This window comes from Nocardia carnea, from assembly GCF_029868855.1.
Classification (GTDB): domain Bacteria; phylum Actinomycetota; class Actinomycetes; order Mycobacteriales; family Mycobacteriaceae; genus Nocardia; species Nocardia carnea_A.
In genome coordinates this window covers 1-57,671 of sequence record NZ_JARWOV010000314.1, presented here as the reverse complement: position 1 = coordinate 57,671, position 57,671 = coordinate 1, and the positions used below count along the sequence as shown (strand labels likewise).

The window sequence follows — 57,671 nt, the reverse complement described above, 5'->3', positions numbered from 1 at the left end:
CCGCTATCCCGACCGCGATCGAGACCGGCAGGTAACGACCCGGCGGGAACCGGTCGATGAGCCGGCCCGCGATCTGCATGGTGATTCCGGAGGCCAGTGCGAACGGGATACCGAGCGCCCCTGCTATCAGGGCGGATTCACCGCGCACCACCTGGAAGTACAGGGGCTGCAGCAGCATCGCGCCGAAATAGCCCGCCGCGAACAAACCGAGCAGCGCGGCGGCGGCCCCGACCTCGCGGCGGCGCAGGATCCGCAGATCCAGCAGCGGCTCCGGGGCAGTGAATCCGCGGTGCACGAAGGCCGTCACCAGGATCGCGCCGAGCACCAGCGGCACCACGACCTGGCCGAGCGGAAGACCACCGTGTTCACCCGCGGCGGTGACCCCGTAGATCAGCAGAGCCAGTCCGGGCGACATGAGCGCGACACCGACCGCGTCGATCCGCCGCCGCGGTTGCGGATCGTCGATCGGGAAAACCCGCAGGGCGAGGAACAGCACCACCGCGGCGACCGGAACGTTCACGAAGAACATCCACCGCCAGGACATCTCGTCGATGAGGTAACCGCCGAGCACCGGGCCCGCGAGCGGACCCACCAGTATCGCCAGTCCCATCGTGCTCATCGCGCGACCCAGCCGCTCCGGGCTCGCCGCGCGCAGCAGCACGGTCATGCCCACCGGCATGAGCAACCCACCGCCGAGACCTTGCAGCACCCGAAAGGCGATCAGCGATTCGATATTCCAGGCCGCGCCGGCCAGTAGCGAACCGATCGCGAATATCGTGACGGCCACCAGGTACAGGTGTTTCGCCCCGAATCTGCCCATCGCCCACGCGGCTACGGGGACCACCCCGGCGACCGCGAGCGCGTATCCGGTCGACACCCACTGGATGGTGGCCAGCGGTGCCGCGAATTCGGCGGAGAGCCGGTTGATCGCCACATTGACGATGGTTTGGTCGAGGGTGGCCATGATCGACCCGACCACCAGGACCAAGGCCACCGTCATCGGGTTGCGGGCCGCGGGCCGGGTCTCGGCTTTCGTCACACTGTTCGGCATCACGACCCTCACTGCCCGTAGGGCCGGGTGGCACGCGCCGCACGTAGGGCTTCGCCCCACCAGATCAGCTGATCCAGCAGCGTTTTCGCGGCGGTATCGGCAGCTTCGGTCGCGAACGGGTCGTCCTGCGCGTCACCGTTGTGCCACGGATTGTGGAAGCTGACGGTGTCGCGCACGGTGACCGCGTGGAGTTCGGCGAAAACGCCGCGCAGGTGTTCGACCGCCCGCAGACCACCCGATATCCCGCCGTAGCTGACGAAACCCACGGGTTTGGCCTGCCACTCTCGTCCATGCGTGTCGATCAGGTTCTTCAGCGCGGCCGGATAGCTGTGGTTGTACTCGGGCGTGACGATGACGAAGGCATCCGCCTCGGCGAGCGCGGCCCGGGTCTCGGCGGCTCCAGGAGCGGGGGTGCCGAAGGTGTGCGGCAGGTCCAGTTCGCCCACGTCGACGACGCCGACCGTGAGGTCGGGTCGCGCGGTCGCGTGCTCGCGGAACCAGTCGGCCACGGTCGGGGCGAAGCGGCCCTGCCGGCTACTGCCGATCACCACGGTCAGCCGCAACGGTGGCGTGATGGTGGCGGTGGCGGTCGATTTCGTCGTCATCGGTCTCTCCCCTACTGCGTCCGGCGGCTCCATCGACCGCCCGCAGACCACCTTGCTTCCTCAACTAATGTTGAGGTCAAGTGCTGGCGCAAAACCTCCTGACGACCGGAGCATCGCCCGTGTCAGCGGGCATATCAGCCCGGCATCAGGCCCGTATCAGTCCATCCGGCGACTGTGTGTCCCATGAGTAGTTCAGCAATCGCGGCCTCGGGGCTGCGGAAGGCGTACGGGGACAAAACCGTCCTCGACGGTATCGACCTGAACATCGGTACCGGCACGATTTTCTCCCTGCTCGGCCCCAACGGCGCGGGAAAGACCACCACCGTCAACGTCCTCACCACCCTGTTGCGGGCCGACGGCGGAACAGCGCAGGTGGCAGGTCACGACATCACCACCGAGACCCGGGCGGTCCGGGCGGCGATCGGGGTGACCGGCCAATTCGCCGCGGTGGACGACCTGCTGACCGGCGCGGAGAACCTGGAACTGATGGCCGATATCCACCGGCTGCGGGGCGACGCCCGCAAACGGGTCGTCACCGGCCTGCTGGAGCGGTTCGGCCTGGCAGACGCGGCCCGGAAACGAGCAGCGACCTATTCCGGGGGTATGCGACGGAAGCTGGACCTGGCGATGACGCTGGTCACCAAGCCGGAAATCGTTTTCCTGGACGAACCGACCACGGGGCTGGATCCACGCAGCCGGCGCACCATGTGGGAGATCGTGCGAGATCTGACCGACGAGGGCGTGACGATCTTCCTCACCACCCAGTACCTCGAAGAAGCCGATCAGCTGGCCGACCGGATCGCCGTGCTCGACCAGGGCCGGATCGTCGCCGAGGGCACCCCCGACGAACTCAAGCGCCGAGTACCCGGCAGCTATATCCGGCTGCGATTCGACCATATCGACGACCTGGATACGGCGGTTCGGGCGCTGCCCGGTTCCACCCGCGACGACGAGACACTCACCCTGCGGGTACCGGGTGACGGCGGTTCGAAATCACTGCGCCACGTCCTGGACCGGCTCGACGCGGCCGCACTCGAGGCCGCCGAGATAACCGTGCACACCCCCGATCTCGACGATGTCTTCCTCTCCCTCACCGGCCATTCGACCACGGAGGTCACCGCGCAATGAGCACCATCACCGCACCACTGGCCGATTCGTCGATCATGCTGCGCCGCAACTTCAAACACATCACCCGCAACCCGGTGACCGTGTTCAACGCCGCCTTCATGCCGGTGGTGATGATGCTGATCTTCGTCTACGTGTTCGGCAGCGCATTCGACGTCGGCGGCGACTACATCGACTACGCGACACCGGGCATGCTGCTGCTGGCCGTCAGCTACGGATTGTCGGGCACCGCGGTCGCGGTGAGCTCGGATATGTCGAAGGGCATCATCAACAGGTTCAAGGTCATGGACGTCTCCCGCAGTGCCGTCCTGACCGGCCACGTCGTGGCCACCATCCTCACCAACGCGGTGGCCATCGTGGCGATTTTCGCCATGGCGTTCGCGCTGGGGTTCCGGCCGCCCGCCAGCGGACTCGACTGGTTCGGCGCGCTCGGTATCATCGCGGCCACCTCGTTCGCGGCCTCCTGGCTCACGGTCGCGCTGGGTATGGCGGCCAAGACCCCGGAATCCGCGGGGATGGGCGTGGTGCCGTTGATCATGCTGCCGTTCGTGAGCACCGCGATCGTACCGGCGGAGAAGATGGGTCAGGGGGTACGGCAGTTCGCGCAATATCAGCCGTTCACACCCATCATCGAATCGCTGCGTGGATTCCTGGCCGGCAATCCCTCCGGTGGCCATACCGCCGCGGCGCTCGCCTGGTGCGCCGGGTTCGCCGCCGTCGGATACCTATGGTCCCGGGCCACATTCAACAAGCGCGCCTGACAGCCGCAGGGCCCCGTCAACGAGCGAGCACGGCGGCGGCCAGTTCCCGCCAATCCGCTGTCGCGCCCTCCCGCATCGCCTCGGTGAACTCCGCTTCACCGAGGCGATCTCGTGCTGTCCGCTCGACCCGGGCCGCGTCGGGCTGAGAACGGTCGGGCACCCCGTGGACCGCCGCGCTCACTCCGAGCAGTCGCGCGGCATCGGCCTCGTGGCCGGCCCGCAGCGCCAGATCCGCGATCCCGACGAGCACCTGGGCGACCAGCAGCGAATGGCCGGCCTCGGTCGCCGCCCGGAAGGCCGCGGCATGATGTTTCCGCGCCTGCTCGACATCGGTGCCGAGGTAGCCGCGCAGGGTGTGTACGGCCGCCGCGAACTGCGGCATCTCGGCTTCGCCGCCCGATACGGTCGTCGCGGTATCGATCTGTTCGAGGGCCTGCTCGGGATCGCCCTGCCAACGGGCCAGCTCCGCTCTCGCCAGGGCCAGTTCGGCCAGCGCGAACGGCCAGGCCACTCGATCCGCGCGACGCTGCGCCTCGGCCACGGCGGCCGCGCTCGCCTCGGGATCGCCTGCCAGCCAGTACAGCTGGGCCTGACGCGACAGCAGCGCCACGATATCCTCCGCCGAACCGATCTCGGAGACGACGGCGATCCCCTCTTCGTAGAGTTCGCAGGCCGAGGCGAATTCGCCGCGAGTGGCGCGCCGGTTCGCCAGCTCGGTGAGCGCGAACGAGATCCCCCACCGTTCCCCCAGTGCCCGGAACTCGGCGAGCGCCCCTTCCAGATAGGCGTCCACATCCGGCCCGTCCTGCCCGACCACGATCCGCATTTTGCCCATCTGCAACCGGGACAGTGCCCGCACCCAGGGGTCGTCATCGGTGAGCAGCGGTTCGAAAGCGGTCGGCAATGCCTCCGGCCCCCGCAACATCGCATCCAGCGCATCGATGAACGCGAGTGTGGGATGACCGGCCCGGACACCGCGGCTGAACCGGTGGGCCTTGCGAATCCACTCCCCCACTTGGACCGCGTCATTGCGGCCGGAGCTCATGAAATGCGTGACCAGCCCGTAAACCAGCGCGCGGGTCGCGTCGTCGATATCGGCGGGTTCGTCGGCGACCGCCGTGAGCAGCTCCTGACCTTCGGCTTTGTGTCCGCCGAGCCACCAGTACCAACCGGCGGCCGCGGCGAGCCGGAGCGCCCCGGTGGCATCACCCGCCGCGAGCGCGGTGCGTATCGCGGCCGAAATATTGTCGTGCTCGGCCTCCAGTACAGCGAGCCATTCCAGTTGCTCGGCACGTCGCAGGTGCGGTTCCGCGGTATCGGCGAGGCCGGTGAAGTAGGCGAGATGCGCCCGGCGCGCCGATTCGGCTTCCCCCGCCGCCACGAGCCGCTCCTGCGCGTATTGCCGGATCGTATCGAGCATCCGGAAGCGCGGCTGGCGCTGACCCGCGCCGCTCGGCACGTCCCGGCCGGTGCCGGCTGTGTCGCCGCGCACGCCGCGTTCCGCAGTGAGCAGAAGTGATTTCTCGGTCAGCGTGGTGAGCAGATCGAGCACCTCGAACTGTTCGACCACCACCTCCTGCCCGGCGCCGAAATCCGCACAGATCTGCTCGGCCGCTTCCAGACTCGCGCCTCCGGCGAATACCGCGAGCCGGCGCAACACCGTTCGTTCGGCCTCGGTGAGCAGCTCCCAGCTCCAGTCGACCACCGCGCGCAGTGTCCGATGCTGCGGGATCGCGGTGCGACTCCCGCCGGTGAGCAACCGGAACCGGTCGTCGAGGCGTTCGGCGAGCTGGTCCAGCGAGATGGTGCGCAGCCGCGCGGCAGCCAGTTCGATCGCCAGCGGTATCCCGTCCAGCGCCCGGCATACGCGGGCCATGGTCGCGAGGGTGCGGGGATCGGCCGTGAGATCCTTACGCACCGCGTGGGCCCGATCCCGCAGCAACCGCACGGCCGGGGAGGATTCGATCGCCTCGGGGGCGGCATCCGCGGCGGGCAGAGCCAGCGGCTCGACCTGCCACAACGCCTCACCGGTGATACCCAGCGGTTCGCGGCTGGTCGCCAGGATCCGCAACCGCGGGCACTCGCCGAGCACCCGATGCGCGAACGCGGCCACGGATTCGATCACGTGCTCGCAGTTGTCCAGGATCAACAGGGTTTCGCGGTCACGGACCGCCGCGATCAGCCGGTCCACCGGTTCGGTGTTCAGGGCATTGCCGAGCAGCGCATCGCGGAGTCCGATCGCGGCGAGTGCCGACTGTGCCACATCACCACTCGTACCGACCGAGGCCAGTTCCACCAGCCACGCGCCGTCCGGGAGATCCTCGAGCAGGGTCTGCGCTGTTTCCACGGCGAGCCTCGTTTTCCCGGAGCCGCCGGGCCCGGTCAACGTGGTGAGGCGATGACCGGCGATGAGGTCGCGGACGGCGGCGATATCGGCGAATTTGCCGACGTATTCGGTCAGCTCGGCCCGCAGGTTCGTCCGGCGCTCGGCCGTCTGCTGCACACCCACTTCGCCGCGCAGCAGCGCGACGTGCAGCGCGGAGAGCTCCGGTGAAGGGTCCACGCCCAGCGTATCGGCCAGAGCTTCGCGGGCGTTCTGGTAGACGACCAGCGCCTCGGAACCACGCCCGGCGGCGCCGAGCGCGCGCATCAACGCGGCGACCAGCCGCTCCCGCACCGGGTTCCGGGCCACCAGCTCGGTCAGTTCGGGCACCAACTGCGCGCCGAGACCGAGGTTGATCTCCGCTTCGTACAGATCTTCGAGGGCGGCGGAATGCAGACCCTCGAACCGGGTGATCACGGCATCGACAGCCTCGCTGTCCCGCACCTCGATGCCCTGCATCGGCGCTCCCCGCCACAGGTCGAGTGCCTCGCGCAGCAATTCGGCACGGTGTGCCTCGCCGCTCCCGCGCGCCCGGTCGAGAAGCTGTTCGAACCGGACAGCATCGACAGCGCCGGGGTCCACCAGCAGCCGGTAACCACCCGCCTCACCCTCGAGGGCCCCCTCGGGGAGCGCCTTACGCAGGCGCGAAACCAGCGCTTGCAGGGCATTGGATGCGTCGGCGGGGGGTTGTTCACCCCAGATCCAGTCGACCAACGTCGTTTTCGGCACCACCCGCCCGGGTTCGAGCGCGAGCGCGATCAACAACGCACGCAACCGGGCACCTGGAACCTCTACCGACCCGCCGTCCGCTGTCCGGATCTCGAGCGGTCCCAGCAACACGATATGCACCCGGCTATTCTGCCTGGGCGGGGCCGCGAGCGATCATGCTGCCCGGCAGACCAGCCCTGCCCTTCCTGCTGCGCCGGCCGGTATCGGGTTGCCCACTCGATTCTTCGTCGGCTCCGGATGTGCGTCCGGCCTCGGCTGCTTGCGTATGCGTGCGCCTCGGGAGAGGGTTCGGCGGTTGGGGCTACGGGCTACGGGCGCATGCGGGGATGCAGGTAGACCTTCCGTGAAGGGGCGGGCTGTAATTTCGGAGCCGCTCCGCGGCTCGAGGGTGGGGCCCTCGTGACCCCTGGTCTTCACTCCTCCGCTCCTCCGCTTCGCTCCCCCGCTCCGTCGCTCCAGACCAGGGGCGGGCCCCACCCAGGGGGGTGAATCGCAGAGGGTGAGAGCTGGGGGCGTGCCGCGATGGGCTCGGGTTGCTTCGGTTCCGGCGAGCGCGGCCGGGGGGCCGGACGGGCTGTCAGTGGGCGTGTCAGGTGGATGTCAGGGCGGTATCAGGCGGGACCGCGACAGTACTCACATGAACAGCACGGCACCTTCCGAACCAGGGGCGAACTCGCACCGGAGCGGAGACGCACCGATGGAAATCCGGGTCGATCGCGAGCGCTGCATCGGCGCCGGGATGTGCGTACTGACCGCCCCCGGAGTTTTCGATCAGGACGACACGGACGGCCGCGTGATCGCGTTGACCACCGCACCCACGACCGACCAGGGGCCGGACGTCCGTGCGGCCGTCCAGATGTGCCCAGCCGGGGCGATAGCCCTTCTCGGCCACTGACCCCGGTATCCACACCCGACACAGGAGAATCCGATGACCCGCACAGTCCCCGTACCGCACGGCCTGCCCACCGAACGCAACGCCGGCCCCTTCGACCCGCCCCGCGAGATCACCGAGCTGCGCGAGAAGCGCCCGGTCAGCCCGCTGATCTTCCCCGACGGGCACGAGGGCTGGCTGGTCACCGGCTACGACGCCGTCCGGCAGGTGCTCGCCGATACCCGGTTCAGTTCCCGCCAGGACCTCGGCGTGCTGCACGCGCTGGACGCCGACCCCGATATGCCCGTCCAGACCGAACCGTCCCCGCAGATCCCGGGCATGTTCATCGCGATGGATCCACCGGACCACACCAGGCTGCGCCGCAAGCTCATCAGCGCCTTCACCGTCAAACGGATGAAGCAGCTCGAGGAGCACATCATCGAAATCGCCGAGCGGCAGCTGGACGAGATGGCGAACCTGACCCCGCCGATCGACCTGGTCGCGGAGTTCGCGCTACCGCTGCCGTCCCTGGTGATCTGCGAAATGCTCGGCGTTCCCTATGCCGACCGGGCGAGCTTCCAGTCCAACTCCGCCAAGTTCATGCTCCGGGAACAGCCGATCGAGGAGAAGATGGCCGCCTACGGCGCGATGATGGCGTACCTGGGCGAACTGGTCACCGGCAAACGAGCGGAACCCGGTGACGATATCCTCTCCGACCTGGCCCGCGACGAGGACCTCAGCATCGAGGAACTGACCGGGATCTCGTTCCTGCTGCTGCTCGCCGGCCACGAAACCACCGCCAACATGCTGGCGCTCGGGACATTCGCGCTGCTCGAACACCCCGATCAGCTGGCCGAACTGCGCGCCGACCCCGAGCTGGTCCCCGGTGCAGTCGAGGAACTCCTGCGTTATCTGGCGGTCGCCGATATCTTCTACCGTTACGCCACCGAGGATCTCGAGCTCGGCGGCGAAACGATTCCCGCGGGCTCGACGGTTGTGGTCTCGCTGCTGGCAGCCAATCGGGACCCGCTGCGTTTCACCGAACCCGACGCCCTCGATATCCACCGCACGGCCCGCGGACTGGTCTCCTTCGGCCACGGCGTGCACCAGTGCCTGGGTCAGCAACTCGCCCGGGTCGAGATGCGCGCCGGTTTCGCGGCGCTGATCAGCCGCTTCCCGACCCTCGCCCTCGCCGTCCCCGCCGGCGAAGTGAAACTGCGGACCGACATGAATATCTATGGGGTCCACGAACTGCCGGTCACCTGGACCGAAACGTCTCGTTAGTCCCGCCGGCCGAGACCGGAAATTCCGGCTCCGCAGCAATGCAGTTCCGGCCCGCAGCCCGTCATCGAACACCACATTCATCCAGAGGAGAACCGCAATGCCTACCTTCCAGACCCCGGGCCCGATCGCCGTAGCCGTCGAGGTGCTGTCCGCCGATGTCACCGTGCATGCCGCCGACCGCACCGACACCGTCGTCGATATCCGGCCGGCAGACGAATCCAAGAAAGGCGATATCCGCGCCGCCGAGCAGACCCGGGTCGATTTCACCGGCGACGTCCTGACCGTGACAACCCCGAAGGACTGGCGTACCCACACCCCGTTCGGCGGCAATCCGACCATCTCGGTGACCATCGAGGTGCCCACCGGTTCCCGGCTGACGAGCACCGCCGGAGTCGGCCGGATCGCGACGACCGGCGAACTCGGCCGGTGCGACCTCGACATTGCCGCCGGCGATATCTCCGTCGAGCGCGCCGTGGATTCGGTGACCGCGAAGGTCGCCAAGGGCGATATCCGTATCGGCGAAGCCATCCGCGGCGAACTGCGGCTGGAAACGTCCATGGGCGAACTGGAGATCGGCATCAGCTCCGGCAGTGCGGTACAGCTGGAGGTCAATGCCCTGCAGGGCAGCGTGCACAACCGGATGGGGCCGGTCGGTCGCCCGCAGTCCGAAGCGGAAGTCGTACGGGTGTACGCCCGGAACTCCTACGGGAATATCGCCATCCGGCACGCCGTGCCCGCCTGATCGGCACCGTGCACCCGACGTGCACCGGCGAAACGGCTCCGATCGACCTCCCCCCAGGTCGACCGGAGCCGTTTACTGTCCCGGCCCGGCAAGTGCGCGGCCGCGATCAGTCTCCGCGGCCACCCGGCAACGGAACCCGCGCCCGAGTATTGGTGATGGATCGTCGCGCCACCGGACGATTGCCAGATCCCTCCAGCAGTGCGCCGACGCTGCCGGTGGTCACGACGGCCCCTACGAATAGACGGTTCGGCAACCGCGACTGAACCTTCGGCCGCTCCGGGCATCGGTGCGCATACCGCGCGCGGTGCCGGCGCACGGCTAGGTCTCGGTGCGATGCGCCGCGACACCGGCGACGGCCGCGACGACCTCTTCCTGGAAGCGGGGGCATTCGGTGAAGTCTTCGTACCGGCAGGTCAGCACGTGGGCGATCAGCTGCTTCGAGGTCTGGATCCGTTCGATCTGCTCGTCGAGCGCGTCCAGCTGGGATTGCAGGATCCGGCGGCGGCCGCGGCCGTCACAGGCGTCGAGCAGGTCGCGGATCTGTGCCAGGCTCAAGCCGATCTCCTTGCTGCGCAGGATCATCGCGACCCGAGCGAGATGCGCCGGGGTGTAGCGGCGCCGGCCGCCGACCCGGGTGGCAGGGGTGAGCAGGCCCACGGATTCCCAGTGCCGGAGTACATGCGGCGCGAGATCGAAGTATCCGGCGATCTCACCGATCGAATAGATCGCACCGTTCGGGTCCTCGGACTGGCTTGACTTCATGTTCACATTAACTTGCAGAGTGGTTCGTGTCGTCAAGACATCACCATGAGGAGTGACAGATGGAAATCCGGACACCGGCCGAACTGTGGAACGAGCGCTACACCGAACCGTTCGCGTCGTACGGCACCGAACCCAACGACTACCTGCGGGAAGTTGCCGAACGAATTCCTGCCGGGCCCGTGCTGTGCCTGGCCGAAGGCGAGGGCCGCAACGCCGTATACCTGGCGAGCCGAGGCCATTCGGTCACGGCGGTGGACCTGTCCGATGTGGGCCTGGCGAACGCCCGGAAACTGGCGGCCCGGAACGGGGTCACCATAGATACCGTCGTCGCCGACCTCACCACCTTCGACTTCGGCGAGGCACGCTGGTCCGGAATCATCTCGATCTGGGCCCATATGCCCTCGGCGGCCCGCCCGGCGCTGCACGCGGCCTGTGCGCGAGCCCTGCGATCGGGCGGCGTTTTCGTCCTCGAGGCCTATACCCCGCGCCACCTGGACCGGCCCGGTGTCGGCGGACCACCGGTCGCGGACGCGCTCCCGACTCCGGCCGAACTCCGCCGCGATCTGGCCGGCCTGCGGCTGGAACACTGCCGGGAAGTGGATCGCGAGATCACCGAGGGGAAATACCATCACGGCCCGAGCACCACGGTTCAGGTGCTGGCGATCAAATCGCCGGCCGATGCGGCGCGGCAGGATTCGCGCGACGGCGAGCGGTACTGATCGACCGGCGCTTCTCGCGGAGCGCCGGGGGTCAGCCGATCCAGCCCTGGGAGAGCATCACATGGGCGGCCAGGTCTTCGATCGTCATCATTTCGGGATGGCTGTAGTACACCAGCTCGAACCGCCGCCACCGCCACTGCACCGGATCCATCCGACCCTCATGGCTGGTATCGCACAACGCTTCCAGCCGGTCCAGATCGAAGGGCTCCTTACCGCGGGCGTGCGCGTCCGCTTTGACGGCGGCCAGCCGTTCCGGCCCGGACAGATCCGGGCGCCGCCATATTGCGCCCGCGAACCGACGGGCGCCCTCGACATCCATTCCGTTCCCCTGCCTGCTCGCGGATTCGTTCGAACCCGCTACTGTCGAGGATAGAGCCGTCCGGTCCCGGGCCGGTGTTCAGGAGGCCGGGCGATCGGACAAGGCAGGTAGGCATTTTCGCCCGGTGACCAGATCGTGCGCGAGGGTCTCGTAGGCGACGTATTCACCGACGAGCCGCCGCCGGTTCGCCCCCTCGGGGCCGTCCAGGACGAAGCGGTCGAAACTGACTGTGTAGAGATGCGCCATCCGGCCGAATACCGCGCCGAGTCCCTCGTGATGCGGCACCGAATCGGGGCGTGGCGGCCCGAGGATCCGGCGGGCCTCGAGGTCGATCGACAGCATATGGCGCTGCACTTCGTCGCAGGCGCAGGCGAAAGGGTCGGCGGCGGAGCCGTTCTCCGGAGGACCCGGCGACCGTCCCCAGGGCAGCACGATTTCGTCCCACACCGGTCGCGCCGCGGCCATCCTGCGATGCGCCACCACGAGACCCGCCAGCGATTCGAGCATTCCGCAGCCGACTTCCGCGGCCGCGGACCGATCGAATTCGGCCGCGCGGGTGAATACCGTCGATATGATCCGGCTGCTCGGGAACGGCCCCAATTCATCGGCGTCGCTCACCCCGGTCCCCTTTCGTCCCCCGGGCGAAACCGCTGAGAACTCAGCCCCCCGGACATACTCCGCAGCCGGCGACCCACTCGCCGGCTCCCCTGGCAGATTGCCGGATACAGGTTAGCCAGTTCTGCGCGACCGAGAGGACTGTTCGGTGACTATCGATAATCGAATTTCACGTTGCGACAATGCTTTCCACAAACAATTGGTTGCTCGTTGGAAAATCGTGGCCGGCTTCGGCGTCAGGGGGAACGCGTGCCGCCGCCGGGTACACAGCGCACCGTCCAGCGCCCCTCCCATGCCTCCCCCGGTTCGAGGCGGCGTAGACCGTCTCCGGAATTGAGCGCGTCCGGAGCCGCGGTCATGGGTTCCAGCGCGACCGCGAGCCCGGGACCGGCCGGTCGCGGAAACTCCTTCGCGGTGAACACCTGGAGATAGCGCCAGTCGTCGTCGAGGAGAAGCTCCACCCGTGTCCCGTCCGGTGCGGTGAGCCGGGCGGCGACACCCGGATCCACGCCACCGAAGGGTGTGTCCAGCGTCAGGTTCGCCAGCGTGACCCCGGCCCGCAGATCGTATGGGGTGCCGTCGACAGGATGCTGCGCGACCGGATTCATCCGCGCGTCGACCTCGTAGTAGGTGGCCGCCGCCACGGTGAGTTCCAATTCCTCGACCGGCACCGCGCCGACCCGGAAATACGGATGCGCGCCCACCGCGTACGGCGCCGGCCGGCCCGAATGATTGACCACCCCGTGGGTCACCGTCAGCCCGTCGGCGCGTAGTTCGTAGCGCACCCAGGTATCCAGCAGGAACGGCCAGCCGTGCTGTGGCGGTATCAGCGCACCGAGGGTCGCCGAATCCGGTCTCTGCGCGCGTACTTCGTAATCGGTGTTACGCAGCAGTCCGTGGATCGCGTTCGAGCGCGCGACTTCGGTGATATCGAGTTGCTGGGGCCGCCCGTCGAGCATCCAGACCGCATCGCGGACGCGATTGGGCCACGGCGCCAGCACGATACCGGCGGCCATCGGCGGGGCGGACCCGGCGGGAAGCTGTTCGGTCACCGCGATACCGTCGACGGTGAGACCGCGCAGCACGGCCGCCACCGTACCGATCTCGGCGCGGACACCACCGGCTGTCAGCACAAGCGAACGGCCGGTCGGACTGAGGTCGGATACCGTCACACCACCAGCGTAGATTCCGGCCCCACCGGACAGCCGCGTTCGCACGGGTGAGTTCGGCACTTCGGCCGAGATATCGGCCTGCATCCGGGATCGGCCCGGGCGCCGATGTTATCGGCCGGCCCGGACCACTCGTCGGGGTTACAGACCGTTGACGATCACGGCATTGCAGTCCGCCGCCGCCTGCCGCAGCGGGATCGCGGCCTGGTATTCCGCGGATTCGTACCACGCGCGCGCGGCCTCCGGGGATTCGAACTCCAGCACCACGGTCTGGGTGGCGGGCCACTCCCCCTCCAGGACCTGCGGTTTCGTATCGACCGCCAGGACTTTCACACCGTTGGCCATCGCCTTTGCGGCCGCCTTACCGTATTCGGCCATACCCGCCGGATCCTTGATCGACTCGGTCACGATGACATAGCCCTTGGCCATCCCGGAACTCCTCACTCACACACGAGAGCCGGACACTCTCGACTCCCCGACGACCATACTCAAAACGGGATTTCCGATTGAGGGAATCCCATATGGTGAAACCGGTCGTTACACTCTCCCACCTGGCTCAGCAGGTCAGGATTTACCGTTACGGCGCAGCAGATGCGGGCGCAGCCGGTTGAAACCGCGGACTCGGACACTGCGCAGATGCCGGATGGTGAACTCCTTCTCCCCTTCCAGTTCCACCGCCGCGCCGTCGTCGACCAGGATCGTGCCCGGGCGGGCGACACCGGTGAGGCGGGCGGCGATATTCACCACCGACCCGTACAGGTCGCCGAAACGCTGCAGCACCGGACCGTATGCGATGGCCACCCGCAATTCCGGGGTGGTACCGACGGTCATGGTGGATTCTTGAATGGCCACGGCGATCCGGGCAGCGGCCAGCGGGGATTCGGCCGCGAACATCACTTCGTCGCCGACATTCTTGATCACCCAGCCCCCGTTCTCGGTGATCGCGGCGGTGGTGGTGGATTCGAACGCCTCCAGCAAGGTGGAGAGCTCGTCGGGATGCAGATGCCGGGTGAGGCGGGTGTAGCCGACCATATCGGCGAACCCGACGGCCAGCGTCCGGGTGGAATCCTGAGTCGGCCCGGTCTCCTCCAGATGCCGGATGAGTGCCGCGTCGAGATGGCGCCGCCAGGCGTAGGACAGCAGGCTCTCCATGAGTTCCACCGTTTCCGCGGTGGCATTGCGGGTGATCGCGTCGGGATCGGCGCCGGGCCCGGCCGCCGCGACCCGCCGATCGATTTCCTCGAGCACCAGATCGACCTGCCATTCGGCCAGTCGCGCCATGGCCTGCCCGATCGTGCGGGCGGTCGCGGCCTGCTGCCGGGATCCGGCAGCGGACAGCACCTCGACCTCGCGGAACCGGTGGATGGCCGCGATATCGGAATCGGTGTAATCCGGTGCGTTGTCGTCCTCGCTGGCCGGGAAACCCAGCGATACCCACAGCCGGCGCGCCAGCTCGGGCGTCACCCCGGCCTTTTCCGCCACCTCCAGGCGGTTGTACCGCCGACTACCGGCGAGCAGGCTCGTCTCCGCCGCCGACCGAACCAGTTCGGACCTCTCCTGCGACCCCATGCGCGCCACATTACGACGCACCGGCGTCCACGCGGGCAAACCGGGCATATCGACCGGTGATCTGCGTCATGCCCCGCGGCGCAGTCTGCCGGCCGGCGATTCGGGAGTGCGCCCTGGCCGGATACAGCGGGCGGCGCCGCGCAGTTCGGCTTAGGTGTCCACGACGGTCGCCGCGAATCGAGGGTCGGCGGGAACGATCAGGCCGCTGACAGGGAACCCCGCCCCCGCCCCGGCGGCCGTGGCCGTGACCTGATCACCGGCAGGTGGGTCGAGGTGCTGGTCTACAACATCCAGACCGAGTGGTCCGAGGCGATGCGGTCACAGCCGATCGCGGTTCCGGCCGGGCGCGGTGCGCGATGAAATACCGGGCAGACGCTATGGCTGCGATGTCGCGGACCGCGGTGAGGTGTATTCCGGGATCGGCGCGGGCGACCGGGTCGGTGAGAGAGCGGGTTGCGTCGACTGCGGTCCCGGTCCGGCGGGCACGGGTGGCGGGGAGTTCCGTACCGCCGGCTGCTGGGGTTGCGGAGTCTCGGCGCGCGGAACTCCGGTGGACTCGGAAGTTTCCACCGACGGGGCCGCCGGCTGCCGTGGGACACCGCCGGGTTCGGTGTGGCCGGTGGTCGGTGCCGGAAGTACAGGGCCGGTAGGAGCGGTGGGCGAAACCGGCGCTCCGGCCGACTCCGGTGCCTGTTCCGGGCGTGTGGTGGGCGTCGCCTGCCCGGGCGGGGCGGTGGACGTACTCGGCGCGGCGGGCAAGGCCGGGACCACCGCGGGTCGTGGAACGGCGGACGGCCGGCCCGAAGCGTCGGGCAGCGGGCGGTCGGTCGGGAGGTTGACGAAGCTCGGGGCGGCCGGATCCAGCGCGAGATGCTGGGGTTTGAGTTCGGTGTCGTTGAGCATCGGCCGGAACGCCAGGGCTTTGGGGGCGTTGGCGGCGAATACGTCGAGGCGGAGGCGGTGGCCGGGTTCGAGCACGGCCTGGGTCGGGATCACCCCGATATCCAGCGCGACCGGCTCACCCGGCGGCACCGGCTGCACACTGTCCAGTGTGATCGGATTGAACGGGGCGGTCAGGTCGCCGTTGGGTGAGCGGGTGCTGCGGGCTTCGTCGATCGCGCGCAGCGAGGCGGTGAGCTGGCCGGTACTCAGCACGGTCGAGGTGCCGTCGGGCGAGACATCGTTCACCGTGACGCTCCAGTAGCCGTCCGCGGCGTCGTGCACGGTGTTGAGATGCACGTTGATCGGACCCGAGATCACGGTCCGTTCGGTGACCTCGGCGCTGGTGAAGGTGAGCGCACCGCGTTCGGCGATCCGGGAATCCTTGGCGCACGCATCGAACGCCGCACCGATCCCGGCCGAACCCTGTGCCATATCCCGCGAGCAGAATGTGGTTATCCCCGGCGCCACGGTGAGCTGCGCCTTGTCCCCCGGCTGTCCGATCAGCGATCCGTCGTGCACGCTCTCGGTACCGGTGCCGCTGGGTGTGCCCGACAGATACACCCGCCGATGCGCCATTCCGGGCTGCGGGAACTGTTCGAGGAAAACCCAGCCGCCACCCTGTTCCCAGACGATCACGGGCCCGTAGTCGACGATGCCGTTGTCGATGTCCTGGAGCCAGTGGTCGAACCACGCTCGTTGCAGGACATCCAACCGCGGCGGAGCGCCGGGCCGCCCCGTCCCGGCGCCCGGATTGGCGTGATAGGTGTCGCCGACGACGAGTTGTTTGTGGCCGGGCTGCAGCGGGATGTCGTTGTAGAGGGCGGTGGCGCTGTTTGCGAAAATATCGTGCCAGCCGCCGTAGACGAAGGTGGGAACGGTGATCTTCGACGGATCGCCCAGGATGCCCTGCCGGAACGGGCTGTTCTCGTCCAGCGCCGCCGCCAGCGTGGGGGGCATTTTGTTCAGCGACGGAGTGAGCAGCGCCTGGGCGAGCAGATCGTAATTGGTCGCGGGGTCGGCCAGCCGGTCGGCGAGCCACTGCCAGTCGAAGGTGCCGTTCAGCATCGACTGCACATCCGGCATGAGTTTGGCCTGGTTCACCTGGTTGAGCCACAGCGGCAGGAAGGTCACCCCCACACCGCCGCCGGGCGCCACCACATCGCGCATGAGATCGCTGCCGGGTTCCACCGGAAAGATGGCCTGTAACGGTTTCGGGGCGTTCTCGGCGGCACGCAACTGATTGATGCCCGAATACGAACCGCCGCTCATCGCGACCCGCCCGTTCGACCACGGTTGCGCCGCCGACCATTCGATCACCTCACGGGTGTCGAGTTGTTCGCGCGCACCGAGGGTGTCCCACAGTCCCTGCGACTGTCCGGTACCGCGCACATCCACCGAGACCACGGTGTATCCGGCGTGCACCAGTTTCCTGTCGAGCCCGAGCACCGTGGCGACGGTACCGCCGTCGAGGGCGTGCAGCAGATCCTCGAAACCGCTGATCGGGGTGCCGGACAGGTTGATCCGGCGCACCAGGTCCATGGTGAACCGCTGCGCTTCGGGGTTGTTCATCGCCGAATCGATCAGGGCCGACATCATTTTCGAGTACGGCGTCATCGTGACGATGGTGGGCCGCGGTTCGGTCTCCACCCGGTCACCCGCGTGGGCGGGGCGGTACACATCGGCTTTCAGCACCACACCGTCGCTCATGGTGATGTGGACATCCTTGTCGATGTGCACCTCGGGGTAGGGCTGCGGGCCGTCGTGGGTGCCGGTCCACTGCTGCGCGAGTTCGGCCGGGGAGGCGGCCGGCGTGGTATCCCGGCTGACCGGGTGCCGGGCGGCCTGCGCTATCACCAGGATCACGGCGAGGGCGACGACGGAGATCGCCGCTGCGGCCGCGAACCCGTGGATCCGGTACAGCCGCATGAACAACCCTCCACCTCATGGTTCCGGTTTCCGCGCACAGTTGCCGCCGACGATAGCAATCAGCTCTCGTCGCAGCGTGTATCGACGCGCGGGTCCGGATACAGGTGGCGGCGGCGGAACTCCGGCGCAGGCCGCCCAGGCATTCAGTCCGCGCGGCGCAACCGCAGGACGAGATCTTTCATCTGATGGCCGGCCGCGGGACGGTTACGGTCGCGTCGTTCGTCCACCTGCACCGTCCACTGGCCGTCGAGCAAGCCGACGATATCGGCGGGTAGGTAGTAGGCGTAGGGATCGAACCGGTGCTGCTGTTCTTCCTGCTCGTGCGGATGCTCTCCCGCAGCGGGGAATTCCGCCGGATCGTGGGCGACGAACAAGAACGTGCCACCCGGTGCGACCGACTCCAGCAGGCCGCGCACGGTGGCGTGGTCGGGTTCGTGCGCGATCGGGAAGTAGTGCGCCGACACCAGATCGAACGATCGGGCGGGCAGTGGCGTCACGGTGATGTCGGCCTGCCGCCACGAGATCTCCGGATGCCCGGCCGACGCGCGTTCGATCGCCACCTCCGAAATATCCACCGCCGTGACCTGCCAGCCGCGCTCGGCCAGCCAGTAGGCGTCCGCACCTTCACCACAGCCGAGATCGAGCGCCTGACCGGGCGCCATTCCGGTGACCTCCGCGACCAGGGCGTCGTTCGGCAGTCCGCTGAATCTCTGCCCGGTCTCGCTGTACATATCATCCCAGAACTGCTGGTCCATCCGTATCTCCTGATCTCTTCGGGGCTTGTCGTCCAGCATCCGGAGACAGTGGCGTCTTGACAAATTTATTTGCCATAACTGCAATAGAGGTATGGATCCGGAGTTCGGCGATGTCATCGATGCGATCGGTCCGCGGCTGCGTGAGCTGCGGCGACGTAACGGCACCACGCTGGCCGCACTGTCCGAGCTCACCGGCATACCGGTGAGCACCCTGTCGCGACTGGAATCGGGCCAGCGCAAACCCAGCCTCGAACTGCTGCTACCCCTGGCCAAGGCCCATCGCGTCCCACTGGACGAACTGGTCGCCGCACCGGAAACCGGCGACCCCCGGGTCAATATCCGCCCGATCACCCGGCACGGACAGACCCTGATTCCACTCACCCGTAAACCCGGCGGCCTGCAGGCCTACAAGCAGATCCTGTCCGGCCGCTCCTGGGCCGAACCCGATCTGCACACCCATGAGGGTTATCACTGGCTCTACGTCCTCAACGGAAAGATGCGCCTGATCCTCGGCGACCGGGATATGGTGCTCACGCCCGGTGAGGTCGCCGAATTCGACACCCACCTCCCCCACTGGTTCGGCAATGCCGACGAGCACCCCGTCGAATACCTGAGCCTGTTCGGACCACAGGGCGAACGGTTCCACATCAAGGCGCGGTATCGCCCGTCGTAATTCCGATACACCTCCTACGCTGGACGAATACGAACCGTTATCGTTCCGTTAGCCAACTTGTCCGTGTCGTTTCCGAAGTCTGCGCGACGGACAGCGAAACATGACTTCCCGGGTTTGCAGGACCGACATATAGCTGTGGTGTATTTCCAACGCTGTTCGAGTAGTCGGTGAATTCCTCGCCGCGTTATCGGCGGTGAAAGCTTTTGTGATCCACCGGCTCTCGACCTGAGCACGGAGGACCGCAATTATGGAGTCAGTACCGCTAGTCCGAAAACGGATGGCCGTCATGGCCGTTCTCGCCGCGGCGGCAGGTTCTGTTCTCTGCACCGCCGCCCCAGCCGAAGCCCGGCCGGTCACAGTGCCCGGTCTCGGTGTTTTCGAAGTTCCCGATCACGTTCCGCTACCGGCCGGAATCCCCGGCATCGCGACCCCGCCCCCCGCCCCGCGATACGAGCCCGCCCCGGGAGACCTCGCGGTCCAGGCGGCGCGCAGCAAGCTCGGCGCCCCGTACGTCTCGGGTGGCACCGGACCCAACACCTTCGACTGCTCCGGACTGGTGAAATGGGCATACCAGCAGGCGGGCGTGGACGTCCCCCGCACCAGCTGGTCCCAGCTGTCCGCCGGCACACCGGTCCCGCTCGACCAGCTACGTGTAGGTGATGTGATCTCCTACAGCGGGGGTGGTCATTCCGCCCTCTACGCCGGTGACGGCCAGGTGATCCACGCCGCGACCAGCACGGTCGAAATCTCACCCATGTCTTATTCGCCCGTGGTCGGAGCACGCCGCTACTGACCCGCGGCCGCGCCGTGGCCCCTCTTCGGCGGCAAGCCCGAACCACAGCACGGGCCCACGACGCACCGATGGACCGCCCCTCCGGGCATATACCGGAGAGGCGGTCCGTCCGGTATCAGAGCCGTTCGATGATGGTGGCGTTCGCCAGCCCGCCCGCTTCACACATGGTCTGCAACCCGTAGCGGCCGCCGGTCTGCTCGAGATGGTTGACCATGGTGGCCAGGATCCGCACACCCGAGGCGCCCAGCGGATGCCCCAGCGCAATCGCCCCGCCACGCGGATTCAGCTTCTCCGGGTCGGCCTTCAGTTCGTGCTGCCACACCAGCGGTACCGGGGCAAATGCCTCGTTCACCTCGTAGGTGTCGATATCGTCGATTTTCAGACCGGCCCGGTCCAGTACTTTCTTCGACGCCGGAACGGGCGCGGTCAGCATGAGCAGCGGATCGTCGCCGAGCACCGCGAACGAATGGAAACGGGCCCGCGGGGTCAGCCCCAGCTTCGCTGCCATCTGCTCGCTCATGATCAGCGCCGCCGACGCGCCGTCGGTGAGCGGTGAGGAGTTACCCGGGGTGATCGACCAGTCGATCTCCGGGAACCGCCGCGTGTACCGCTCGTCGGCGAACGCCGGCTTCAGTCCCGCCAGTTTCTCCGGGGTGGACCCGGCCCGGATGGTTTCGTCCGCGGTGAGCTCGCCGGCGGCCACCAGTTCCCGGTCGAATCCACCCGCCGCCGCGGTCTCGGCTGCCAGCCGGTGCGAACGCGCCGCGAATGCGTCGAGGGTCGCGCGATCGAATTTCCAGCGCGCGGCCAGGATCTCGGCCGCGATCCCCTGCTGCACCAATCCGTCCGGGTACCGGTGTGCGATCGGCCCGCGGTTGGCGTCCTGCCCCTGCGCGTTCGAGAACATGGGCACCCGGCTCATCGACTCCACACCACAGGCGATGGCGATATCGTAGGCACCCGACAGCACGCCTTGTGCCGCGAAATGCGCCGCCTGCTGGCTGGATCCGCACTGCCGGTCCACAGTGGTCGCCGGCACCGATTCGGGGAATCCCGCCGCGAGCACGGCGGTCCGCGAAATATTGAACGCCTGCTCACCACTCTGGGTGACGCACCCACCCACCACATCGTCGACCAGCGCCGGGTCCAGGTCGTTGCGCCGGATCAGTTCCTCGAGCACCCCGGCCAGCAGGGCCGCCGGGTGTACCCCCGACAAACCCCCGCCCACCTTGCCTTTCCCGGACGGCGTGCGAACCACATCGACGATGACCGCGGACTGCATGGGTCCCTCCTGACCTGCTCGGCACGGTCGCTCAAGTCAGTGACCGTTCGAAATTAAGTTAACACGGATTCGCATTCGTTGGCCAGAATCGGTAGCACGCACCAGGTCCGTGCCAGCTCCTCGCGACGCGAGTGCGCGGCCGAATCCGCGAGTGCACCAGTGGAGGCAGAGCGTAGCGAGACCGGCCGCCGAACAGCTCAATCCACATACGGGTCGGTCAAGGATGTCGGCGTTCGGGCAATCTCGAGCACAGCCTCCGGAAATCGCGGACCGGTGACGTAGATACGTGCGCGCGTGCGACCCATCGGCTCCAGGATCCCCCTGCGCGCCAGCTCACGCAGGTCTCGCTGAGCTTGCTGAAGGATGACTGGACGGACAGTAGCCGCCGGAGCGCCGTCGGGGTGTGTCCGAGCTGCTCACGCACAGTCCGGGACAGATGCTTGGTCCGCGAAACCGAGGTTTGCGGCCGGCTCCGCGAGGCCGATCTCGTCGCGGAGAGCCGGTCCACAGCCCACCCCACCCGCACACGGTTGCGGTAGCGCCGGCTCGTGCACTTGGCTGTCGTTCGGCGGTCAACCGAGCTCGTGACTTCCACGAGCATCCGGCCGTGATCCGGGCCGCCGGAATTCCGACCGCAGTGTGCTGGTGGGCGCTCGCGGTCCGCTCGAGGCGGTTGAGCGTGTTCTCCCGGCTCGTTCGGCGGCCGAGACGGGTTCTAGGGCATCGCACGTTGCACCAGTACCGCGCCGATGAGCAGTATCGCCGCCCCGGCCAGCTGCGCCGGTAGCAGCGCTTGCCCGAGCAACAGCCACGCCAGCGCGGCGGCGACGAGCGGTTCCACCATGGCCAGCACACCGGCCAGGGGCGCGGGCAGGTCCCGTAGTGCCCGCAATCCGGCCAGGTACGGCAGCACAGTGCCCGCCACGGCCAGCACCAGCAGCACCACCCAGACGGGGGCGTCCACACTACCCAGCACAGCGGGCATGCTCAGCAGCTCGAATGGCAGCGTCCACGGCGGCGCGACCGCGACCATCACCGCCGCGCCGATCACCAACCCGATCGCGGTCATCCCGAAGGGGTCGTGCCTGCTCGCGCCGTGCTCACCGAGCAGGAAGAACCCGGCCGAGCACGCCGCCGCGCCCAAGCCCGCCGCGACACCCACCGGATCCAGCCGGGCACCGTGCCGAACCTGCGCGATCAGGACCAAACCCGCGAGCGCCAGCCCGAGACCCACCCACACCGGCCCGGGGAGCCGGGTCCCGCGCACGACCCGTACCCACAACGCGACCAGCGCCGGCGCCAGGTTGACCAGCACCATCGCAATGCCCACCGGAACCCGGGCCACCGCTACGAAGAACAACAGTTGCACCCCGGCGACACCGAGCAGCCCGTAGCCGAGCAGAAGCCAGAGATCACCGCGGCCGAACCGCAGCGCCCGCGGCCGCCATACCGCCACCACCAGAACCAGCAGTACGGCAGCCGATCCGATCCGCACCGAAGTCACCGCCGCCGGCGACCAGCCCGCCACCATCACCGCCGCGGCCAGCGGACCGGAACTCGCGAACAACACCCAGGAGAGCAGGCTCAGCTCGGTCGCCCGCGCACGGTCGGGTACTCGCACCACCTTCTCTGCCCCGGCCATACCTGCAGCTTCGCCGAGCGATCGACCGCTCGCCAATCGATATCCGGCAGAAGTCGCCGGTTTACGTCCGGGAGAAGCTCGGAGGGTCGATGGCGCGAACGCCCGAAAGTCCCGGCATCGAGTGTGAGTGCCGAATTCGTCTCGTCTTCGGCAGCAAGTAGGGAATGACCGTCGGAAGCTGCGGGGTCGACGTCGAGCAGCCCTACTGAACCCGCTCCCACCCCCGCCGCTCGCGCCGGGACCCCAGTTCCACATCGCGACTCCGGTAGACGATATAAGGCCTGGTCAGATAGCCGATGGGCATCGAGAACACATGGACCAGCCGGGTGAACGGCCAGAAGGCGAACAGGACCCATGCGGCTATCACGTGGAGTTGGAAGCCGATGGGGGCGGCGAGGATGAGATCGGTGTCGGGGCGGAAGGAGAGCACGGAGCGGAACCAGGGAGAAACCGTGTGACGGTAGTCGTGCGGGTTTCCGGTGGCATTACCGATCACCGTGGTGCCGAAGCCGAGGACGAGGGTGCCGATCAGCAGGACATACATGATCTTGTCGTTGCGGGTGGTCGCGGAGAACACCGGACCCGTGGTACGGCGGCGGTAGATGAGGATGGCGGCGCCGATCAGGGTGGCGGCGCCGGCGAGGACGCCGAGGCCGACGGACAGCGCGTGGTAGACGGGTTCACTGATACCGACGGCTTCGGTCCAGCCTTCGGGGATCAGCAGTCCGACGATATGGCCGATGATCACCAGCAGGATCCCGAAATGGAACAGCGGGCTGCCGAGACGGAGCAGACGGTTCTCGTACAGCTGAGAGGAGCGGGTGGTCCAGCCGAACTTGTCGTAGCGGTAACGCCAGTAGTGGCCGACCAGGAATATGGCGATGGAGGCGTAGGGCAGGGCTACCCAGAGGAGGATGTCGATCGTGGTGAGCTGTTCGCCCGCCGCGGCGTGAAATGTCGTAGTCATCAACGCACCTCCGTGGGTTCGGCTTCGCCGGCGGCGTGGCAGCGTTCGGGGCGACTATCCGGATTGGTGAGCGACATCGGTGCGACGCCTTTGCGGGACGGTCGGGTCGGGGAGGTATTGGGGTGGGGTGAACGGTGCTAGACCGACGGATTCTTCCGGGGGCCCTTCGGCGATGAGGCGGGTGAGGGCATCTTCTTCACGACCGGCCAGGGCGGGAAGCGTCGCGATCACCGAATCGAGCACATCGGCCCACGGCGAACCGGTTTCGTGGAGTCCGCGTCGCATCAGTTCCAGGCCGGCGCGATGTTCGGTGAGCAATCGCAACCCGGTTTCGGCGTGACCGGAGCCGGCGAACTCCAGGACCACGGACAGATGGTCGGGTAGTTCTTCCTCGCTCAACCGGAGCCCGGCGGCTTGATATGCCTGTTTGAAACGCAGCAGCGCCACCCCGCGTTTACGGGTGTCGCCGTAGGCGAAGTAGGTGAGGTAGGGGCTGAAGCGTTTGCGGTGGTCGAAGGTCGCGACATAGTCGGCGGCCAGTTCGAACATGGAGCTGCGCTGCACATGGGCGAGGAACCGGGCGAGTGGATCGCCGACCGGTTGCGGCAGCGTGGCGGCTACCGCGCCGAGCAGGTCCAGGTTGCGGTGCAGCGTTTCGTCCGGGTAGCCGACCAGCAGGGATTGCGCCTGCCAGGCAGCCGACCTGCGGGCCGGGTCGATCTTCACGGTTTTCGTCACGGCCGCTCCGATCCGGACGGATTGCCCTCGGCGGGCGGGAACAGGCCGTCGGGCGCTTTACCGTCCCAGTTGAGCAGATTCACCCGGCCGTGCCCGCGCACCGTGGTCGTTGCGTCGGCGGTCTGCCGGTTGCGCAGCATATGGAAGTTCTCGACGGCGATCGGTGCGGCCCCGCCGGAGCTTTCCCCGAACGGCCCCGACGCGGTCATTCCCGGTCCGCCTTCGTAATCGAGGCTGCATTCGGTGGCGAGTTCTTCCAAACCGTGTGCCTGCTCGGCGTGAGCGGGCGGGATGACGTAGCGCTCATCGTATTTGGCCAGCGCGAGCAGGCGGAACATATCGTAGATCTGTTCACCGGTCATCCCCACCGCCTCGGCTATCCGCTCCCGAGGCTCCCGGCCGAAATTGATATCCCGCATATAACTGCGCATTGCGGCCAGCCGGCGCAGGACATCGGTGACCGGGGCGGGATCGCCGGCGGTGAACAATTGGGCGAGATAGTCGACCGGGATACGCAATGCCTCGATGGCCGCGAAGAGGTTGCCGTAGTCCTCCGCGTCGTGACCGGTATCGCGGACGATATCGACCACCGGCGACAGCGGGGGGATGTACCAGACCATCGGCAGGGTCCGGTATTCCGGATGTAGCGGCAACGCGACCTTGTAGGTGTTGATGAGCGCGTAGATCGGTGACCTGTCCGCGGCTTCCACCCAGTCGTAGGGTATTCCGGCGCGTTCGGCTTCCCGCCGGACCTCCGGATCCGCCGGGTCCAGGAACACATCCCGTTGCGCCTGGTAGAGACCCTGTTCGTCGGGAGTGGCGGCGGCGTCGAGCACCTTGTCCGCGTCGTAGAGCACCAGGCCGATATAGCGCAACCGGCCCACGCAGGTCTCCGCGCAGACGGTGGGCAGCCCCACCTCGATCCGCGGAAAGCAGAAGGTGCATTTCTCGGCTTTTCCGGTGCGGTGGTTGAAGTACACCTTCTTGTAGGGGCAGCCGGAGACACACATCCGCCAGCCGCGGCAGCGGTCCTGATCGACCAGGACGATGCCGTCCTCGCTGCGCTTGTAGATGGCACCGGAGGGGCATGACGCCGCGCACGACGGGTTCAGGCAGTGCTCGCAGATCCGGGGCAGGTAGAACATGAAGGTCTGCTCGAATTCGAACCGGACCTTTTCGGCGAGTTTGCCCAGCAGCGGGTCGCGGTCACCGTATTCGGTGGCACCACCGAGGTCGTCGTCCCAGTTCGCCGACCATTCGATTTTCGTATCCTTACCGGTGATCAGCGATTTCGGCCGGGCCACCGGGGTGTGCCGCTGGGCGGGGGCGGTGGTGAGGTTCTCGTAGTCGTAGGTCCAGGGTTCGTAGTAGTCGCCGAGTTCGGGCAGGATCGGATTGCTGAAGATGGTGAACAATTTCCGCCAACGGCCGCCCCCTTTGAGCTTCAGGTTTCCGCGACGGTTCAGCTCCCAGCCACCCCGCCATTTCTCCTGGTCCTCATAAGTGCGCGGATATCCCTGCCCGGGGCGGGTTTCCACATTGTTGAACCAGACGTATTCGACACCGGACCGGTTGGTCCACGCCTGCTTACAGGTCACCGAACAGGTATGGCAGCCGATACATTTGTCGAGATTCATCACCATCGCCATCTGCGCCATGACCCGCATCAGTAACTCACCTCCTGTCCGCGACGACGGATCACCGTCACCTCGTCGCGTTGATTTCCGGTGGGACCGAGATAGTTGAACGCGAAGCTGAGCTGGGCGTAGCCGCCGATGAGGTGGCTGGGTTTTATCAACAGGCGGGTGAGGGAGTTGTGGATACCGCCGCGCTGCCCGGAGGTTTCGCTGATCGGGACGTCGATCAGCCGGTCCTGGGCGTGATACATGTACACCGTGCCGGCCGGCATCCGATGCGAGACCACGGCCCGCGCCACCACCACGCCGTTACGGTTGACCGCCTCGACCCATTCGTTGTCCGCGACCTCGATCTTCGCCGCGTCCTGCGGCGACATCCAGATCGTCGGACCGCCCCGGGACAGGCTCAGCATGAACAGGTTGTCCTGGTATTCGGAGTGGATGGACCATTTGCTGTGCGGTGTGAGGTAGCGGACGGTGACGCCGAGCTCGCCCACCGAGCCGATACCCGGTTCACCGAACAGTGCCGCCATGTTCAACGGGGGACGATAGACGGGCAGTCCCTCGCCCAGTTCGGACATCCAGTCGTGGTCGAGATAGAAATGCTGGCGGCCGGTGAGCGTATGCCACGGTTTACGGCGTTCGACATTGATGGTGAACGGTGAATACCGGCGGCCGCCGGACTCTGATCCCGACCATTCCGGCGAGGTGATCACCGGTACCGGCGCGGCCTGGGTATCGGCGAAGGTGATGCGTTTGCCCTCGTGTTCGGCGGCCAGATCGGCCAGCCGCACACCGGTGCGCTGTTCCAAGGAGCGGAAGCCCTCGGTGGCCAGGCGGCCGTTGGTGGTGCCCGACAACGCCAGAATCGCCTCGGCGGCCTGGATCCCGCGCCGCAGCGACGGCCGGCCGTCGGCGGGGCCGCCGCGGATCATGCCGTTCTTGTGCCGTAGATAGTCGACTTCCGGGGCGAGGTCGAAGGTGACACCCTTGGTGGTGGCCCCGAGCTTCTCCGCGAGCGGCCCCAGGGCACGCATCTTGGCGCCGACAGCACCGTAATCACGTTCGACAACAACGAGTTTCGGCATGGTCACACCGGGGACCGGTTCGGCCTCGCCGTACTTCCAATCCGCGACCCGGCCGTGCGGAGTCGCGAGTTCGTCGGGGGTGTCGTGCAGCAGGGGCACCGCCACCACATCCTTGCGGACCCCCAGCCGCGGTCCCGCCAGCTCGCTGAACTTCTCGGCGATCGCCTGGAAGGCATCCCAGTCGCTGCGGGTCTGCCAGGGCGGCGCGATGGCCGGGTTGAACGAATGCACGAACGGGTGCATATCGGTGGTGTTGAGGTCGTGCTTCTCATACCAGGTGGCGGCGGGCAGCACGATATCGGAGAACAGGGTGGTACTGGTCATCCGGAAATCCAGGGTGAGCAGCAGATCGAGTTTGCCGCGCGGCGCTTCGGGCCGCCACACCACATCACGGGGCCGGGCGCCGGCCGGGGTGGGCGAGGCGCGTAGCGAGGATTCGGTGCCGAGCAGATGTTCCAGGAAGTATTCGTTGCCTTTCGCCGACGACCCGAGCAGATTCGCCCGCCACACGCTCAGCACGCGCGGGAAGTTCTCCGGCGCGTCCGGATCCTCGCAAGCGAACCGCATCCGCCCGGCCCGCAGTTCGGAAACCACATAACCGGCCAGCGATCCGCCGTCGGCCTCGGCTGCGTCGACCAGGTCGAGCGGATTGCGATCGAAGGTCGGATAGGAGGGCATCCAGCCCAGGCGGGCCGCCTGCGCGATCACATCTGCGGTGGTCATATCGGCCAGGCGACCGCCGCCGTGCGCGGCCGAGAGGGTGTCGGCACCGAACCAGTCGTAACGGAACTGGTCGGAATGCAGGTACCAGTAGGCGGTCTGGATCATCTGCCGCGGCGGGCGCGACCAGTCCAGCGCCGACGCCAGCTGGGTCCACCCGGTCACCGGCCGGCATTTCTCCTGACCCACGTAGTGCGCCCATCCGCCACCGTTGACGCCCTGGCAGCCGGTGATCGTGGTCAGTGTGAGAAAGGCCCGGTAGATGGTGTCGGAATGGAACCAGTGGTTGGTACCGGCGCCCATCACGATCATCGAACGGCCGTGGCTCTCCTCGGCATTGGTGGCGAATTCGCGCGCGATCCGCAGCACCGCGGCCGCCGGAACCCCGGTGATCGACTCCTGCCAGGCCGGGGTGTAGGGCTGGGCGGGGTCGTCGTAGTCGACCGGCCACAGGCCCGGCAGGCCGTCGCGGTGCACCCCGTACTGCGCCAGCAGCAGATCGAAAACCGTGGTGACCAGATGCCCGTTCACCCGGCGCACCGGGACTCCACGCTGCACGGTCGCGCCTTCGCCGCCCGCGGTGTCGAAGCGCGGCATCAATACGGTGACCGCGTGGTCACCCAGCAGAGTGACCTGCGGCCGGACCCCTTCGAGATCCAGATTCCAGCGGCCGGCCCCGGTTTCACCGAAGCGATAACCGAGGGATCCGTTCGGCACCACCGGCGTGCCCTCGGCATCGAGGACGACTGTTTTGAATGCCGCGTTCTCGGTTCCGAGGTATTCGTCGAGATCGGCAGCGGTCAGGAACTTTCCCGGTAGATAACCGCTGTCGCCCTCCTCCAGCCGCACCAGGAACGGCAGATCCGTGAACTGCCGGATATAACTGGCGAAGTAGGGCACTTCCCGCTCGACGAAGTATTCCCGCAGCACCACATGCCCCATCGCCATCGCCAGGGCGCCGTCGGTGCCGGGATGCGGGGCCAGCCATTCGTCGGCGAATTTCACGTTGTCCGCGTAATCCGGCGATACCGCGACGACCTTCTGGCCCCGGTACCGGGCCTCGGCCATCCAGTGGGCATCCGGGGTGCGGGTCACCGGCAGATTCGACCCCCACATGATCAGATAGCCGGCGTCCCACCAGTCCCCCGACTCCGGAACATCGGTCTGATCGCCGAACATCTGCGGCGACGCGACCGGCAGGTCGGCATACCAGTCGTAGAACGACAGCATCGCCCCGCCGATCAGCGAAACGAACCGTGCCCCCGAAGCATGCGAAACCATCGACATCGCCGGGATCGGCGAGAAGCCCGCGATACGGTCCGGGCCGTACCGCTCGATGGTGTGGATATGTGCGGCGGCGATCATCTCGGTCGCCTCGTCCCAGGTCGCGCGGACCAGGCCACCTTTGCCGCGCGCGGCCTTGTAGCGGCGGGCAGATTCCGGATCCTCCACGATCGCTGCCCAGGCCCGCACCGGATCACCGATGGTGTTCTTCGCCGCCCGGTACATCTCCAGCAGGACCCCGCGGATATACGGATACCGCACGCGGGTCGGCGAATAGGTGTACCAGGAGAACGCCGCGCCACGTGGGCAACCACGCGGTTCGTATTCCGGTTTGTCCGGGCCCACCGACGGATAATCGGTCTGCTGCGTTTCCCAGGTGATGATCCCGTCCTTGACGTAGATCTTCCAGGAACACGACCCCGTGCAGTTCACCCCGTGCGTCGACCGCACCACTTTGTCGTGACTCCAGCGGTCGCGATAGAACTCGTCCGCCTGCCGCCCGCCGGACTCGTACATCGACCGCCGGTCCGGGGAGACCTCGGCGCGGGTGAAGAACCGCCGAGTGCCCACCAGCGCGTCGGTGAGTTCGCCGTCGAGGCGCGCCCCGCCGGAGCCGCGGCGACCCCGGGTCATCGGCACTCCTTCGAAACAGGTGCGTGCTGTTCGCGAATGCCGTGGCGGTATCGCATCATCGGTACTCCTTCTGCATCGTCGATCCGGACGGCTCAGCCGCGCTGCCGGGCCACCTCGCGGCGGACGACCGTGAGAGTGAACACCAGCGCGGCCAGCGCGACCGCGGCCAGCGCCAGCAGCCCCGGGCCGTAATCGGAGGTCGATTCGTAGATGGCGCCCATCACCAGCGGTGGAACGAAACCGCCCAGACCGCCCGCGGCGCCCACGAATCCGGTGATGGCGCCGACCTTGCCGGGCGGCGCGATCTGCGCGACCAGCCCGAAGGTCGCCCCGCTGCCGGCGCCGAGGGCCGCGGCCAGGACCAGGAACGCGATGGTGCCGACCGGCATCAGGTCCGGGGTGGTGGCCTGTACGGCGGCGGCGGCGACCACGAAACCGAGGGTGGTCGCGAGGACGACCGGGCCGTTGAACCGGTCGACCAGCCAGCCGCCGACCGGCCGCATGATGACCGCGAGCAGGACGAACCCGGCCATCCTGTTGGCCGCGTCCGCCTGGGAGAGGTCATAGGCGGTGCGCAGATACGACGGCAGGTACACCGAGAACGCCACGAAACCGCCGAACGCCACGGCGTACAACGCCGAGGCCTCCCAGGTGGCGGGCAGGCGCATGGTCTGCTTCAGCCGGGTGGTCATCGATTCGGTGGGCGCGGTACGACCGGGGGCGTCGCGCAGCAGGAACCAGGCGACGATCGCGTAGCCGGCCAGCGCCGCGGCGCACAGCAGGAAAGGGGTCGCGGTATCGCCCATATCGACCAGTTGCACGGTGGTGAGGGCGCTGATGGCGGTACCGCCCATTCCCATCCCGTACACCCCGATCGCCAGACCCTGCTGCTCCGGCGGGAACCAGCGGCTCACGAACGGCACCCCCACCGCGAACACCGTGCCGCCGATACCGAGGAAGAACCCACCGATGAGCAAGGCCTCCAGCGCCGAATGGCCGACCAGGCCCAAGAACAGCACCGGTACCACGGTGATCAGCGAAACCACCGGGAACATCAGCCGTCCGCCGTAACGATCGGCCAGCGCCCCGACAGGTATCCGGCCCAGCGATCCGACGATCACCGGCACCGCCACCACCAGCGACTCCTGGAACGAATTGAGCCCCAGTTCCTCGCGTAACCGCGGCGCCAGCGGGCTGAGCAGGGCCCAGGCCCAGAAGTTGAGCGCGAAACCCACGGTCGCCAGGACCAGCATCAGGGTGCGTCCACCGGTCATGGTGTGGTCACCGGCCAGCGTGCGGCCGGCGTTCAGCGGAGTCGAAGAGGCCACCATTACTCCCGAGGAGGTCTGTCCGGCAAACTCTTTGCGCCCAGTCCACAAACCGCTCGACGGGCGATTTCGGTCCAACGCGACCGGGACCGCGACCACGTCCCGTGCCGCCGTGTTGCGCTATCGGTGTCTCACGGCCGTACGGTGACTCCGCCTGCTCGATACCGGGCCGGCTCCCGTAGCGCGGCCGGACAGAACAGGCGGAACCGGGACCCGGCAACAACCGAGCGATTCCATCGGCCGCCTTCACACGGCCTGGGCGAAAGCGGCGGCCCGCCTTATTCTGCCCGCAAGATTGCGAAGTGGTCGGTCCATCCGGGATTCCGGGAGTTTCGTGATCACACAGGGCGCGGTGGGTCCGGCCGCCGTATCCGTCGTACGCCGGTGCGTCATCCCTCGCTCGGCGAGGCCGGCAGCGCGGACCGGCCGGATCCCGGTCCCTGGCGACCCCCGCCCTACTCCTACGCTCGACCGGTGGATATCGACTGGCCCGAGCTGCGCGCCCGCTGCCTGCTCACCGAAGACGAGGCGATTCTGGCGCTGAACAAACCCGCCGGGATCTCGGTCACCGGGGAGCGGCACGACACCGATATCGTCGCCGCCGCCGAGGCCACGGGCGAGAAGCTCTACCCGGTGCACCGGATAGACAAGGTCACTTCCGGCCTGGTGCTACTGGCCCGGCAGCTTCCGGCGCACGGGCAGCTGACCCGCCAGTTCAACAAGCAGACCGCCGAGAAGACGTATCTGGCCGTTGTCGCCGCCGGGCCGGAACCACTACCCGAGCGCGGGGTCGTCGAACTACCGCTCAGCGTCGGCCGGAAGAACCGGGTCCGGGTGGCCGCACCCCGCGAAACGATCCAGCGCACCGGCGACCGCTGGTTCGTCGCCGACGCCGACCTGCTGAACACGAAGAACTACCCCTCCCGCACCGAGTTCACCGTCGTGGCCCGGTACCACGACCACACCGTCGTGGCCCTGTATCCGATCACCGGCCGCCGGCATCAGCTACGCGTACACCTGGCCTGGATCGGCTACCCCATCGCCGGCGACCCCCTGTTCGACCGCACCGGCACCCACCCCCGCACCCATCTGCACTCGTGGCGGCTGCGCCTCACCGCCGACTGGCGGCCCGACGGTCGGCTCGACCTGGAAGCGCCGCCCGACGCCGGCTTCTGGGGCCCGCTCGCCTCCCCACCCGCCACCCTCCCTGTCTGACTGCTCGTGGGCCGACGGTATATGCCGGGCCCCACCTCCGGCATCTACCCCCGGACTGCCCGGCCGACAACTCACCCGGAATCGCGGTGCAACCCCGGGCTCCGCCGTCCGGGCAGGTTCGATGATCGGACAATCGCGAGGCACTCGCGCACAGCCGTCCTCACGAACCGGGCGTGGGCCCCGGCAGGCACAGGTCATTCGACGACCTGTTCAGTCCCGGGACCATACACACAGGGACCAGTAGTGGCGTGCCTCATATCCCCGCCGTTGCCGCTGGCCAACTGCCCTAAGCTGGGTGGAGTGACATCGGCGCACGGAACCACCGTGGTGCCGAGATCAGTGAGGCCCTCGGAAGGGTTTCGGCCGTCCTTGCTTTCGGTTCTACGTAGCGAGGCGACGAAACCGCGAGTCCCGAAGGCCGAAAACACGGACCGAAGGGGCCGAAACCCCGCGCGCCGGCGGCGCGCCAATATACACAGGAGCACCGATGATCCTGGTGGCTCAGGTCAGCGATACACATTTCGATCTCGGGACCCGTAACACCGAGCGCGCGCAACGAGTGATGGCCTATCTGGCGGACTTGCGGCGGCGGCCCGATGTGATCGTGGTGACCGGCGATATCACCGATTCCGGTAAACCCGAGCAGTACGCCGAGGCGCGGATGTCGCTACAGGCCGATCTGCCGGTGCTCGCCATCCCCGGAAACCACGACGAGCGGGCCGCGTTCCGGGAAGTACTGCTGTCCGGTACGCCGTCGGACGATCCGGTGAACCAGGTACACCGGATCGGCGACCTGACCTTGATCCTGCTGGACTCCAGCGTCCCCGGGCAATCGGGTGGCCGGCTGTCCGGGGAGACCTACGACTGGCTGGACGACACCCTCGCCGCGACCCCGCCCGACACGGCCGTGCTGCTGGCCCTGCACCATCCGCCGGTTTTCCTGCACAGCCCGGTCGTGGACACGATTGCGCTGGACGATCCGCAGCGGCTGGCTGCGGTGATCGCCGGGGACCGGCGCATCATCGCGACCTTGGCCGGGCACGCGCATACCGCCGGGGTGAGTACCTTCGCGGGCCGCCCGCTGCTCATCGGCCCCAGCACGGCGTCGGTGCTGGGCGGTGAATGGGAACTCGCGCCGCCCGAGCGAGTGATGGACTACGGGCCGGATCCGTCGGTCGCTCTGCACGTGATCGACGACGACCATCGCCTGATCACACATTTCCGCAGCGTTCCGATGGGCGGCTGGATCGCGAGCCCGTACTGACCTTCAGTACCGTCCGGCGCGAGCGCGGCGGTAGGCGGCAGGCGTCGCGCCGGTCCAGCGTTTGAAGGCGTAGATGAAGGTGGATGCCTCGGCGTAGCCGAGCCGGATCGCCACATCGCTCACCGACAGCGGGGTGGTGGTCAGCATTTCCTCGGCCAGTGCCTGACGCACCTCGTCGAGCAGGGCGCGGTAGCTGGTACCGGCCGAATCGAGATGCCGGCGCAGGGTGCGGGTGCTCATATTGAGGTCGGCGGCCACGGCGTCGATACCGGGCGGCGCGGTGAAACCGTCCATCCCGCCCCGGGGCACCAGCCGGGCCCGGACCTCGGCGGCGATCCCGGTGCGGGCGCGGCGCCGATGGACGAGGTCTCGGCATTGCGCCAGGCAGATGGCCAGGGTGTGTTCGTTGGCCTGTGGGAGCGGCTGGTCGAGGATGGCCGGGTCGAGGGCGACCAGGTTTTCCGGGCGGCCGAACCGCGGCGTGGCCACGGTGACCGCGGCGATCCGATCGGCGTACGAGGGTTCGGGAAACCGGAATTCGGCCCGGATCAGTGCCAGGTGCCGGCCCAGCAGATCACTCATCACCTGATGCATGGCGGTCACATCGCGTTCCACCAGGAACTGCCGGATATCGGCCGGTACCGAGTCGTCGAGGATCCGGCCGACGAATTCGCCGTCCTCCCACTGCGTCACCGGCAGGCAGAAGGTGAAGCTCAGTTCCATATAGCGCAGCGCGAAATCGATCGCCTCGGCCAGCGTGGGACTGCTGACACAGGCGAAACCGAAGATGCCGAATGTGGTGATGCGATAGCGGCGGCCCACCTCGACACCCATACCGGGGCGATCGAGTTCGCGCACCAGATTCCGGACCACCGCGAGCTCGGTATGCGCGTCGATCTGGGCATCGGGGTCGCGTAGGCGGGCCTCGGTGAGATCGGTGCCGCGCAGCAGGGCCGCGGGCGTGACCCCGTGTTCGGCGCCGTAGCCCACCATCAGCGCGACACTGGCGACACCGCGCGGAAAATCCCAGTCCCGGACCGACGGACGCTGCACCATACCGACATTATGGCCGAATATCTCTATCGACCGGACGGCGGCTACCAGGACAGTTCCGTGCAGCGGCGGGCGGTATCGGAGGTCTCGATCTGCAGGGTGGCGTGCTCGATATGAAAACGCTCGGCGAGCAGGTGCTGGGCGGCCCGCAGGATCCCATCGCCCGCGTCCGGACCGTACGTGGTGATATGCGCGGAGGCGACCTCCATTCCGGAGGTCAGCGTCCAGACGTGCAGATCGTGCACATCGCAGACCCCGGGCACCGCGGCCAGTTCCGCCGCCACCGCCTCGACGTCGAGCTCTTCCGGACTGTGCTGGAACAGGATCCGCAGCGAGCGGCGAGCCAGCAGATAGGTCCGGGGCAGCACCCACACGCCGATCGCCACGCCCACGACCATATCGGCGTAGTACCAGCCCGTGGTGAGGGTTATCGCCGCCGAGACCAGCACGCCGAACGACCCGACCATATCGGCGAGCACCTCGAGGTACGCGCCGCGCACGTTGAGGCTCTCCGCCGCGCCGCGCCGCAGCAACAGGAAGGACACGATATTGGCGGCGAGACCGATCACCCCCGCGACGAGCACCGGCCCGCCCGGAACCTCCGGTGGTTCACCGAATCGGCGCACCGCCTCTACCAGGACGTAGCCGGCCACTCCGAACAGGAGTACGGCATTGGCCAGGGCCGCGATCACCTCGGCGCGGTAGTAACCGAAGGTGCGGGTGTAGCTGGGCCGGGTGTTGCGGGCCAGCACGATGGCCGAGAGCGCCATCGCGATACCGACGACATCGGTGAGCATATGCGCGGCGTCGGAGAGCAGTGCCAGCGAACCGGTGGCCAGCGCGACCGCCAGTTCGACCAGCATGAACCCGGCACCGATGGCCAGCGCCAGCGCCAGTCGTCCGACATACTTCCCGGAGGCGCTTTCGGGTGATACCCGATGCGTATGATCATGTCCCACGCAGACAACATATGCGTTGATGCGCATGCTTGCAATACCTTCGATTCGCGCCCGGCCGCCGGACTGGCAGACTTGACGTCGTGAGTGACCAGCCCGCAACCGCCCGGCCCGGCACATCCGACCGGCCCGCCCGCGACTCCCGAGACGCGGCACTACGGCCGATCGAACTCGCCAACGGCGCGGTACTGGGCGGCGCGACCGTCGGACTGGTCACGGTCGGCTCGGTGATCCCGTTCGCCGCGGCGCTCCAACTCGTCGCGGCCGTCCCCATGGGATTGCTGGCGCACCGATACCGCTTCCGCGTCGTGTTCACCGCAGCGGTCTCGGCCGCCCTGGTCACCTTCGTCGCGGCCGGTCTGACCGCCGCCATGGCCATGGTCGCCACCGCGACCATCGGCGGTATCGTCGGCGGAGTCAAACGCCGCGGCGGCGGCATCATCGCGGTCACCGGGCTCGCTGTCGTCGCCGGTATCGCCTGGGGCATGTACTCGATCGGTTTCCTGCTGGTCTTCTCGGCCACGCGCGATCTGTTGTTCGACAACATCCGCAACACCGCCACCGGCTTGGCCGATCTCACCTCCCGGCAAGCCCAGCTGGAACCGCTGGGCCGCGGTGTACTCGACGTGGCCGAGACCGTTCTGCAGTGGTGGTGGATCTATATCGGCGCCACCGTCGCGATCGGCACCGTGGTCACCGCACTCGTCTCCTGGTTCGTCCTCGGATCCGTGCTGGACCGGCTGACCTGGCTGCCCGGCACAGATCGGCTCGACGCACCCGCCGACGATCGCCCCATCGCCCCGCTACCGGTCACCTTGCGCGGCGTCGGCTACCGGTATCCGGGCACGCCCGGTGCTGCGCTCGCCGGGATCGACCTGCGGGTAGCGGTGGGCGAATTCGTCGCCGTGGTCGGGCACAACGGGTCCGGGAAATCCACCCTCACCCGGCTGCTGGCCGGTCTGCCGCCGAGCAGTGGCACGGTGGACCGCCCCGGGTCGGCGGGCCTGGGCCATCTCGGCGGTACCGCCCTGGTGCTTCAACGGCCGGAAAGCCAAACGCTGGGAGTACTCGTCGCCGACGATGTCGTCTGGGGGCTGCCCGCCGAACTGGCGGCCGAGGTACGGATCGACGATCTGCTGCGCGAGGTCGGGCTGGACGGAATGGGCGGCCGGGAAACCGCGGCCCTGTCCGGTGGCCAGCAGCAGCGGCTCGCCGTGGCGGCCGCGCTGGCCCGGCGGCCGGCGCTGCTCATCGCCGACGAAGCCACCTCCATGATCGACCCGGACGGCCGCCGCGACCTGGTGGCACTACTGGCCGAACTACCGAAGCGGCATCCGATGGCGGTGGTACTGGTCACCCACCACGAAGCCGACGCGGCCGCCGCCGACCGGGTGATACACCTGGCGGACGGCCGGATGGTCGACCGTCTGCCCGCCTGGCCGAAACCGGCCCGCGCGCACCGCCGCCACCCCATGGGCGACCCGATCCTGGAATTGCGCGGTGTCCGGCACACCTACAACCGCGGCACCCCGTGGGAAGCGCAGGCCCTGCACGGGATCGACCTGACGGTCCGGCGCGGGGAAGCGCTACTGGTGGTCGGCGGGAACGGGTCCGGGAAATCGACCCTGGCCTGGATCATGGCCGGACTCATCGCGCCCAGCGTGGGCCGCTGTGAACTCGCCGGAAAACCGGTCAGCAAACAGATCGGCCGGGTGGAACTGGCCTTCCAGCATTCCCGCCTGCAACTGCAACGACATACCGTGGGCGAGGAGATCGCCGACTGGGGCGGGGACGGCACCGGATCGGGCACGGTCGGTAAGGCCCTGGACGCCGTGGGCCTGGACCGCTCGCTGACCACCCGCTCCATCGAAGAACTCAGCGGCGGTCAGGCGAAACGGGTGGTGCTCGCCGCCATCGTCGCCAGTCATCCCCAGGTGGTGGTGCTGGACGAACCATTGGCGGGCCTGGACCCCGAGGGCCGTGCCGATATCGTCGACCTGCTGGCCCGGCTCCGCGATTCCGGGCTCACCCTGATCGTCATCTCCCACGATGTCGAGGACGTCGCGGCGATCTGCGACCGCACCGTCCATTTGCAGGCCGGGCGTATCCCGGAAACCGAGGCCGCGCATATCCCGGTCCCGGAACCGGACGCCGATACCTCCCCCATTCCACCGGTCCACCCACCCGGTCCGGTCCACCACCCCGCACCGGGCACGGCCTGGCGGCTACGCGGCGACGCCCACGGAGGTGCCCGATGAGCACGGTACTGCTGCGCCAGGTTCCGGTGGCCAGCCCGATCCACCGGCTGTGGGCCGGAACCAAGATGATCGGCGTCTTCCTGATCAGCCTGCTGCTGATGTTCCTGCCCAGCTGGCCGATCCTCGGCGTCACGATCGTCTTCCTGATCGTGATCGGGGCCCTCGCGCGACTCCCCCTCGGCGTCGTACCCCGGCTACCGTGGGCATTCTGGCTGCTGATCGCGCTCGGTGCGCTGATCAGCGCACCGGTCGGCGGGGTCGCGCTGCTGCGCTACGCGCAGGTCGTGGTCTTCGGGTTGATCCTGCTGTCGGCGTCCATGCTGATCGCCTGGACCACCCCGATGAGCGAAATCGCCCCGGCCCTGGCGACCCTCGGCCGCCCCCTGCGCAAACTACGGGTACCGGTCGACGAACTCGCCGTCGTGGTAGCGCTCACCCTGCGGGGACTGCCACTACTGCTGGAGGAGATCCGGATCCTACGGGCGGCCCGCCGCCTACGCCCCAAACCCGATCTGCTGCACCGCACCACAGACCCGCTGATCGATATCCTCACCGCCGCCATGGCGGTTTCGACCCGCCGCGCCGGCGAACTCGGCGAAGCCATCACCGCCCGCGGCGGCACCGGCCGGCTCACCGCCCGCCCGGCCGGCCCCGGCCGCAACGATGCCATCGCCCTCACCGTGGTGGTTGCCGTATGCGCCGGGGCTCTGGCCATGGAACTGATGCTCTGACGAGCGGCCGGAACGCGACGATTGCGGCGCGCCACGTCTCGTCGCTCGACCCGCTGGGATCGCTGCGGAGCCGGGCACGCAGGCACTGCCGATCGTGATGCGGCACCGTCGTCACCACCGAGTCGTCCCGCGCTCGAGGCCGGTTACTTCTGCTGGTCGCGTACAGCTTTCCGCGCCGCGTCCTGCGCCTTGTCGACCTGCGCCGCATACTTGCCGCCGGTTTTCTTGTCCACCGCGTCGCCGACCTTCTCGATCAGCGGATCGACCTTGCCGGCGTTCTTGCGCGCCAGACCCAGTGCCTTGTTCGCCAGCCCCTTGAAATCCATGGTGTGCTCCTCGCTCGAATCCGCTACGGCGATAACGATACCCAGCGGATTCGCCGCGAACGGGGGAACAGCGACAGCCGTCACACCTCGCCGAGCCAGGCGGGATGCCAGAACCGGCCGCCGTCGGTCCAATCCATGTAGCGCACAGTGCCTTTGATCTTCGGTGTCACCCAGATCGCGTCCCGGAGTTCGTCGGCCGACATCTCGTTGACGAACGGCGACGTCTTACGCTGCGACCGGCGCAACCGGGCCGCCAGATCGTTCATCCCCGCCTCGTCGAACCCGGTCCCCACCCGGCCTGCGTACACCAGACCGTCCTCGGCGGGTATCCCGACCAGCAGCGAGGCGAACGGCCGCGCCTTACTGCGCCGCATCCCACCGATCACCACCTCCTGGGTGCGCCAGTTCCGGTGTTTGACCCATGAATGCCCGCGGGTGCCGGGCAGATACACCGAATCCAGTCGTTTGGCGATCACGCCCTCGGCGCCTTCCGCTTCACTGCGCCGCAGGGCTTCGGTGCCGTCGCCCTCGTAGCGCGGCGGCACCCGGAGTTCCGGGGTCGTCGCGGCCAGCGCTTCCAGTACCTGCCGCCGATCGCGGTAGCGTTTGCGCAGCAGCGAGGTGCCGTCGAGAAACAGCAGATCGAAGGCCAGGAATTCGGCGCGGCGCGGATTCGCTTTCAACAGTGCGACGTTCACCGCGCCGTCGGGTCCGCGGACGATGAGTTCGCCGTCGAGTATCACCTGATGGCCTGCCAGTTCCTCGGCCAGCACCGACAACTGTGGGTAGCGCGCGGTGACATCGTTACCCGCCCGGCTGCGCAGCCGTAGTTCCCCGGCATCGACTTCCACGAGCAGCCGGTATCCATCCCATTTCCGTTCGAACGCCCATTCCGATTCCGGCAGCCCGGCCACCTCGCCACTGGTGGCCAGCATGGGAGTGAGCCCGCGCGGCAACTCCGCGGTCGCGGGCTGGTCCTTCATGAGATGCATCAGCCACTGATCGCCCTCGGTCCGGATCAGCGCGTAGCGGCCGTTGAGCCGATCGCCGCGGAACACCACGATCACCTCGTTGTCGCGCCACTTCTCGGCGCGGTAGGTGCCGGTATCCCATACCGACATCTCTCCGGCTCCGTATTCGCCGGCCGGGATCGTGCCGTGGAAGTCCAGATACTCCAGGGGATGATCCTCGGTGTGCACGGCGAGCCGGTTCTGCCGAGTGCTTTCCGGCGGCCCCTTGGGTACCGCCCACGACACCAGTACCCCGTCGCGCTCCAACCGCACATCCCAGTGCAACCGCCGGGCGTGGTGTTCGTGCACGACATAGCGGTCGCCCGGACCCGGCCGGGGTGAATGCGGCGGTACCGGCTCCGGGGTGCGCGCCGGGTCACGCATGGAGCGGTATTTCGTCAGCGCGTCGTTCAGCGGCGTATCCAGGGCGGCCAGCAGATCGCCGTCGGAGCGGTAGCGCTCCAGAACTTCGTCGAACCGCAGTTGCCGCAGCTCATCGGCATCCTCCAGCTCCGCCCAGTGCCGCGGTGCGGCGGCGTTCGGCTGTTCGCGCCCGCGTAGCGAATACGGTGCGATGGTCGTCTTCGACGGGTTGTTCTGACTCCAGTCCAGGAACACCTTCCCGGCCCGCACACTCTTCGCCATGGTGGCAGTGACCAGGTTGGGAAGTAGTTTCTCCAGATTCGTGGCGACCTGTTTGGCCACCGTGGAAGCCCCGCCCGGGCTCAGTGCCCGGTCCAGCGGGACATATAGGTGGATGCCTTTGCTACCGCTGGTCAGCGGGAAGGCACGCATCCCGATTTCGGCCACCATATCCCGCACCCCGAGCGCCACCCGCGCGCATTCGGGTAAGCCCGCGCCGGGGCCGGGATCGAGATCGAACACCAGCCGTGTCGCGGGGCCGCGCCCCTCACCGTCGAACCGCCACTGCGGTACATGGATCTCCAGAGCGGCCTGCTGACCCAGCCAGACCAGGCCGGCCTGGGACGAGATCACCGGATAATGTGCGGTCCGATCGGAGTGTTGCTGGGCCCGCCGCGGCAGCCACGACGGTGTACCCGCGCCGAGGTTCTTCTCGAAGAACGACGATTCGGCGACACCGTTCGGCCACCGTTTACGGGTGATCGGCCGGCCCGCGATATGGGGCAGCATCGCCGGGGCGATCTCGGCGTAGTACTCGATGACCTCGCCTTTGGTGGTGCCGGTCGCCGGATAGAGCACCTTGTCCAGATTGCTCAGCCGGACCTCGATATCCGGCTGCCCCGGTTCACCGCCGAACGCCCGGTGCACGCCGGGTCACCGGTGCGTGCAGTCGACCCCGTACGGCATCCGGCCGCAGGTCACGGCCGCGGGCCCGGCCCCGGTTCGCCGGTCTGTCCCGGACCACCCGGATGGTCGGGCGGAACCACCTTGCGGGCGGCTTCCTTGCCCTTCTGGATCTTGTCCGAGTACTTGCCCTTGGTCTTCTGGTCCAGGAAATCCCCGGCCTTGTCGACCGCCTGGTTGATCTTGTCGGAGTTCTTGGCCGCCGCCTCCTGACCCTTGCCGGCCAGATTCTTCAGGTTGTCCATCAAGCTCATTGCCGAATTCCTTCCTGTCGCCGAGCGGGTGTGTTCACTCCATATCCTCCCACCAGGAACGCCCCGGTGGGAGATCACGGATATCGAGCCGTTGCCCGGGTACCGGCACCACGATCTCGGTACCGGCCGCGCCCGCGGCCGCCACCAGCCGGCGCACCGGTTCGTCCCAGGGATGCGGCGCCAGATTGAAGGTCGCCCAGTGGATCGGCAGCAGCACGCCGTGGCCCGGATCGCCACCGCACAGGTCGGCGTGGGCGCGCACCGCCTCCTCGGGATTCATATGGATATCGGCCCAGCTGTGGTTGTAGGCACCGATGGGCAGCAGGGTGAGGTCGAAGGGGCCGCACTGCGCCCCCGTCTCGGCGAACGCCTTGGTGAACCCGGTATCGCCGCCGAAGTACACCCGATGCGCCGGACCGGCCAGCGCCCAGCCCGCCCACAGGGTCGTGTTGCGGACCAGGCCGCGCCCGGAGAAATGGCGCGCCTCGGCGCAGGTGATCGTCAGCCCATCGCCCGACCCGTCCCGGGCGGGCAGCGAATGCGAGAAGCCCCAATCCAATTCGACGATCCGCGACTCCGGCACACCCCAGTGCCGCAGATGCGCACCGACCCCCAGCGGAACGACGAAAACCGCACGCTGGGTATGCAACAGAGTGGTGATGGTATCGGCGTCGAGATGGTCGTAGTGATCGTGCGAGATGACCACCGCGTCCACCGGCGGCAGCTCTGTCAGTGCCACCGGCACCGGGTGGATTCGGCTCGGGCCCACCAGCCGCGACGGCGAGACCCGCTCGCTCCACACCGGATCGGTGAGCACCCGGAAACCGTCGACCTCGATCAGCGCGCTGGCGTGCCCGTACCAGGTGACGGCCAGTTCTCCGGCCACCGCCGGACGTTCCGGCTCGGCCAGCGGCACGGTCCCCTTCGGCCGCCCCGCCCGCATGGCGGACACCATGGACAACAGTCCGGCGGGATTGTCGGGCACGACGATCGGCGAAGCCGGCTCGGTGTTGTGGAACTGCCGGTTGCGGTAGCTGCGCGCCCCCGTGGCGGTCGGCGCGATCGCGGAAACCGAGGCACCCAGCGCCGCCGGTAACCCGTCCAGCGCACGCAGCACCCAGCCGAGCGCGGTCATTCCGGCCAGACCCGCCACCGCGGCGGGGAGAATACGGGGTCGCATCACCGGCCCACGAATTTCGGGGCGCGCTTCTCCTTGCGGGCCTGCCGGCCCTCCTCGGCGTCCTCGCTGTTCCATGCTGCCTCCAAGGCGGACTGCTGTTCCTTGGGTGACGGCTCTCGGGTGCCGTCGTCGTTCAGTTCCAGTTTCAGGTGACGCAGCGACAGCGGCGCCAGTTCGGCCACCGATTTCGCCCAGGTCTGCGCGTCCGCCAATGTACCGAGACGGTTGGCGAAGCCGAAGGTGTAGGCGTCGGCGGCCGAGATGGGTTCGGCGCCGAGCAGAACGGTACGGGCCGGACCGCCACCCAGCAGCGAGACCAGCCGGCGGGTGGTCCAGCGATCCACCGAGATACCCAGTTTGGCCGCGGGAATCGCCAGGTACGAATCCGGCGCCATCACCCGCAGATCCGCGGCCATGGCCAACTGCACACCGGCGCCGAGCGCGGGACCGTTGAGGGCCGCGATCACCGGTACCGGCAACGCCTCGACCTCGTGCAGCATCTCCAGCAGGGCGTCGAGGAACTCGGTGGAATACACACCGTCGAGATCCGCGCCCGCGCTGAACACCGGCCCCCGGCCCGTGATCACTATGACGCGGGCGTTGTGAGCTGCCTGCAGGAGTGCCTCACGCAGCTGTACGACCAGATCCAGGTTCAGCGCGTTACGACGCTCTTCACGCTGCAGTTCGATGGTGACGACGTCGCCGTCGCGGCTGACCCCGAGCATGTGTGTCCTTCCCCGCTCAACGAATACCGATCCAACAGCCAATAACGAAGCGTTACCGACCACTTTGCCACAGCGACGCGCCGGCCCACCGGGCACGACGCGGGGCCGTGCCCGCCGGTCCCGGGAACGGTGCGGTAGCGGTGCGCGGAACCGTGCGCTCTCAGGTCTCCAGACCGACAGCGAAGGTCGCGGGATCCGCCCCGGTCCGGGTGCCGCTGTCCAATCCGGAGATGGCGCTCATCTGCTCCGCGGAGAGTTCGAAGCCGAAAACATCGAAATTCTGCTCGATCCGCTCCGGTGTCACCGATTTGGGGATGACGATATTGCCGAGCTGGAGATGCCAGCGGATGATCACCTGCGCCGGTGAGCGGTCCACAGCGCCCGCGATCCGGGTGATCACCGGATCGCCGAGCAGCGTGCCCTGGCCGAGTGGACTCCATGCCTCGGTGGCGATGGCGTGTTCGGCGTGGTACTGCCGCAGTTCGCGCTGAATGAGCCGGGGGTGCAATTCGATCTGGTTCACCGACGGCGTCTCCCCCGTTTCGGCGACAACCCTTTCCAGATCGGTTACGCGGAAATTCGAGACACCGATGGAACGCACCCGGCCGTCGGCCTTCAGGCGCTGGAAGGCACGGAAGGTATCCACGAATTTGTCCGCAGCGGGAACGGGCCAATGGATCAGGTACAGGTCGAGGTAGTCCAGGCCCAGCCGGTCGAGACTGGCCTCGCAGGCGCGCAGGGTCGATTCGTAGCCCTGCTCGGAGTTCCAGAGCTTGGTCGTGACGAAGACCTCGTCCCGTGGCAGGCCGAACTGCCGGATGGCGCGACCGGTGCCTTCTTCGTTCTCGTAGGCCGCCGCGGTGTCGATACTGCGGTACCCCGCGCGCAGCGCGGTGGTGACGGTATCGAAGACCTGGTCCGGCGGTACTTGGAAGACCCCGAAACCGAGCTGCGGAATCAGGCTCCCATCGTTGAGCACGATGGGCGGGACAACACCGATCTCACGTCTAGTGGTCACCGCTTCGACGGTAGGAGCGGTTCGACGGCAGGTCAACGAATCCGGGTCTCGTGTCCGCACCGCCTTGACTTATCGTTGTGTTTTTACAACACTATGTTGTGTGAGCCCAGTGAGACGAGGGGAAACCCTCCCGATTTTCAACCGCATCGCAGTATTGCGTGCGGAACACCGGATGTCACGGGCCGCACTGGCGGAGGCGGTGAACGTCAACCCACAGACGATCGGCGCACTCGAACGCGGCAACCACTACCCGAGCCTGGACCTGGCCCTGCGGATCTGCGAGGTGTTCGGGCTACCGGTCGAGGCGGTGTTCTCCCGCACCGAATTCACTCCGCTGTCGGCCGAGCTCTATCCGCGTGAGAAAGGAAAGCTGTGATGACCGCAGCCACCGGACCGTCCACCTTGATCGATCGCTACCAGGCCTACCGCGTCCGGCGGTGGCTCGCCCGGGAGAAACAGCTCGCCGGAATGCTGCCCGGCTGGCGCACCCGCAGCCGTCGGCGCGCGCTGGTGGTCACCGTCACCGTGGCACTCGCCGCCCTGTTCGTCACCGGCGTATTGTGCGCGTTCGGCGTCGAATGGGCCGCACTCTTCGCCGGCCTGAGCGCTCTGCTCTTCCTGCCCTCCTGGACCATGTTGCGGATCGTGTCGCACGCCCAGGACAACGCGCCTGCCGAAACACTCGACGAGCTGGAGATGACCCAGCGCGAAACCGCCCGCTCGATCGGGCTCACCATCACCCAGTCGCTCTGCGTTCTCCCGGTGATGTATCTCATCTACAGCGGCGCGCTGTTCCCCGAGGCCGACGCCTTCCGCACCGCCTACGCCGGCGGTGTCATGCTGCTGGCCACGCTACTGGCCGGAGGTTGCGCACCGGCCATGATCCTCGCCTGGTCGAAACCAGAGCCGGAACCGGAAAGCTGAGGGTGGTCTCGGGACCATCGCAGTTGCCGAACACTGGAGAGCCTGGGCGCACACCGCCGGAATCAGTGTGCGCGGGAACAAGGTCGGCAACTGGGGCACATGGGAACGACGACCGGCCACGGATGGCACTCCCGTCGAGCGGACGGAGCTGCCATCCGTCGCGTACAACCGCAGAACACCGCCGACGGGGGACGACCGAACTAACGTTCCGGAAGCCCCAGTCGGCGGTAGCGCAGGTGCCGGATCTCCCGTAACCGCTCCGCGGGTTGGGTCGACAGCATCCTCAGTTCTTCGGCGACGGCGGCGACCATGCGGCGCGAGAAATCGTCCGGTTCCGCGGCCGCGTCCGGGTATTCGGGCACGATTCGATCCACGATCCCGTCGGCCAGCAGGTCCGCCGACCGGATCCGCTGCTGCGCAGCCAATTCCGCAGCATGCTCGGTGTCGCGGTGGACAATGGCGCTCGCCCCCTCGGGCGGCAACGGTGCCAGCCAGCCGTGTGTCGCGGCCAGTACCCGGTCGGCGGGCAGCAACGCCAGTGCGCCGCCGCCGGTTCCTTGACCGAGCAGTACCGAGATGGTGGGGGTATCCAGTGTCACCAGGTCGGCTATGCAGCGGGCGATTTCGGGAGCCAGGCCGCGCTCCTCCGCCTCCTTGGACAGCGCCGCACCGATCGTATCGATCACCAACACCAGCGGTAGCCGCAGTTCGGCGGCGAGCTGCATACTGCGTCGCGCCGACCGCAACGCGGCCGGGCCCATGTTGTGCTCCGGATCCTGGTGCGCGCGGTCATGTCCGAACACCACGCATGGACGGCCCTGGAAGCGGGCCAGTGCAAGGACAACCGTGCGATCCGTTTCACCCTGACCCGTCCCGCTGAGCGGCACCCGCTGCCTGCTCCGGCGCAGAAGTTCGCGAATCCCCGGCCGCTCGGGTCGCCGCGAAATACACACCGACTCCCACGCTTCGACCGGTTCGGTTGCGGCGGGCAGTACCGGCTCGGTGCCGGGGCGGCGATCCCCGACAGTGGATTTCGGGACGTCCGGGACCCCGCTGAACACGCTCAGGGCCCGGTGGGCGATCCGCCGGAAGACCGAGACTTCGACGACTCCGTCGATGACCCCGCTCCGATACAGGTTCTCCGCGGTCTGCACGCCGGGCGGGAACGGCCGCCCGTACAGCGCCTCGTACACCCGGGGCCCGAGGAAGCCTATGAGGGCGCCGGGTTCGGCGAAGGTGATATGCCCGAGCGAGCCCCAGGACGCGAAAACCCCGCCCATGGTCGGATTCCGCAGGTACACCACGTACGGATAACCGGCCGACTTGTGCGCGGCGACCGCACCGGCGATCTTCACCATCTGCACGAAGGCGACCGTGCCCTCTTGCATCCTGGTACCACCCGAGGTCGGTGAGACGACAAGGGGCAGCCCCTCCGCCGTCGCCCGCTCGACCGCGGTGACGATACGTTCGGCGGCCGCGATACCCACCGAGCCCGCCAGGAACGCGAACTCGCATGCGATGACCGCCACCCGCCGCCCGCGTAACCGGCCTTCACCGGTGCGGACCGACTCGTCGGTGCCCGCCGCGGCGGCCGCCTCGACCAGCTCGGACCGATACGCGCCGGTCTGGGCCCCCCGGTGGGGGGGGGGGGGCCCGCCCCCCCCCGCGCGCCCCTAACCGCGCGGGGCGGCCCACCTTTTTGGGGGGGCGCATCCCAGCTCACGAACGTTCCCGGATCGAGCAGCGCGTCGAGTAGCTCGCGGGAGCCGATCCGGCGTTTCGCCGGCGTCATCCGAGCCGTCCCGGGCCACCCGGCATCCCAACTGTCCACACCGGCACGCCGACCAGTATGACCGGCACCGGGTCAGTAGCCGCGGGTGACCTTCTGCAGGGCGTACTCGGTGAGCCGTACCAACGCCTCCTTGGCCGGTTCCCGGCGCCGGGCGTCGATCGGCATGATCGGCACATCGGCGGGAACCGCCAGCGCCTGCCGAATATCCTCGATCGGGTACTGCGGGGCATCGTCGAACTGGTTGAGCGCGACGAGGAACGGCAAGTTGCGCGCCTCGAAGTAGTCGACCGCCGCGAAGCTGTCCTCCAGTCGCCGGGTATCGATCAACACCACCGCGCCGATGGCGCCACGGATCAGGTCGTCCCACATGAACCAGAAGCGGTACTGGCCCGGGGTGCCGAACAGGTACAGCACCAGGTCGTCGGCCAGGCTGATCCGGCCGAAGTCCATGGCCACCGTGGTGGTGGATTTGCTCTCGATACCCGCGAGACTGTCGATCCCGGCGCTGGCATTGGTCACCAGAGCCTCGGTTCTCAACGGGACGATTTCCGAAACTGCCCCCACCAGCGTCGTTTTGCCCACGCCGAACCCGCCTGCGACCACGATCTTTGCCGAAGTCGGTTTGCTGCTACGGGTATCGACCTGCGCCGTCGAATCATATACGCCGGAGTCCACTGAGAACCCTTTCGATCAGCTCGCGACGTTCATCGTCGCTGGAATCGTCTTTCAAAGTCGCCGAAACGCGGACATGCCCGGCTTCGATCAGGTCCGCTACAAGTACACGCGCCACCCCGATCGGTATACCCAGTCGCGCCGCTAGTTCGGCGACCGACGGCGACTCCCTGCACAGCTCGACTATCGAATTCTCGATATTGCTCAGTTCGTACTGGCGTTCGAGCGGAATGGGATGGGACGCGACGAGAGCCTCGAGCGCCAGCTCCACCTTCGGTCTGGTACGACCGGCGGTCAGCGAGTACGGGCGCACGAGACTGGGCTCGGAGCCTCCCACGCGGTGATCTTCTATGTCCATCCCACCATCAGGAACCCATCGTGACGCGCGGAGTGGCCTGAACTGTCTGGCCCACGCGTTCGACCAACAAAGCCATCTCGTATCCGACCTGTCCGATATCGCAGGACGTGTTGGTCAGGACAGCGAGGTATGACCCGTCGCCTACCGCCATCAACAGCAGGTAGCCGTGTTCCATTTCGACGACGGACTGCAGGACCGTCCCGCCCTCGAAGAGATTGGACACACCCACCGAGAGACTGGCCAGACCGGCCGTGACAGCGGAGAGCTGTTCGGCCCGGTCGACCGGTAGCTGGGCACTCGCCGCCATCAGCAGGCCGTCGGCCGAGACCAGAACGGCATGGGCTACGCCAGGAACCTCGCCTGCGAAGTTCGAAACCAGCCAATCCAACTGACGGTTCGTACCACCTAGTTCGGGGTTCATCGGTCTCCTTTGTCTCCGGTTAGGTTCATTGCTCGCATTGCACGGCCATCCCGAACACCTTGCTGGTGCCGACTCAAACTAGACCGGATCGATTCGGGATTGCGACTCGGCGTCCGCTCCTGGGCGCCGTTGACGGCGCCGGGCACCAGCCGGCCGCCCGGATTACGTTGCGGAAGACCGGCCGCGGTGCGGGTCTCGGGCTCGGCCTCGCTGGCCCGCCGAGCAGCCGTCCAGCCCTCGTCGCCCGGTGATTCGAAGGAGGCGACGGCCTGGGAGCGATCGGCGTTCGGATCCGACAGCCAGGCCGACATCATCTCCGCGAAGATGGGCGTACCGCCCATCACGTTGTCGGTTTCCTCGGCCGGCTGCAGCCGGGTCTGGAAGAACGAAGCGGTCTTCGCCGGGTTGGACTTGTAACTGTGCCGACCGGGTTCGCGGGCCGGTGCGGCCCCCTCGGCGGATTCCGGTTCCCGGGGCAACGCGACACCCGGGGGGTTGTCGAATCGCTCGGCGGTGTATCCACCCGGCTGCCGCCGCGGCAGCCCACCCGATTCGTCGGGACGGGGCGGGCGCGGCGGGGCGGGGCGTTCTCGCTGCGGCAGACCGTTCTCGGCCGTGGCGGGCTGGGGTCGCCCGTTACCGGCCGGGCCACCGCGCTGCGGCAGGCCGCTACCGGTCGTACCCCGCTGCGGCAACCCGCCGCCCGGGGACTCGTGCCGGGGCCGCGAGCCACCGGCCGAACCCCGCTGGGTGGGAAGTTCGCCGGAAGATTCGCGTGCCGGCAGACCGGCGGCCGGATCACGCTGCGCCGGCAGCTCACCGGAGGTTTCGCGGGACGGCAGACCGTTGCGCGTCGGCTCGCGCCGGGTGGGCAGCGCACCGGAAGCGGTATCGGCCTGCGGCGGTTCCTGGTCACGCCCCTGCTCACCCGCAGGACGGCGCTGCGGCAGACCCGGACCGCCCGCTTCGCGGGCACCGTTCGTACCGGGTTCCCGTTGCGGGAGTCCGTTGGGTCCCTGCGGCGCCGGGCGCCGCGGGGGCACCGGACCGGAGGGGCGCTGCGGTGCCGCCGTTTCCGACGCGGTTTCGGCGGGGCGCTCGGCATCCGGCCGCGCGGGGGGCGTCTGCGGATTCCCGGGCGCACCGTTCGCACCGGGGCGACGCTGCGGCAGACCACCGGGACCGGATTGCGATGTGTCTCCACCGGTCGGCTGACGCTGCGGCAGGCTGCCGCCGGGACCGGGCCGCTGCGCGTCACCCCCACCGGGCTGACGCTGCGGCAGACCACCGGCACCCCGCTGCGGCGAACCACCGGCGCCCGGCTGCCGCTGCGGCAAACCGCTGAGGCCGGTCTCCGTGGGACGCGCGGGCGAATCGCCGGGGGTACGCGGCGGCAGGGTCGGGGTGGCACCGCCACCACCGGGGCCGAGATTCCGCTTGGGCAGGTTGGCGGCGGCGAGTTTGCCGCGCTGCGCCGTACTGCCGGCACTGGCCTGGCGCAGGCTCGTGGTGCCTTGTTCGCCGTCGCGCAGACCACCCGCCATCGCGGAACCGGGCTGCCGCTGCGGCAGACCGCCCGGACCGGCCGGCGCCGGACCACCCGGACGCTCAGCCGGTTTGGGACGTTCGACCGCCGGCAGCGGACCGCTCATCCCCGGATCGACGGTGACCATCATGTTGCCGTCTGCGGTACGACTGATCCCGCGGGTCTGCATGGCCGGACCGCCGGCACTGCGCAACGCGGCCGCCGCGGCCTCGTCGGCCGATTCCTCCGGCTTCGGCTTCTTACCACCATCGCTGGGTACCAGCGGCTGCGGGCCGGACCCGGTCGCCAGGGGCAGGATCTGGGTTTCGCCCGCGACGATCAGGCTCATCGGCACGTGCACGGTCACTGTGACGCCGGGATCGCGGGCGGTATCGAAGGTCGGCCGCAGCCGGACATTGAGACCGTGCCGTTCCGCGAGCCGGCCGACGACGAACAGACCCATATGGCGGGCGGTGTCCGGGCCGGGCTCGGCGGTGTTCTCCAGCCGGCGGTTGATCTCGGCCATCTCGCTCGGCGGCATACCGATACCGCGGTCGGCGACCTCGATCAGCAGGCCCTGGTCGTGTGCCTGCGCGAAAGTGAATTTCACATCGGTTTCCGGCGGCGATGCCCGCAGCGCGTTGTCCAGCAGCTCGGCGAACAGATGCGCCATATCGGAGGCGGCCGGCTCGATCAGTGCACCGCGCGGGGTGGCACCGAGCTTGACGCGTTCGTAGTCCTCGACCTCGGAGATCGCGGCACGCAACACATCGGCGATCTCGACCGGCGCCGATTTCGCGCGGCGCTGTTTGGTACCGGCCAGAATCAGCAGGTTGTCGCCGTTACGGCGCATACGGGCGGCGAGATGGTCCAGCCGGAAGAGGTTCTCCAGCAGTCGCGGATCCTTCTCGTCGTACTCCATCGCCTCGATGAGGCTGAGCTGATGGTCGACAAGTGATTTACTGCGTCGCGCCAGGGTCTCGAACATATCGTTGACCTGGGAACGCATCTGCGCCTGGTCACTGGCCAGACGCAGCGCCTGACCGTGGATATCGTCGATCGCGCGGGCCAGCTGGCCGATCTCCTCCTCGGACCGGATGGGCATCGGTTCGAGTGGTACTTCTTCCGGCGCGGCACCCGTCCGCAGCTGAGCGACTTCCTCGGGCAGATCGCTTTCGGCGACACGCAGGGCGGCCAGCCGCAACCGGTGCAGCGGCACGATCATCGAGCGGGCCACGAACACGGCGAGCAGCAGGGCCGCGAGGATGGTCAACAGCACCACGATGGAGTAGACAACGGCGTCGGAGAGCGCGTCGTCGGCCATCTTCTCGACACCGTTGTCGATCTCGGTGGTGGCCTCGCCGATGAGTTTGTCGGTGGTCGAGGTGCTCGCCAGCAGCGATTCGCGGGCTTCGCCCAGCGGTATCCGGCCGGCTTGCGCCTCCGGCGTATCGAGCATCGCCTGACGGGTCGTGACGCCCTCGCGCAGAGCCACGATATCGGGGTCTTCGGCGTTGTAGCGCTGGCTCAGGATATTCAGCAGCGCGAGTTCGGTATTGGTCGCGGCGCGGTAGGCCTGTTCCCCGGCTTCCTGATTGCGCAACAGTTCGGCGGCGGCGGTGATCTCGCCGACCATGGCGGAACGCAGGTTGAGCGCGTCGACGAGCCGGAGTTTGTCCGGGTCGATCGACGGGGCGCCGACCTCGCCGAGGATCTCTTCCACGGTGCGGACACCGGCGTTACGGGCTCGGTCCAGTACCGCGACGGCCTCGGCCGGTGAACCCGACGGCGCCAGACCGCCGGTGCGTACCTGCTTGGCCTGATCGATCATCTCGGACAGCGCCTGGTGCGCACCCGGCAGATCGTCGAGTTCGGCGAGCGCACCCTCGGCCGCAGCGATGGTTCGGTCCAGGGTTGTGAGGTTTTCCTCGGTGACCATGGACCGGTTCGGCGCGAGGGCGATGGCCTGCGAGCCCGCGACCGTGGAGGTGGCCGAACTGAGATCGAGCACCGCCGGGACGAGACTGACGTTCTCGGCCGACGAGCCCAGCCGATTCGCCTCGCCCCATTGCGCCGATATCCTCGACACACCGAGTCCGACCGCGACCGCCAACGGCACAGCCAGCACGGCCGTAACCTTCCAGCGAAGGTCCCAGTTACTCAGCGCCCAGCGCTTCGTGCCGGACCTAGCGGCGTCACGCATTCCCACTCACTTTCCAACCTGGCCCCAGCCATGCACCACAGCAGAACTCCACACTCGCATAGTGGCTCGACGGGTGGAGCTGCCCGTGGGTCGCGGCTGGCCGAGAAATTGCGTCTACGACGGACCGAATTCGTGTCATCAGATTCTAACGGATCAATAACTTCTTGGTGTACTAGGCCCGGGTCGGCGCACACTGACCAGCCGATTACAGGCATACGCCATGGTCGCGACACCCGCCAGGGGGTCGCGTGAAGTCTGCCACAATCGTGCTGATCTATCGAGGCGAGGATTGCTGCGAGGCTAGGGAGCACGGGTGAACGCGAGGAACGAGTATCGACCGGTCTATCAGACCAGTTTGGTCGATCCCGCCGAGTTCTGGTCCCGGGCCGCGGCGGATATCGACTGGGATACCCCGCCCGAACAGGCTCTGGATACCACCCGCCCGATATCGCGCTGGTTCCCCGGAGCCCGGCTCAATACCTGCTACAACGCGCTCGACCGGCATGTGCACGCCGGTCGCGGCGAACAATCCGCACTGATCTACGAATCGGCAATGACCGGCACGAGCCGTGTCTACACCTATTCCCAACTGCTCGATCAGGTCACCCGCTTCGCCGGCGCCATGCGTGACCTCGGCGTTCAGGCCGGTGACCGGGTCGTTATCTATCTGCCGATGATTCCCGAGGCCGTGGTCGCGATGCTGGCCTGCGCCCGGATCGGGGCCGTGCATTCGGTGGTGTTCGGCGGATTCGCCGCACCAGAGCTTGCGGCGCGGATCGACGACGCCGAACCGGTGCTGATCGTGACCGCCTCCGGCGGCCTCGAACCCAACCGCACCATCGATTACCCCCCTATCGTGGCCCGGGCGCTCGAACTCGCGGAGACCGCGGCCCCCGGAACCGTCCTGGTGAAACAGCGTGCCGGGTTTCCCGAGCACGATTTCGGTGCGGTTGCCGGCGGTGGGGCCCGCTGGCTCGACTGGGATACCGCGGTACGCGACGCCGCGCCCGTGAACCCGGTATCGGTGGCGGCAACCGATCCCCTGTACGTGCTGTATACCTCGGGTACGACCGGTAAGCCGAAGGGCGTGGTACGCGACAACGGCGGACATGCCGTCGCCCTGGCCTGGTCCATGCGCAATATCTACGACGTCGGGCCCGGCCAGGTGATGTGGGCGGCCTCCGATGTGGGCTGGGTGGTCGGCCACTCCTATATCGTCTACGCCCCGTTGCTGGTCGGAGCCACCACGCTGCTCTTCGAGGGCAAGCCGGTGGGAACCCCCGATGCGGGGGCGTACTGGAGAGTGGTGGCCCGGCACCAGGTGCACACACTGTTCACGGCGCCCACCGCGTTGCGGGCAATCCGCCGCGCGGATCCCGTGGCCGAACTGGCCCACGAACACGATCTTTCTTCCCTGCGTGCGTTGTTCTGCGCGGGCGAACGGCTCGACCCCGCCACGTTCACCTGGGCCGACGAAACACTGCTCGCCGGGCGCGACGACTGCCCGGTGGTGGATCACTGGTGGCAGACCGAAACAGGCTGGCCTATCTGCGCCAATCCGCTCGGGATACAGCGACTGCCGATCAAACCGGGTTCGGCCTCGGTGCCGGTGCCGGGCTATCGCCTGCGGGTGCTGGACTCCTCGGGTAATCCGGTCGCGGCGAACACCGAGGGCAATATCGTCATCGGCCTTCCGCTACCGCCCGGCGCGCTGACCGGCCTATGGCACGACGAGGACCGGTTCGAACGCTCCTATCTGGCGGCTTATCCGGGTCATTTCCTCACCGGCGACTCGGGCTATTTCGACGAGGACGGTTACCTTTTCGTCCTCGGCCGCAGCGACGATGTGATCAACATGGCGGGGCACCGCCTTTCCGCGGGCAGTATCGAAGCCGCCGTCGCGGGCCACGAGGCGGTGGCCGAATGCGCGGTGATCGGTCTTCCGGACGAACTCAAAGGGCAGCGACCGATCGCTTATGTAGTACTCAAATCCGATGCCCGGATAGATATCGAAACTCTGCGCGACGAACTGAGCGAACGCGTGCGGACCCAAATAGGCGCCGTGGCCGGACTGTACGACGCCGTCGTCGTCCCCGCGCTGCCGAAAACCCGCTCCGGAAAGATCCTGCGCAAAACCATGCGCCAGATGACAGCCGGCGAGAATTACGAAATACCTTCCACCATCGAGGATCCCACGGTGCTCGATGAACTCGCCCGGATCGTCCAGCCGCCACAAAGCACAAACTCCTCTTAAGAAAACCTCAGAGTCGGGCCAACACCGCCCAATACGGTCTGAGGGGTCCACGAGCCACGGCTCGACTCGACACGTAGGAGGCAGTAGTCCCCATGGCACACACCACGAACCGGCGGTTCGGCAAGTTCGGTCTCACCACCCTCACCCTGGGAGCGGCCGCAGCGGCCACCGCCTTCCTGAGCCCCGCCGTCGCCTCGGCAGGCCCCATGGAGATGGCGGAACCCCTGCTGACGAGCGACTGCTCCTTCGCCCAGGTCGACGCCGCACTCCACGACCAGGCCCCGGAACTCGCGGCCATGCTGGACAGCAACCCGGACGCCAAGGCCCAGCTGCAGGCGAAGTTCGATCAGCCGGTCGAGCAGCGCCGGGCCGAGCTGCAGCAGTACATCGAGCAGAACCCACAGGCCGCCCAGCAGGCCCAGGACGATCCGCGCGCCCAGCAGCTGCAGGCCACCCTGCAGGGCGTGGCCGACACCTGCCACAACTACTGATTTCCCGGCGCTACTGATTTCCCGGCGCGCGGACGGCTTTCCGGCGCGCGGACGGTGTGAATGACCGGGCGTCGGGTGCGCGGGAGCGGACCGACGCCCGGTTTTCGCCCCGGGCCGGCGGCGCGCGGGCCCTCACCGCGGCGGCACCGCGCACGGATCGCCCGTCAATACACTGGGCGGTGTGGTGGAGCGAACCAAACCGGCGGTTCTCGTTGTCGACGACGACGAGGATGTGCTCGCGTCGGTCGAACGAGGCTTGCGCCTGTCCGGATTCCAGGTGAGTATCGCCCGGGACGGGGCGGCGGCGCTGCGAGCGGTGGCCGACAACGGTCCGGACGCGATCGTGCTGGATATGAATATGCCGGTGCTCGACGGTGCGGGAGTGGTGACGGCACTGCGGGCCATGGGCAACGAGGTGCCGATCTGTGTGCTCAGCGCCCGCAGCTCGGTGGGTGACCGGATCGCCGGGCTGGAATCGGGTGCCGACGACTACCTGATCAAACCCTTCGTCCTCGCCGAACTGGTCGCCCGGATCAAAGCGCTGCTGCGCCGGCGCACCGATACCGCACCCGCCGGGCCCTCCGACACCATCGTCGTCGGACCGCTACAGGTGGACACGGCCGGATACCGCGCGGTGCTGAGCGGTCAGGAGATCGACCTGACCAAACGCGAGTTCGAACTGTTGTCCACACTGGCCCGCAATGCGGGGGTGGTACTGAGCCGCGAACGGCTGCTGGAACTGGTATGGGGCTACGATTTCGCCGCCGATACGAATGTGGTCGACGTTTTCGTCGGCTATCTGCGCCGCAAACTGGAGGCCGACGGCACCCCGCGGCTACTGCACACGATCCGGGGCGTCGGGTTCGTGCTCCGGGACGCCAAGTGAGCGACGGCGTCACCCGCCGGCGCCGCAGATCGTATTCCCTGCGTACCCGGGTCGCCGGGGCGGCGGCCGCCGGGTCGGTACTCATCGTCGCGCTGGTGAGTGCCATCGCCGTACCTGCGATCGAACGCAACAACCTGCAGCAGACCGATCAGCAGTTGCGGATCGCGTCCCGGCTGGTGGTGATCGACCCGGTGATCGCGGTCGGGATCGTGAATCTGGTGGGGCCGGATCGCGATATGGCGCTGACCGTCCGCGACGACGGCCAGGTGGTGGCCTCCAGCATCACCCGGCTTCCGGAACTCGATCCCGGATCACGCACGGTCACCGTGGACGACACCCCCTACCGGGTACTGACCACCACCGAGAATCAGCCCGCGGGCCGGACGGTTTCGCTTGGTATCCCCGCCACGGATGCCGCGCGGGCGACGGCCGAACAGCAACGGTGGCTGCTGTTCGCGGGTCTGGCGGCGATCGCCGCATCGGCGGCGCTGGGCTGGCTGTTCGGCGGGCGCGCGGTCCGGCCCATCGTGGTGCTCACCCGCCAGGTCGGCGCCCGGACCGGCTACCGCGACGCCACACCGGAACCGGTGGACAGCTCCGGGGTACTGGAAGCCGAGCAACTGGCGGACGCGGTGAACACCATGCTGCGCCGAGTCGACCAGGCGCAGGCCGAAACGGCGGCCGCCCTGGAAACCGCGCGGGATTTCGCCGCGGTGTCGGCGCACGAACTGCGCACCCCGCTCACCGCGATGCGCACCGACCTCGAGGTGCTGGCCACCCTGGACCTGGACGAGGAACAGCGCACCGAAATCCTCGGCGATCTGCAACGCAGCCAGGAACGGGTGGAGACCACCCTGGCCGCCCTGGAGCGACTGGCCTCCGGAGACCTGACCTCCGAACGCGACCATATCGACACCGATATCGCCGAACTGTGCGATCTGGCCGCCCACGACGCGATGCGCCACTACCCCGGCCTCACGGTCCGCGTCGACACCGACGCCGAACTGATCACCCGTGGCCTGCCCGCGGGTCTGCGGCTGGCGGTGGACAACGCCCTGAAGAACTCGGTGAAACACGGCGAGGCAACCGAGGTCGTGTTGTCGGCCCACCGGCACGCCGACGGCACCATCGTCATCTCCGTCGACGACAACGGCCGCGGGATCCCGCCCGAGGAGCGGGAATCGGTTTTCGCCCGGTTCGCCCGTGGTACCGGCGCGCACAAGGGCGGATCGGGACTCGGCTTGGCCTTGGTCGCTCAGCAGGCCCAGCTACACGGCGGCCGGGCCTACTTCGACGACGGCACCCTCGGCGGCGTCCGCCTGGTTCTCGTTCTGCCGGATGACCGGCGAGACGGCTCGCTCGAGTAGATCACGCATGAACCAGGGCGCCCGAACGAGAACCGAACAAGAACTGTGCAGCGGCGGCGCCGAATCCCAGCGAGGCACTGAAGGTTTTCCGCCCGACTCTCCCCGCCCGCACGCGGTGGGGCGCGAGTCCCGGGCAGGGCGGCCGGACGTGCCGGCCGAAACACCGCGGACTCCCGGCGCACCGGAAACACCCGCCCCGCAACGCATCGGGGGGGGGGGGGGGGGGGGGGGGGGGGGGGGGGGGGGGGGGGGGGGGGGGGGGGGGGGGGGGGGGGGGGGGGGGGGGGGGGGGGGGGGGGGGGGGGGGAGCGCGGGGGGGGGGGGGGGGGGGGGGGGGGGGGGGGGCGGGG

The 57,671-nt window shown here is 67.9% G+C and carries 48 protein-coding genes and 2 pseudogenes (1 of these 50 running past the window's edge); 19 read left to right on the top strand and 31 right to left on the bottom strand.

Going from position 1 to position 57,671, the window contains the following annotated elements:
• Positions 1 to 1,051: the 5' portion of a DHA2 family efflux MFS transporter permease subunit gene (locus QH195_RS32645; protein ID WP_280438226.1), read on the bottom strand. It extends 395 nt beyond the left edge of the window; the window shows 1,051 of its 1,446 coding nt (coding positions 1-1,051); the start codon lies at positions 1,049 to 1,051; its stop codon lies off the left edge, out of view.
• Positions 1,052 to 1,059: 8 nt separating this feature from the next.
• Positions 1,060 to 1,656: an NADPH-dependent FMN reductase gene (locus tag QH195_RS32640; RefSeq protein ID WP_280438225.1), complete on the bottom strand. Its 597-nt coding sequence runs from the start codon at positions 1,654 to 1,656 to the stop codon at positions 1,060 to 1,062.
• A 183-nt stretch (positions 1,657 to 1,839) separates the two neighbouring features.
• Between QH195_RS32640 and QH195_RS32635 the strand changes: the two genes are divergently transcribed.
• Positions 1,840 to 2,784, top strand: a complete 945-nt coding sequence (locus QH195_RS32635; protein WP_280438224.1) for an ATP-binding cassette domain-containing protein — start codon at positions 1,840 to 1,842, stop codon at positions 2,782 to 2,784.
• A complete protein-coding gene (locus QH195_RS32630; RefSeq protein WP_280421688.1) occupies positions 2,781 to 3,542 on the top strand; it encodes an ABC transporter permease in 762 nt (253 codons plus the stop codon). The genes QH195_RS32635 and QH195_RS32630 overlap by 4 nt, the downstream gene beginning before the upstream one ends.
• Before the next feature lie 16 nt (positions 3,543 to 3,558).
• Here the strand turns inward: QH195_RS32630 and QH195_RS32625 are convergent, their stop codons facing one another.
• Entirely contained in the window at positions 3,559 to 6,774 is a 3,216-nt protein-coding gene (locus tag QH195_RS32625) for a BTAD domain-containing putative transcriptional regulator (protein ID WP_280438223.1), read from the bottom strand.
• Positions 6,775 to 7,351: 577 nt separating this feature from the next.
• Between QH195_RS32625 and QH195_RS32620 the strand changes: the two genes are divergently transcribed.
• The 3 genes from QH195_RS32620 (at position 7,352) to QH195_RS32610 (ending at position 9,551) form a co-directional block, all read left to right on the top strand.
• Positions 7,352 to 7,549, top strand: coding sequence for a ferredoxin (locus QH195_RS32620; protein WP_280438222.1), 198 nt, complete (start codon positions 7,352 to 7,354; stop codon positions 7,547 to 7,549).
• A 33-nt stretch (positions 7,550 to 7,582) separates the two neighbouring features.
• Positions 7,583 to 8,809 carry a cytochrome P450 gene (locus tag QH195_RS32615; protein WP_280421691.1) on the top strand — a complete coding sequence of 409 codons (1,227 nt, stop codon included), beginning with the start codon at positions 7,583 to 7,585 and terminating at the stop codon, positions 8,807 to 8,809.
• A gap of 97 nt (positions 8,810 to 8,906) precedes the next feature.
• Positions 8,907 to 9,551 (top strand): DUF4097 family beta strand repeat-containing protein, encoded by a 645-nt coding sequence (locus QH195_RS32610; RefSeq protein ID WP_280438221.1) that lies wholly within the window; start codon positions 8,907 to 8,909, stop codon positions 9,549 to 9,551.
• 318 nt (positions 9,552 to 9,869) lie between these two features.
• Here the strand turns inward: QH195_RS32610 and QH195_RS32605 are convergent, their stop codons facing one another.
• Complete coding sequence (locus QH195_RS32605; RefSeq protein ID WP_280438220.1) at positions 9,870 to 10,313, bottom strand: MerR family transcriptional regulator; 444 nt, start codon at positions 10,311 to 10,313, stop codon at positions 9,870 to 9,872.
• Between the two features lie 59 nt (positions 10,314 to 10,372).
• Here QH195_RS32605 and QH195_RS32600 point away from each other — a divergent pair, with 59 nt between their 5' ends.
• On the top strand, positions 10,373 to 11,032 hold the full coding sequence (locus tag QH195_RS32600; RefSeq protein ID WP_280438219.1) for a class I SAM-dependent methyltransferase: 660 nt from the start codon (positions 10,373 to 10,375) through the stop codon (positions 11,030 to 11,032).
• 31 nt (positions 11,033 to 11,063) lie between these two features.
• Here QH195_RS32600 and QH195_RS32595 read toward each other — a convergent pair whose 3' ends face one another.
• The 7 genes from QH195_RS32595 to QH195_RS32565 all read right to left on the bottom strand — a co-directional run bounded on the left by QH195_RS32595 (position 11,064) and on the right by QH195_RS32565 (position 18,327).
• Positions 11,064 to 11,351: a hypothetical protein gene (locus tag QH195_RS32595; RefSeq protein WP_280421695.1), complete on the bottom strand. Its 288-nt coding sequence runs from the start codon at positions 11,349 to 11,351 to the stop codon at positions 11,064 to 11,066.
• Positions 11,352 to 11,429: 78 nt separating this feature from the next.
• Positions 11,430 to 11,969 carry a hypothetical protein gene (locus QH195_RS32590; protein WP_280438218.1) on the bottom strand — a complete coding sequence of 180 codons (540 nt, stop codon included), beginning with the start codon at positions 11,967 to 11,969 and terminating at the stop codon, positions 11,430 to 11,432.
• Positions 11,970 to 12,202: 233 nt separating this feature from the next.
• Positions 12,203 to 13,138 carry an aldose 1-epimerase family protein gene (locus tag QH195_RS32585; protein ID WP_280438217.1) on the bottom strand — a complete coding sequence of 312 codons (936 nt, stop codon included), beginning with the start codon at positions 13,136 to 13,138 and terminating at the stop codon, positions 12,203 to 12,205.
• 138 nt (positions 13,139 to 13,276) lie between these two features.
• Positions 13,277 to 13,564, bottom strand: a complete 288-nt coding sequence (locus QH195_RS32580) for a DUF1330 domain-containing protein (protein WP_280421698.1) — start codon at positions 13,562 to 13,564, stop codon at positions 13,277 to 13,279.
• Between the two features lie 135 nt (positions 13,565 to 13,699).
• A complete protein-coding gene (locus QH195_RS32575) occupies positions 13,700 to 14,704 on the bottom strand; it encodes an adenylate/guanylate cyclase domain-containing protein (protein ID WP_280421699.1) in 1,005 nt (334 codons plus the stop codon).
• Positions 14,705 to 15,079: 375 nt separating this feature from the next.
• Complete coding sequence (locus tag QH195_RS32570) at positions 15,080 to 17,572, bottom strand: CocE/NonD family hydrolase (protein ID WP_348536820.1); 2,493 nt, start codon at positions 17,570 to 17,572, stop codon at positions 15,080 to 15,082.
• 143 nt (positions 17,573 to 17,715) lie between these two features.
• Positions 17,716 to 18,327: a class I SAM-dependent methyltransferase gene (locus QH195_RS32565; protein ID WP_280438216.1), complete on the bottom strand. Its 612-nt coding sequence runs from the start codon at positions 18,325 to 18,327 to the stop codon at positions 17,716 to 17,718.
• Between the two features lie 91 nt (positions 18,328 to 18,418).
• Between QH195_RS32565 and QH195_RS32560 the strand changes: the two genes are divergently transcribed.
• A complete protein-coding gene (locus tag QH195_RS32560; protein WP_033244170.1) occupies positions 18,419 to 19,000 on the top strand; it encodes a helix-turn-helix domain-containing protein in 582 nt (193 codons plus the stop codon).
• Between the two features lie 286 nt (positions 19,001 to 19,286).
• Positions 19,287 to 19,793, top strand: coding sequence for a C40 family peptidase (locus tag QH195_RS32555; RefSeq protein ID WP_280421701.1), 507 nt, complete (start codon positions 19,287 to 19,289; stop codon positions 19,791 to 19,793).
• Between the two features lie 115 nt (positions 19,794 to 19,908).
• On the opposite strand, the gene QH195_RS32550 is transcribed toward QH195_RS32555, so the two are convergent.
• The 7 genes from QH195_RS32550 to QH195_RS32520 all read right to left on the bottom strand — a co-directional run bounded on the left by QH195_RS32550 (position 19,909) and on the right by QH195_RS32520 (position 31,112).
• Positions 19,909 to 21,075: a thiolase family protein gene (locus QH195_RS32550; protein WP_280438215.1), complete on the bottom strand. Its 1,167-nt coding sequence runs from the start codon at positions 21,073 to 21,075 to the stop codon at positions 19,909 to 19,911.
• A gap of 715 nt (positions 21,076 to 21,790) precedes the next feature.
• On the bottom strand, positions 21,791 to 22,717 hold the full coding sequence (locus tag QH195_RS32545) for an EamA family transporter (RefSeq protein ID WP_280438214.1): 927 nt from the start codon (positions 22,715 to 22,717) through the stop codon (positions 21,791 to 21,793).
• Between the two features lie 202 nt (positions 22,718 to 22,919).
• On the bottom strand, positions 22,920 to 23,684 hold the full coding sequence (narI, locus tag QH195_RS32540; RefSeq protein WP_280438213.1) for a respiratory nitrate reductase subunit gamma: 765 nt from the start codon (positions 23,682 to 23,684) through the stop codon (positions 22,920 to 22,922).
• 54 nt (positions 23,685 to 23,738) lie between these two features.
• The gene (gene narJ, locus QH195_RS32535) at positions 23,739 to 24,422 is read right to left on the bottom strand and encodes a nitrate reductase molybdenum cofactor assembly chaperone (RefSeq protein ID WP_280438212.1); all 684 of its coding nucleotides are present in this window, start codon (positions 24,420 to 24,422) and stop codon (positions 23,739 to 23,741) included.
• Positions 24,419 to 26,089, bottom strand: a complete 1,671-nt coding sequence (gene narH / locus QH195_RS32530; RefSeq protein ID WP_280438211.1) for a nitrate reductase subunit beta — start codon at positions 26,087 to 26,089, stop codon at positions 24,419 to 24,421. Before narH ends, narJ begins: the two co-directional genes overlap by 4 nt.
• Positions 26,089 to 29,784: a nitrate reductase subunit alpha gene (locus QH195_RS32525; protein WP_280438210.1), complete on the bottom strand. Its 3,696-nt coding sequence runs from the start codon at positions 29,782 to 29,784 to the stop codon at positions 26,089 to 26,091. Before QH195_RS32525 ends, narH begins: the two co-directional genes overlap by 1 nt.
• A 92-nt stretch (positions 29,785 to 29,876) precedes the next feature.
• Positions 29,877 to 31,112, bottom strand: a complete 1,236-nt coding sequence (locus QH195_RS32520; RefSeq protein WP_280438209.1) for an MFS transporter — start codon at positions 31,110 to 31,112, stop codon at positions 29,877 to 29,879.
• A gap of 474 nt (positions 31,113 to 31,586) precedes the next feature.
• Between QH195_RS32520 and QH195_RS32515 the strand changes: the two genes are divergently transcribed.
• Together QH195_RS32515 and QH195_RS32510 are read left to right on the top strand one after the other, a co-directional pair.
• Positions 31,587 to 32,327, top strand: a complete 741-nt coding sequence (locus tag QH195_RS32515) for an RluA family pseudouridine synthase (RefSeq protein WP_280438208.1) — start codon at positions 31,587 to 31,589, stop codon at positions 32,325 to 32,327.
• A 487-nt stretch (positions 32,328 to 32,814) separates the two neighbouring features.
• On the top strand, positions 32,815 to 33,591 hold the full coding sequence (locus tag QH195_RS32510; RefSeq protein ID WP_280421713.1) for a metallophosphoesterase: 777 nt from the start codon (positions 32,815 to 32,817) through the stop codon (positions 33,589 to 33,591).
• Positions 33,592 to 33,594: 3 nt separating this feature from the next.
• On the opposite strand, the gene QH195_RS32505 is transcribed toward QH195_RS32510, so the two are convergent.
• Together QH195_RS32505 and QH195_RS32500 are read right to left on the bottom strand one after the other, a co-directional pair.
• Entirely contained in the window at positions 33,595 to 34,647 is a 1,053-nt protein-coding gene (locus QH195_RS32505) for an AraC family transcriptional regulator (protein ID WP_280438207.1), read from the bottom strand.
• 41 nt (positions 34,648 to 34,688) lie between these two features.
• The gene (locus QH195_RS32500; RefSeq protein ID WP_280438206.1) at positions 34,689 to 35,630 is read right to left on the bottom strand and encodes a cation diffusion facilitator family transporter; all 942 of its coding nucleotides are present in this window, start codon (positions 35,628 to 35,630) and stop codon (positions 34,689 to 34,691) included.
• A gap of 53 nt (positions 35,631 to 35,683) precedes the next feature.
• Between QH195_RS32500 and QH195_RS32495 the strand changes: the two genes are divergently transcribed.
• Together QH195_RS32495 and QH195_RS32490 are read left to right on the top strand one after the other, a co-directional pair.
• Positions 35,684 to 37,858: an ABC transporter ATP-binding protein gene (locus QH195_RS32495; RefSeq protein ID WP_432278307.1), complete on the top strand. Its 2,175-nt coding sequence runs from the start codon at positions 35,684 to 35,686 to the stop codon at positions 37,856 to 37,858.
• Positions 37,855 to 38,589, top strand: coding sequence for an energy-coupling factor transporter transmembrane protein EcfT (locus tag QH195_RS32490; RefSeq protein WP_280421716.1), 735 nt, complete (start codon positions 37,855 to 37,857; stop codon positions 38,587 to 38,589). Before QH195_RS32495 ends, QH195_RS32490 begins: the two co-directional genes overlap by 4 nt.
• A 143-nt stretch (positions 38,590 to 38,732) precedes the next feature.
• On the opposite strand, the gene QH195_RS32485 is transcribed toward QH195_RS32490, so the two are convergent.
• The 6 genes from QH195_RS32485 to QH195_RS32460 all read right to left on the bottom strand — a co-directional run bounded on the left by QH195_RS32485 (position 38,733) and on the right by QH195_RS32460 (position 44,428).
• Complete coding sequence (locus QH195_RS32485; RefSeq protein WP_280421717.1) at positions 38,733 to 38,999, bottom strand: antitoxin; 267 nt, start codon at positions 38,997 to 38,999, stop codon at positions 38,733 to 38,735.
• Entirely contained in the window at positions 38,996 to 41,215 is a 2,220-nt protein-coding gene (locus QH195_RS32480) for an ATP-dependent DNA ligase (protein ID WP_280438205.1), read from the bottom strand. Before QH195_RS32480 ends, QH195_RS32485 begins: the two co-directional genes overlap by 4 nt.
• 50 nt (positions 41,216 to 41,265) lie before the next feature.
• The gene (locus QH195_RS32475; RefSeq protein ID WP_280421719.1) at positions 41,266 to 41,505 is read right to left on the bottom strand and encodes an antitoxin; all 240 of its coding nucleotides are present in this window, start codon (positions 41,503 to 41,505) and stop codon (positions 41,266 to 41,268) included.
• A gap of 34 nt (positions 41,506 to 41,539) precedes the next feature.
• Positions 41,540 to 42,685: an MBL fold metallo-hydrolase gene (locus QH195_RS32470; protein WP_280438204.1), complete on the bottom strand. Its 1,146-nt coding sequence runs from the start codon at positions 42,683 to 42,685 to the stop codon at positions 41,540 to 41,542.
• Positions 42,685 to 43,410: an enoyl-CoA hydratase gene (locus QH195_RS32465; protein ID WP_280421721.1), complete on the bottom strand. Its 726-nt coding sequence runs from the start codon at positions 43,408 to 43,410 to the stop codon at positions 42,685 to 42,687. The genes QH195_RS32470 and QH195_RS32465 overlap by 1 nt, the downstream gene beginning before the upstream one ends.
• Before the next feature lie 160 nt (positions 43,411 to 43,570).
• Positions 43,571 to 44,428 (bottom strand): aldo/keto reductase, encoded by an 858-nt coding sequence (locus QH195_RS32460; protein ID WP_280438203.1) that lies wholly within the window; start codon positions 44,426 to 44,428, stop codon positions 43,571 to 43,573.
• Positions 44,429 to 44,528: 100 nt separating this feature from the next.
• Between QH195_RS32460 and QH195_RS32455 the strand changes: the two genes are divergently transcribed.
• Both QH195_RS32455 and QH195_RS32450 read left to right on the top strand, forming a co-directional pair.
• A complete protein-coding gene (locus tag QH195_RS32455; protein ID WP_280438202.1) occupies positions 44,529 to 44,804 on the top strand; it encodes a helix-turn-helix transcriptional regulator in 276 nt (91 codons plus the stop codon).
• The gene (locus QH195_RS32450) at positions 44,804 to 45,352 is read left to right on the top strand and encodes a hypothetical protein (protein WP_280438201.1); all 549 of its coding nucleotides are present in this window, start codon (positions 44,804 to 44,806) and stop codon (positions 45,350 to 45,352) included. Before QH195_RS32455 ends, QH195_RS32450 begins: the two co-directional genes overlap by 1 nt.
• Before the next feature lie 200 nt (positions 45,353 to 45,552).
• On the opposite strand, the pseudogene QH195_RS32445 reads toward QH195_RS32450, so the two are convergent.
• From QH195_RS32445 to QH195_RS32425, 5 genes and pseudogenes are all read right to left on the bottom strand, one after another.
• Positions 45,553 to 47,144: pseudogene (locus QH195_RS32445) on the bottom strand (carboxyl transferase domain-containing protein).
• A gap of 72 nt (positions 47,145 to 47,216) precedes the next feature.
• Positions 47,217 to 47,819 (bottom strand): GTP-binding protein, encoded by a 603-nt coding sequence (locus QH195_RS32440; protein WP_280402740.1) that lies wholly within the window; start codon positions 47,817 to 47,819, stop codon positions 47,217 to 47,219.
• Positions 47,800 to 48,174, bottom strand: a complete 375-nt coding sequence (locus QH195_RS32435; RefSeq protein WP_033244145.1) for a DUF742 domain-containing protein — start codon at positions 48,172 to 48,174, stop codon at positions 47,800 to 47,802. The genes QH195_RS32440 and QH195_RS32435 overlap by 20 nt, the downstream gene beginning before the upstream one ends.
• Positions 48,175 to 48,181: 7 nt before the next feature.
• Positions 48,182 to 48,595 carry a roadblock/LC7 domain-containing protein gene (locus tag QH195_RS32430; protein WP_030522784.1) on the bottom strand — a complete coding sequence of 138 codons (414 nt, stop codon included), beginning with the start codon at positions 48,593 to 48,595 and terminating at the stop codon, positions 48,182 to 48,184.
• Positions 48,592 to 52,248 carry an ATP-binding protein gene (locus tag QH195_RS32425; protein ID WP_280438200.1) on the bottom strand — a complete coding sequence of 1,219 codons (3,657 nt, stop codon included), beginning with the start codon at positions 52,246 to 52,248 and terminating at the stop codon, positions 48,592 to 48,594. Before QH195_RS32425 ends, QH195_RS32430 begins: the two co-directional genes overlap by 4 nt.
• 388 nt (positions 52,249 to 52,636) lie before the next feature.
• Between QH195_RS32425 and QH195_RS32420 the strand changes: the two genes are divergently transcribed.
• From QH195_RS32420 to QH195_RS32400, 5 genes and pseudogenes are all read left to right on the top strand, one after another.
• On the top strand, positions 52,637 to 54,577 hold the full coding sequence (locus tag QH195_RS32420; RefSeq protein ID WP_280438199.1) for an AMP-binding protein: 1,941 nt from the start codon (positions 52,637 to 52,639) through the stop codon (positions 54,575 to 54,577).
• A gap of 92 nt (positions 54,578 to 54,669) precedes the next feature.
• Entirely contained in the window at positions 54,670 to 55,068 is a 399-nt protein-coding gene (locus tag QH195_RS32415) for a hemophore-related protein (RefSeq protein ID WP_280421728.1), read from the top strand.
• Positions 55,069 to 55,240: 172 nt separating this feature from the next.
• Positions 55,241 to 55,954, top strand: coding sequence for a response regulator transcription factor (locus QH195_RS32410; RefSeq protein ID WP_280421733.1), 714 nt, complete (start codon positions 55,241 to 55,243; stop codon positions 55,952 to 55,954).
• Complete coding sequence (locus tag QH195_RS32405; RefSeq protein ID WP_280438198.1) at positions 55,951 to 57,321, top strand: sensor histidine kinase; 1,371 nt, start codon at positions 55,951 to 55,953, stop codon at positions 57,319 to 57,321. The genes QH195_RS32410 and QH195_RS32405 overlap by 4 nt, the downstream gene beginning before the upstream one ends.
• A gap of 148 nt (positions 57,322 to 57,469) precedes the next feature.
• Positions 57,470 to 57,671, top strand: a pseudogene (locus QH195_RS32400) (hypothetical protein); the annotation flags it as partial.

Excerpts from the sequence above, each read along its gene's own strand:
- QH195_RS32640 (WP_280438225.1), bottom strand. The coding sequence starts at position 1,656 with ATGACGACGAAATCGACCGCCACCGCCACCATCACGCCACCGTTGCGG.
- QH195_RS32635 (WP_280438224.1), top strand. The coding sequence starts at position 1,840 with ATGAGTAGTTCAGCAATCGCGGCCTCGGGGCTGCGGAAGGCGTACGGG.
- QH195_RS32630 (WP_280421688.1), top strand. The coding sequence starts at position 2,781 with ATGAGCACCATCACCGCACCACTGGCCGATTCGTCGATCATGCTGCGC.
- QH195_RS32620 (WP_280438222.1), top strand. The coding sequence starts at position 7,352 with ATGGAAATCCGGGTCGATCGCGAGCGCTGCATCGGCGCCGGGATGTGC.
- QH195_RS32615 (WP_280421691.1), top strand. The coding sequence starts at position 7,583 with ATGACCCGCACAGTCCCCGTACCGCACGGCCTGCCCACCGAACGCAAC.
- QH195_RS32610 (WP_280438221.1), top strand. The coding sequence starts at position 8,907 with ATGCCTACCTTCCAGACCCCGGGCCCGATCGCCGTAGCCGTCGAGGTG.
- QH195_RS32605 (WP_280438220.1), bottom strand. The coding sequence starts at position 10,313 with ATGAAGTCAAGCCAGTCCGAGGACCCGAACGGTGCGATCTATTCGATC.
- QH195_RS32600 (WP_280438219.1), top strand. The coding sequence starts at position 10,373 with ATGGAAATCCGGACACCGGCCGAACTGTGGAACGAGCGCTACACCGAA.
- QH195_RS32595 (WP_280421695.1), bottom strand. The coding sequence starts at position 11,351 with ATGGATGTCGAGGGCGCCCGTCGGTTCGCGGGCGCAATATGGCGGCGC.
- QH195_RS32580 (WP_280421698.1), bottom strand. The coding sequence starts at position 13,564 with ATGGCCAAGGGCTATGTCATCGTGACCGAGTCGATCAAGGATCCGGCG.
- QH195_RS32575 (WP_280421699.1), bottom strand. The coding sequence starts at position 14,704 with ATGGGGTCGCAGGAGAGGTCCGAACTGGTTCGGTCGGCGGCGGAGACG.
- QH195_RS32570 (WP_348536820.1), bottom strand. The coding sequence starts at position 17,572 with ATGCGGCTGTACCGGATCCACGGGTTCGCGGCCGCAGCGGCGATCTCC.
- QH195_RS32565 (WP_280438216.1), bottom strand. The coding sequence starts at position 18,327 with ATGGACCAGCAGTTCTGGGATGATATGTACAGCGAGACCGGGCAGAGA.
- QH195_RS32560 (WP_033244170.1), top strand. The coding sequence starts at position 18,419 with ATGGATCCGGAGTTCGGCGATGTCATCGATGCGATCGGTCCGCGGCTG.
- QH195_RS32555 (WP_280421701.1), top strand. The coding sequence starts at position 19,287 with ATGGCCGTTCTCGCCGCGGCGGCAGGTTCTGTTCTCTGCACCGCCGCC.
- QH195_RS32550 (WP_280438215.1), bottom strand. The coding sequence starts at position 21,075 with ATGCAGTCCGCGGTCATCGTCGATGTGGTTCGCACGCCGTCCGGGAAA.
- QH195_RS32545 (WP_280438214.1), bottom strand. The coding sequence starts at position 22,717 with ATGGCCGGGGCAGAGAAGGTGGTGCGAGTACCCGACCGTGCGCGGGCG.
- narI (WP_280438213.1), bottom strand. The coding sequence starts at position 23,684 with ATGACTACGACATTTCACGCCGCGGCGGGCGAACAGCTCACCACGATC.
- narH (WP_280438211.1), bottom strand. The coding sequence starts at position 26,089 with ATGCGGGTCATGGCGCAGATGGCGATGGTGATGAATCTCGACAAATGT.
- QH195_RS32525 (WP_280438210.1), bottom strand. The coding sequence starts at position 29,784 with ATGACCCGGGGTCGCCGCGGCTCCGGCGGGGCGCGCCTCGACGGCGAA.
- QH195_RS32510 (WP_280421713.1), top strand. The coding sequence starts at position 32,815 with ATGATCCTGGTGGCTCAGGTCAGCGATACACATTTCGATCTCGGGACC.
- QH195_RS32505 (WP_280438207.1), bottom strand. The coding sequence starts at position 34,647 with ATGGTGCAGCGTCCGTCGGTCCGGGACTGGGATTTTCCGCGCGGTGTC.
- QH195_RS32500 (WP_280438206.1), bottom strand. The coding sequence starts at position 35,630 with ATGCGCATCAACGCATATGTTGTCTGCGTGGGACATGATCATACGCAT.
- QH195_RS32490 (WP_280421716.1), top strand. The coding sequence starts at position 37,855 with ATGAGCACGGTACTGCTGCGCCAGGTTCCGGTGGCCAGCCCGATCCAC.
- QH195_RS32475 (WP_280421719.1), bottom strand. The coding sequence starts at position 41,505 with ATGAGCTTGATGGACAACCTGAAGAATCTGGCCGGCAAGGGTCAGGAG.
- QH195_RS32470 (WP_280438204.1), bottom strand. The coding sequence starts at position 42,685 with ATGCGACCCCGTATTCTCCCCGCCGCGGTGGCGGGTCTGGCCGGAATG.
- QH195_RS32465 (WP_280421721.1), bottom strand. The coding sequence starts at position 43,410 with ATGCTCGGGGTCAGCCGCGACGGCGACGTCGTCACCATCGAACTGCAG.
- QH195_RS32450 (WP_280438201.1), top strand. The coding sequence starts at position 44,804 with ATGACCGCAGCCACCGGACCGTCCACCTTGATCGATCGCTACCAGGCC.
- QH195_RS32435 (WP_033244145.1), bottom strand. The coding sequence starts at position 48,174 with ATGGACATAGAAGATCACCGCGTGGGAGGCTCCGAGCCCAGTCTCGTG.
- QH195_RS32430 (WP_030522784.1), bottom strand. The coding sequence starts at position 48,595 with ATGAACCCCGAACTAGGTGGTACGAACCGTCAGTTGGATTGGCTGGTT.
- QH195_RS32415 (WP_280421728.1), top strand. The coding sequence starts at position 54,670 with ATGGCACACACCACGAACCGGCGGTTCGGCAAGTTCGGTCTCACCACC.